This window comes from Ruoffia sp. FAM 26255 (genome assembly GCF_045528525.1).
Classification (GTDB): domain Bacteria; phylum Bacillota; class Bacilli; order Lactobacillales; family Aerococcaceae; genus Ruoffia; species Ruoffia tabacinasalis.
Genome location: NZ_JBGQQX010000007.1, coordinates 1 through 57,671, shown reverse-complemented (window position 1 = coordinate 57,671; position 57,671 = coordinate 1). Strand labels below are relative to the sequence as shown.

The following is a 57,671-nucleotide window of genomic DNA, read 5'->3' as shown; positions in this document are numbered from 1 at the left end:
ATCGCGTTAGGTAGGTAGTTATTTATACAGAAAATTATTTAATCCCGTCAAACCAACAACGTAACTGGAAGCTGGCTGAATTGGATAATTTACCTATTTCTTATAAATTATTTATCTTAGTAACTAAAATTGCAGACCACTCATTACAAGTGTTTGAGAAGCAATTTGACAGTTTTCTACGAGAATTAGCTCATCGAGTGAATATGAGTGACGCAGCCATCAGTAAGCAAATGACTAAACTAAGCGAACATGGCTTGCTAGATATATACGTGAATCCAGCGAATAACCGCCATAATCAAATTCGCTTGACCGATGGGTGCACTCGGATATTAAATGACTGCACCCAAGTTCTAGATAAATTAGTAAAAGAACATTAGGATAAAGTTGACATTGACATCACTCAATTTGAAGGACAGATAATGGATCTCATTTCAACGTTTTATGAATAATATAATGACTCAGTAATCTTGATAGTATTAACCAAGTTACCCCAAATACGATTCCGATTAATAAACCCATCAAAATTCCATTGTTCCGTCTACGGTTATTATCATTTTCTTTCATCTTAACTACTCTGGTAATTCCATATTTTCTGTTACATTAATGGGAGTTAGTAATAGTCTAATAATACTGATTATTTTACATTGGCTTTGTCAATAAAATCATTCCTTCAACAGCCGTGTTCAATAAATCAACCTGTATATTTTGCTTGAGTTCCCTTTGAAATCTGTGCATAAGCAGGAAATGTTGAGCATGTATGCATTGTAAAACTATTTTTTCTCCTTTATTTTTATACAATATCAGTTATTAACTAGTTTTAATCATATCCTACACAAGTTTTATGCTTCTGAAGACCCTGCATTAAATAATAATTTGCAAAGACTACCATTTTATTTATTGCAATTTGCTTTCCAAGCTAGTAATACATCCTACGCTTCTTGTTTATCCGTATGTTTTATGTTAAAATCTAATATACAATTTGAAATCACAACTTATCCAGAGTAAGCAGAGGGAATTGGCCCGATGAAGCTTCAGCAACCTACCATTGGCAAGGTGCTAAATCCAACTCGAAAGAGGAAGATGAGTCTAACCCAGTTATTTGGCACGACGAATCTCGTTGTGCTTTTTTAAATTGAATAAATAACTAGGAGTGGTTGTCTTGTTACCAGAAAAGAATATTAGTTTTGAGGAGTTCATGAAGGGATTGAATGAGTTACAAGTTATGCCTCAATTTAGATTTCGACGGAGCCAATCTGGGGATCTAGATGAACATGATTTGATTTTTCTAGTTTGTACGAAAGGTACAAAAAAAGGTGCACACATAGGTCGAACATGTCTTTGCTGCATCGGGTCTGCTAGTATTAATGACTATGAAAGCTTTAAAGACAGTATGAGTTCGAATGATTATGATACTCTCTTGACTCTTTTGTTTAACTTCACATATACTGACTTGAGATACAAAGCAATTAACTAGTAATTTTATAAATCACAAAATGAAGAGAGTCACAGACCATGCCTTATTTGCATAGTGTTGTGACTCTCTTTAATGTATTATTTCAGTTTTATCGCCTGTTTTTTTCAACTACACTAATATTGCTAAACAATAAATGATTCAAATAGGCTTCAAAATCCCTGTTAGCTCATCTAATGTTTTCGGTGGGTTAACCAGAATTTCACGGGCCTTATCCATATCAACTTTCACATTATATGTTAAAATTCCAGATGGTTTGCCTTTAAAAAGATAATATACAATATAACCTCCGGCAACTTCTTCAATGATCGCATCATCACGGTTTCGACTCATTTCACCGACACCTTCAATAGAAATATCTAAGACATCCGTATAAGAGAGTGGCGCACCATGATTATAAACTTCTTCAGCGCCCGTCATGTTCCGACCCGCTACTTTCCCAGAATACTCCGCTTGCTCTTCATGTTCAAAACGATTACGTCCTATGATTACATCTGGATAGTTCAACACATCTCCTGCAGCATAGATATGTTTGTTAGAGGTTTGTAAAAATTGATTAGCAATAACACCATTACCCACTTCTAAGCCAGCTGCTTCTGCTAATTCAACATTTGGATTTAATCCAATTCCTAAAACAAGAATATCCGCTTTCAATACAGCGCCATTCTCTAGTTTTAGACTTACTTGATCGTCCTCTACTTTGTAACTATCAGCATAGGCATTGTTTATCAAGGAAACACCAATATCTACAAAGCGCTGATGAAACTTTTCAGCAAGCATTCGTGGTAGTCGTTTTTCATTTAATATTTCATTAGGAAAAACAAGCGTCACATCCATATCATTCAGCTTTAGACCTGCTGCAATTTCTGCTCCAACCCAGCCTCCTCCAACGATAATGACTTTGCTCCCAGGTTTGGCTAATTGTCGGAGGTTTCGGTAATCTTCTAAGTTTCTTAAAGCTAGGACACGCTCACTCTCCAGCCCATCAATCCACTTTGGAGCACCACCCAGTGCATAAAGCAATTTTTCGTATTGATAGATTTCTCCACTCTCAATCTCAATCGTTTGTTGATCGGCATTAATTTGCTTAACAGTTGTCCCAGTTAAGAAATCAATCGATTCATCATCCGAAATGTTATAATATATCGTTTCTTTTGGATAGTCTGGCTCTGTCCAAAATTCTTTACTTAATGGAGGACGATAGTAGGGTTTGTCATTTTCTTGTGTGACTATCAATAATGTCCCTTCACGATCATTCTTACGAATTTCCATTGCGGCATTAGCACCAGCCATCCCGCCACCTAATATTATATATTTATATGAATGTTGCATAAATCATGCCTCCCTTTTTCTCTTCCTACATATACTACCAAAATTCTTCTTAAATGTTTTTGTATATGCTATATTTCATATTATCTCTCGAATTATATCTATGATTGTCTCAGTCATTCAAGTATAACCTATTAATAAAATATCAGCTTACTTATTGCCCATTTAGAGAAAAAGAAAGCTGCGATCCATAATTGTTAAAAATATACATAAAAGTGAGACACAAAACGATGCAAATGATATTGCATCGTTCTGTGCCTCTTTAATATTTCGGTTGTGTTATATGTATCTAAGTTCAACCTTAAATACTTTAATGGTATATTCTACTATCCGTGAAGCTGCTTAAAATTCTATGCAATCAGTGACCAAAGATGTTGAATCGTACCATTCTCTAACAGAATAAAAATACCCAAGCCAATGAAAACGACTGGTACGATGACTTTTTCGTAACGCTCAACTACTTCACCAATCATAGGAATCGAAGCCAGTCGTTTGGATAAATAACATAAGATAAAAATTCCAATGATAAAAACAAGGATCACAACCATGACTTCCTGGAAGGACATTCCAGTAAAGTAAGGAATATAAATTCCCAAATTATCTCCGCCAAGGGCAATGGTCAGAGCAACCACACTCGCAACTTCTGACTGTCTATGCGACATCTTTTCTTCCAAGTCCTTTTCATCTACATCTTCATCGATGAAGATAGCCCGAATCCCTAGAATCAAAGGAAGTAAACCAAGTAACCCGATCACCCAATCTTGTGGAATAAAGTTCAGGAAGTACGCTGCAATGAGACTAAAGCCAACGAGCAACCCCGTTCCAATATATTGGCCAATATAAATTGATCGTTGTTTACCAGTATTCATGGTAGAGAAAAGAATCGTTAAAACAACCAAATAATCGATGGACGTAGAGATAAAAACTAACATTGAAGATATAATTATTTCCATAAGCCTCCCCTTTCAATATGTTTATTAGAATTGGTGGTTTTCACACAAACACATCAACTTGGCCAAAGCCAAGGGGGAATGTTTAATAAATTGCTTCATATAAAACATCCAACTTTCATATTCTTTTCACATGACTCATATGCTTTCTAAACCAACGTTTATGAAGTCGCTTTGTTCCCTCATGAATTATACCATTAAACATACAATGTTTCAGCCACTCAGCTTGCTCATTATGCTTGTCTTCTTGGAAAATCCGTGCATGGGCGGAACATCTACTTCTTCTGTCGCTAACGCTCTTTCACAAGTAGTGTTACCGCTTCAACATGGGGCGAGTTGATAGAGTTGATAGAATTGATGTATTTGCGATTTTTGGTGAAATGGTCGTATGCGGTAACATGTCGACTATTTCGTACGTTCGTGGGAACAGGTCAAAAGTAAATATTATCGAATTCTAACTCTTAATTGAATAGTATTTCTTATTTTATTGTAAAGTTTTTTTTCCTCTATATGTTCAATCACCATAGACACGCAATAATCCTGAGTATAATTTAGATCATTAATCCCTTTATTTGAATAAATTATAACAAGTGTAAAGGGCGAAGTATGTATATTTTGAGGTTCTCCCTTATACTCTTTTACACCTTTTTGATAGCATCCTTTTTTACGAGTATCGATTCCCGGATTTATAACTATTTCATATTTTTTATCAATCACATTTGCAAGTTGTTCCTCATCACTTAAATCTACTTCAGCAAATTGATTTACAAGAATATCAGAGTCTAACGCATGGAATAATTTAAATTCCAATTGATTTCCTAAATAACTATCTCCGCGAGTCATTTTTATTAGTGGATTGAATGTTAGCGCCACTGGCACCCTTTTATGACCTTTGGCTTCGAAAAAAAGCTTTGGAACATCAACAGAATAGACTTGAATCTTGTTTAATCCAATTGTAGCTTCATCCAATAAAACTACTCTATTATCAAAGGACGCTATAGCATACTCATAGTTTGGTAAACCGTAACCTAATGAGTTAAAATGAAACTTCTTCTTATCGGTATTAGTCCCTTTAACATTTTTAATTTCAGGTAATCTAGTTGATTGTAACAATAGGTTTTTCAACAAATTAGCAGATCCATTTGGATATTTATTTGCAATTTTCCCAAGTATATTTGTCACCATAGGTGCTGAAAAACTAGAACCCACATAATGTGTAAATAATCTTTCCATTAGTAAGTTTGACAATAAAGATAGCTTACCACTCATAGTTTCTTTAATGTTTCCACCGCTTTCTCGTAATATCATGTTACCACCATCGTGAACATCTTCTGGTTTTAATATATTATTAATACCCGGATCAACTCGTGTAAAAGAAGATGGCTCATTTTCATCAGCTATCGGTGTCCATAATTCTTTTTTATGAAAGTCTAGTGATTGCTCCATAATATTAATTTCATGAGCTACTGAACCTACTGTAATAGAAAGAGCAGAAAGATAACGCAGAGATCGACTACTACAAACACTACAAAAAAATAAAAAATGTTGCAGTAGACATAAAGTCACTTTACCTAAAAAGGAACCGAAGTATATTAAAGAAAAAGTTGCTCAAGGATGGCCACTAGTCGTCATCAGTGGATGGGCAAGTTTTAGCTTTTACAGTGGATGGCGAAGACTCCGCTGGGCGCCCACTCTATACTCTGACCTCCGACAGTGACGTAATCAGCGACAATAACCTCAGCGTTTTAATTCGCAATGGGGCTAGTTTGATTGAGGCGCGCAACAACGCCTACTGGTCTCGCACTTGGCTAGCCATTGCTTACTTCATCGGCTTGTTTACAATCGGTGTGCTAATCCTGTTCAACCTTGACTCTCTTTCCACATGGACTGTTGGACTGTACATTAAAGGTGCCGAGCCTGGGCCAATGATTAAGATTGGCTTCGCCGTCTCAGCATTGACACTGATTATTGTTGGCTTTATGTTTATGTTTATTACCTTTACCGAAATAGGCTAGTTAGTGTGTGCTCCCCCCCAGGCCGAAGCATGTGGGGAGTTTCTTTGTATTGACCGTCACAAACTCATTGAGAGTCACTTAGCAAGTTTCCTGATTAATATTTATGAAATTAACTTTCTAACTTAGTCGACAAATTAAAAAGGAAGACCCGCGTCTCCCTTTTAAGTCATTATTTAATTTCTTGAGTTGCTGCAAGTTCTTTGTACCAATAGGCACTCTTCTTAGGATAGCGTTCTTGCGTCTCAAAATCTACGTAGAATAGTCCATAGCGTTTTTCATAGCCATTAGACCAAGAGAAGACATCCATGAGAGACCAGATGAAGTATCCTTCAACCACAGCGCCGTCTCGTATCGCATCTGAAATGGCTTCTAAATGTTGTTTCACATAGTCAATTCGTGCATCATCATAGACAGTTCCATCAACAAAATCATCCTTATAGCCTAATCCATTCTCAGTGATATAGATTTTCTTGTAATTCGGATAATCTTTTTTAACGCGCATAATCTGATCATATAAGCCCTGAGGATAAATCATCCAATCCCAATCAGTACGAGGGACATCAACATCAAATTCTCGCTGGCCGACACCTTTAATCTGATATTTAGATCCACCTTTATCTCCTTTAGAGTTGTGTGTAATCTCTGTCTCACCTTCAAAGGCTTTCATCCAATCACTCATGTAATAATTAATTCCAAGGAAGTCATTCATATCTTTGGCAGCTTTTAAAGCTTCAAAGTCTTCATCTCTTAGGTCTAACTGTCCACCGTTCACTTCAAGTATGTGATTCACACCATCCATAGTTTTCTCAGAATACTCTCCAAGATAAGTCGCATCCAGGATGAATTTATTATGGATGATATCCTCTAACTCTGCCGCACGTACATCTTCAGGGTTCTCTGGGTCTAGAGGATACTTAGTTGGCAAGGCATGCACTACACCTATCTCACCGCTATAGTCCGCTTCTTTATATAATTTGACCGCTCTTGCATGGGCAACCATCATATTATGATGTGATTGGAAGACTTTAGCTAGATCATACTTGATACCTGGCGGGAATTTACCAACCAGATATTGCCCATCCCCAATAGGTCCGATTTCATTAAAAGTAGTCCAGTACTTTACTTGAGTGAATTCTTTAAAGCAAAATTCTGCATAATCGACAAAGTGATCGATGTTTTCTCTGTTCAAAAAGTCACCTTTAGAATGAAGTGCTTCCGGTGTATCAAAGTGATGGAGTGTTACAAAAGGCTCCACATGTCGTTTATGACATTCATTGAATAGATTGTGGTAATATTCAACCCCTTTTGCATTCACTTCTCCATAACCCGTTGGAAAGATTCGTGACCAAGCAATAGAGATTCGAATACCATTCACACCAAACTCTTCCGCAAGCTGAAGATCAACGGGATACTTGTGGTAGAAATCACTTGCAGGTTCCGCAGTATACCAGTAATTATCCTCCAGATACTTATCCCAAGCAACAGGCCCTTTGCCATCCGTCTTGGTGGCTCCTTCTGCTTGATAAGCCGCAGTTGCCCCTCCGAAAATAAAGTTCTTTGGTAATGTTTTCATTAATTAGCCTCGATTCCTTATTGTAAATTCTCTTCAACAAATGCTAAAGCACCTTCACCATCACGCGTCAATGCTATATATTCCGCTCCGGCTGTCTTAGCCAGCTTGATGCCTAACTTATCCGTCTCTGCTTTCATATCCTCATAATTAGAAGCTACTTGTGGTGCTAGAATAACAAATTGATATTGAGGAAGTATCTCGCGGTGTGCTCCATAGCTTCCAGCTGTAGCCTTAATAGGTCTATCATATTCTTTGGCAGCCTTGTTCAAGGCATTGGCTAAAAGTCCACTCGTTCCACCACCTGCACATAGTACCAGTACATTAGTTGATTCTGTCGCTTTAACAGCTGTTGAAGGCTCAGCTTTCACTGTTGTAGTCTCTTCAACTTGACTCTTCTCAAGAATCGCTGTAGCTTTACGTGTATCAAAGCTCTGTTCAACTTTGGCTTTTAATTCATCAGACGATGATACTCCTGACTCTTCTTCCGCTAGAATCTGACGGTCATAGACCTTCAAGAACGGGTAGTAGATTAAGACATCCACGATGATTAAGACGGCAACCAGGACAAAGGATAAGAATTGGAAGTTCATTCCTAACAAGATACCAAGCGGTGCTGGTGTTGTCCAAGGAAGATTCGTTGTAAAGCTATTCATTCCTAAGGCATCGATAAAGAATTTAAAGATCCAAACATTGGCAATCGGTGCAAAGATAAATGGCACAAAGAATACAGGATTCAAGACGATGGGTGCCCCGAACAAGATAGGTTCATTCACCCCAAAGAATGTGGGTATAACAGACGCGCGTCCAATGGCTTTGTTACGCTTAGACTTAGTCATCCACATAAACATGAATGGAACAACAAGCGTTGCACCAGTACCCCCCAGTGTGACAATGAACATCTGAGTTCCAGATGTTAAGATTTTATCCGCATGTTCACCTGCTTGTAGTAATTGTAAGTTCACATCAATGTTGGCATAGGTAATAGCTGCAATAGCTGGCTCAACAATTGAAGGACCATGAATCCCAATGAACCAGAAGAATGCATACGCACCAAAGATAAGGGTAATCCCCAAGTAACCATCTGCTGCTTGGAATAAAGGCGCAAGTAAGGTACCAATAGATTCAGCAACATTTACGCCCAGTGTGCTTCTTACAAATAGCGAAACCGCATAAAGGATAACCACTGAGACAGTAAAAGGAATTAAGTCCTTAAACACTTGAGATATATTAGGTGGGACTTCTTCTGGCATTGGAATCGTCACATTATTCTTCACACATACTTTATAGACATTGACCGTCACGAATGCAGCGATAAAGGCTGTGATTAGCCCCTTCGTCCCCATGAATTCCGTTAAGAATCCACCTTCTTGGGCAGGATCGGCTGCCATCAATAAGAAGCCTACCATCGTTGCTAGCATAGTTGAGATATAGTTTATCTGATTAGTTGATTCCATGTCTCGATTCATAGAATCGGTCAATGACTTTGCTGTCGTCCCTGATACAAAGAAAGCTAAGATTCCCATAGAATAGTTATAAGGGACCATTAAGAAATTCTCAACTTCAGGACTCCAGTGGAATCCCCATGCGTTTGGCACATAGGCTAGTAGAATAAATATACTAGAGAATAGAATGACTGGCATACCCGCGATAAAACCATCACGGATAGCACGAATATAGATATTACGAGAAATTTTCTCGAAGAAAGGTTTGGCTTTTTCAATTTGAGCAATTAATGTATTCATAGCTTTTCCCTAGCCTTTCTTATAGAATCCAATTAAGTGATTAATTAGATCTTTAAGTAGTATGGTCGTCATCAGATGGTCTTGACCATGCATCATAATGACACTGTATTCAATCTCTTCGCCAGATGCTTCTTTAGCAAGAAGATCAGTCTGAGCATTATGTGCACCAACTATCCCTTCTTCAGCTTCTGCCACAAGTCTCTCAGCTTCGTCAAAGTCGCCATCTTTTGCTTTGTTCAAAGCATCTAATAGTTTAGATCGTGCTTCTCCTGCATAGGCAACAATTTCGAAGCCAATCATTCCCACTTCATCTTTGTTCATGTTAGTTCCTCCTTTTTCCAGAATACCTTTATTATAACCCAAAGTCGCAGGCTACTGCAGTACGATTAAGGACTTCATTCAGGTCTTCTATATTCTTTCTTCCTTCTGTCTGTAACCATTCACGAGCCGCTTCTTCCCCTTGTTCAATAAAGACTTGAACAGATCCTGCCCATGTTGCACGTCCACATAATACACCATTGAATCTCGCACCGGCTTCATAAGCGAATTCTAAAGTATCTTGGAATAATTTAGCGCTTACACCTGCACTTAGATAGATATAAGGTAGGTCTGTTGACGCATCTTGTTCTTTAAAAGCTGCTTTGGCCTCTTCTTGAGTATGTAATACTTCTCCGCTCGCAAATCCTTCTACATAATTCATATTCACTGGCACTTCCATTTTAAGCACATCAACTCCAAAGCGATCTTGAGAGAATACTTTCATCGCACCATTCACTTTATGCGCTTTCAATTTTGCGAATTCAAGACTTCCGTTATCTTCAATATTTTCATCGTATGTAAGAATTTCAAGGAAGAATGGAATATCCTCTGCCGCACATTCTGAACCAATTCTTTCCATGTAGGCTTGTTTTTGAAGATTAACAAACTCACTACCATCCACATCATAATAAAGTAGGAACTTAACAGCATCTGCACCTTGTTCTTTAATGCGTTTTACTGACCATTCTACTAAGCAATCTGGTAAACGATCGGTCGTCGTAGCGTCATATCCAGTCTTTTCATAGGCTAGTAATAATCCAGCATTATCATCACGTGCTTGCGCAGCTGGTAGACCGTATTCTGGATCAAGTAGAATTGATGACGCATACGGTGTAAGTTCTTCTGATACAATTTCTTTTAATCGTTCAATCTGTTCAACGGTTGGCTCCTCACTTTGATACTTACTAATCATTCTCTTTAGGGCACCACGTTGGTCAAAGGCTAGGGCTGAGATAACGCCCTTATCATCAGTCAATTTGTTTAGGTAATCTAGTTTAGTCATTTTTATACTCCTCTAACTTGAATTTTATTGAATAAGGCCTCATAGTGATTCAAATTAACATGGCCTGTTATTTCTTCTTGAGCATTTAACATTCCTAAGACGTTCGCATGTTTCAATAGTGCCACATCGTCATAATTACGAGTGATTCCCGATACGATTCCTGCTACAGTCGAATCACCTGATCCAACCGGATTCACGATATCAATGGTTGGAATGTCTACTTTGTAATACAAATCATTATGTTTAGCAAAAGCACCTTCAGAACCGAGTGAGACAATGACCCACTCCACACCATTGAATAAGCTGTCTTGCAGTGCTTCTTTTAATAGATTTAAATCTTTATCTAATTCTCTGCCTAGTAATTGTGATAATTCATCCACATTAGGCTTAATGACTTTTGGTTTATGTCCAGATAATAGAACTTGTCTTAAACTTTCTCCGGAGGTGTCTAATACTACTGGGACTTCCTTAGCATTAGCAATCATAATGAGTTCAGCATAGTAATCTGTTGCTAGGCCTGAAGGGGTGCTACCCGATATTGACACAACTTCAGCATCCTTAAGTAAGCTTTCAAAATGATTTTTAAAGGCTTCTCTCTCTACATCTGAGATGGTCGGACCTGATTCAAGAATCTCTGTCTGCAGTCCTTCATGCAAGATAGCAATGCAGTTTCTTGTATTTCCCTTAATCTGGTAAAAGTCATGATGAATAGCTCCTTGGTCTAATTGAGACTTAATATAATTCCCAAGGTCTCCTCCTACTAATCCAGTTGCTGTAAGATCCTCGTCTATTTCTTTTAAGACTCTGGTTACATTCAAGCCTTTACCACCTGCAGACTTATTCACATTACTCACTCGATTCACATCATCTAATTTGAATGTTGGTAATTGATAAGCGATATCCACGGATGGATTCATTGTGACAGTTAATATTGACATAAGGTCACCTCTTCATCTAATCTTTGTATTCGCCACGGTCCCATTTTTCAAGAAATTCTTTAAAGAAATCTGGGTCTGTCTGATCTACTTCTGCATGATCTAATTGGTTAATCTTGGCAATTAATTCTTTGTTTTCGTCTGTTTCTTTATATTCAGCTGCAATAAAAGCATCAATAATATCACACATGAGTAATTCACCTGTAATCTTGCCACCGAAACCAATTACATTCGCATTCAATTCTTCTTTTGCATAGATAGCTGTTGACATATCACGAACTAAAGCTGAACGGATACCTGCTACCTTATTTACGGCGTTATTAATTCCTACACCAGTACCACAGATACAAATCCCTAGGTCTGCTTGGCCACTCGCTACAGCCTCTCCCACCTTTTTCCCGTAGATAGGATAGTGTGTTCTGACATTGTCATATGTTCCAAAGTCAAGGACCTCATAGCCTTGTTTCTTCAAATAATCAACTACAGCAATCTTTTCATAGGTTACAATATGGTCGCATCCAATAGCAATTTTCATTTTTTCTCCTCCAGTTAATTTAATTAACACATCTTGTTCAACATATCTACACGCACTTGATGGCGTCCACCATCATAGTCTGCAGATAAAAATTCAGTAGCAATATTCTTTGCTAATTCAGGTCCTACAATATTGGCTCCTATGGTAATCATTCTTGAATTATTATGTTCACGCGTCATATAAGCAGATCGTTCATCAGAGACTTCAGCTGCAACCATCCCCTTAATCTTAGTCGCAACCATGAAACTCCCTGCGCCATACCCATCAATGACAATTCCTAAGCGTCCCTCTTCTTCGTTCACTTTCTTCGCAACAGCTAAAGTAGTATCTACAAAGTCAGCTGTTAATTCTTCACTGACGTCAATCACATCATAGTTCTCATCTAATAGATGGGCCTTCACAATCTCTTTTAACTGTTTACCGTCTCTATCCGCACCCAATATAACTTTCATCTTATTGCTCCTTTATGTCTGCTAATTTTGCTTTGCCTTTTTCCGTTCGATAGTAGAAACCGCTTTCTGATTTACTATACATATAATATATCACGAATGTTTAAAAAGTCAACACTTTTTAAACGTTTATTGTTTAAAAAGTGTTTATTAATTGTTTAAACGTTGATTTAATCGCTTTTATTGTCATAAAACTTTTTTATTGGTATGCAAAAAACTCCTTCTAAACTCAATTTACTTGAGTTTAGAAGGAGTTTACTTTAGTATTGTGTGTTTAGTTAAACAATTAATTCTGTGTATACTTGAATTGCTTGTTTTTTATCCTCATTAGATTCTTCCATAACTACCGCTGTTAGGTCAGATAAGTGACATAATTTAGAGAAATCCTCTTTCCCAACCTTTGACGAATCCAATAACAAATAACTCTCTACCGAGTGCTCTAATGCCATCTTTTGAGTGTAGGCTTCTGCGACAGATGACGTCATGACAATCCCGTCTTTAACACCATTACCACCAAAAAACATCTTCCCGAACCGCATATTCTCCAAAGACATATTCGTAATCTCACCTACAAACGACTGTGTGACACTTCTCATCTCACCACCGAGTAGATAGACATGGAATGTCTCGGACTTTTTCTTTAATAGAATATTAAAGATGGGAAGGCAGTTTGTTACAACCGACAGGGCTTGGTAATTAATCACCTCTGCTAACAAAGCCGTGGTCGTTCCTGGCCCAATAAAGATTACATCCCCTTCATCAATTAATTCAGAGGCTCTTTGAGCTATATATCGTTTCTGGTCCGTATTCTTATCAAATTTATCTTCATGCGCGATTTCCTTATATTGAAACGCACTATTACTACGAGCCCCACCATGGATTTTCTTTAATAGCCCCTGATCATCTAACTCTTCTAAATCTCTTCTCACTGTCATATCTGACACATTATAGCGAGACACAATCTCTGAAACCCTGACAGTTCCTTGTTCATTCACCCATCGAATGATTGCTTCATGTCTTTGATATTTATTCATACCCGTCCTCCTCGTTTATAAACTCACTATACAACATTTCTTTAGAGAACTCTACACTTAATGTTTAATTTATAAACATTCACACATTAAAGCGTTCGCTAATGTTTGAATATAATCTATACGGATGTTTCCTTATTTCAATTGAAATAAATAACTTATTAAGTCAGTGTACTATCTTTATTCAATCCGGATTTATTCACTAAAAAGTGATATCCCTGACCAACCGCATCGTTGATCATTGACCGTCACGAAATTGCTCATGATCAATTAACAGGTTTAATTTCTTCCTATTCAAACCATCAAAAGGTATTTCTTATCGTTTAGTAAAGTGCTATAAACCGCTTATTGTAGGCTTTGTTAAAAAAGTTGTGTTTTGTTCAATTTCGTTTTGGAGCTTATTATTACTTAAAACACCAAGTTTCTCGCCATATGAACACTTATAAAAATAAATGTTCTGCAAGGTTTTAGTCTCCTTACAACACATTCTGAAATGCCCTGTGTACCCGATTTTGATACATTTTTATTTTGCAGATTCTCTCTTCATCAACTTCATCTTCGTAAAGAGCTGTAGCAGCCTTCTCAATTCCTATTATTCTTTCTTCAGATACTACTTCGTCTAGTATTGCCTAGTTATCCTCATAGAAATAATTCAAAAGTATGCACATCAATATTCGGTATAAGCAATGTGTAAAGTCCTGAAAATACTAAGAAGCACTTATTAAGAATCAATAAAAGGAAATACTCAAAGCCAAAATGATGATGATTTAGAATTAGAAAATATGATTATAGATACGTTTAATTCGAATAGAAAAAGCATTGGTACAAGACGAATTAAGATTAATTTAAATGATAAGGGTTTCACTGTATCCAGACGAAAGATTGGTCGTGTCATAAAGAAATATAATCTAGTTTCTGTTTATACAAAAGATAAATATAAACATCATCCAAAAGAAACTAATGAAAAATCATTTAAATCGCACTTTTAATAGAGAACAACCAATGGAGGGCATTGGTAAATGATTTAACAAGTGTAAAAGTAGCAAATACATGGCATTACATATGTTTACTTATTGATCTCATCTATAGAGAATTCGATGGTTACAGTGCAGGTAAAAATAAGGATTCAAATTTAGTGGTGAGAGCAAATAGTAAAATTATAGGACAAAATAAAAAAAGTCAGTAGACCAAGCCCACTGACTTTTGAAGCCCTTGTTTTTAATGATTAACGGTTAGACATGATGACTTTAATTTCGTCTTCATTAATACCTACCATCGCTTCGCCTAAATCAGTTGAGATTTCGACTAATTTGGCAGCATCTTTGTCATTGGCTACTGCTTCAACTATGGCTTTGGCACGTTTTTCTGGATTACCTGATTTGAAAATACCTGAACCAACGAAAACGCCTTCAGCACCTAATTGCATCATTAAAGCCGCATCAGCAGGTGTTGCCACCCCGCCAGCCGAAAAGTTCAACACAGGTAATTTACCAGTATCATGGACTCGCTTTAATAAATCATAAGAGACGCCTAATTCCTTAGCTTGGTTAAAGAGCTCATCATCTTGTAACGAAGCCACATAGCGGATTTGTTCATGGATTTTTCTTAAGTGGGTAACCGCTTGACTGACATCCCCCGTTCCTGCTTCACCTTTAGTACGAATCATTTTAGCCCCTTCTTGAATACGGCGTAAAGCTTCACCTAAATCTCTAGCGCCACAAACGAAAGGAGTTTCAAATGGTTGTTTATCAATATGATAAACATGATCAGCTACTGATAAGACTTCTGACTCATCAATATAGTCAATTTGTAAACTTTCTAAGATTTGAGCTTCGACAAAGTGACCAATTCTTACTTTCGCCATGACTGGTATAGAAACTGCTGCTTGAATTTCTTTTATCATTTGAGGGTCACTCATCCGACTAACACCACCAGCAGCTCGAATGTCTGCAGGAACTCTTTCTAAAGCCATGATCGCTACGGCACCAGCCGCTTCAGCAATTTTAGCTTGCTCCACATTTACAACGTCCATGATTACACCACCAGCTAATTGTTTATGTACTTCTTCAATTGATCGTTTCATTTTGATTGCTCCTTTATAAATATTGTCTCCACTTTAACAGTCTTTTGGATGTTTCTTAAGATGCAAAAATGGATATTTTTATGGGTCCAAATAGTTTTTTTATTGTATAATGGATAACACGAGAGGAGGAAAAGTATGATTACGGTGAACTTTAACGAAGACCAACACCTCTACTTACAAATAGTCGATGAAGTCATCCGGCAAATTGCCCAAGGACATTTAAAAAGTGGTGACCAACTACCCTCACGGCGGGCCTTGGCAGATCATTTAAAAGTCAGCCTTAATACGGTCATTAACGCATATGACCAACTGACAGATGAAGGCTATATAGTGCCGAGGGAAAAATCTGGTTATTATGTGGATTTACTAGAAATTGATATGTTGCCCTCTGAGGAAATTGAGACAAAGTCGACAAAACATGAGCATTTTAAAATAAGTGAAGCCAGCCAATATACTTATGATTTTCACTTTGCCAACCGTGATATGTCTACTTTAAATCCCAAACAATTATTGCAGTATGCACCCGAAGCTCTAGCAAGAAGCGTGGTTAATTGTAATTTAAAAGATGACTTGGGTGCTCTCTCTTTACGCTTGGCTATTGCTAATTATTTACGTAAATACCGGGGAGTGATGACTTCAGCTGATAATATCATCATTACAGGTGGTCATACGGCTAGCTTACAGACTCTATTTGCCTTATTAGAAGATGCGATTTATGCCTTAGAAGATCCTGGCTATTATAAAAATTTAGATCTCTTTACAGACTATCAGCAAAAGACTATTCGAATTCCGATTGATAAATATGGTTTCTCAGTTAAAGATTTGGAGACTACCTCAGCTAACATCGTGATTACTACGCCCAACCATCAGTTTCCCACTGGCATTATCATGGGGATGCGTCGACGTCAGCGTTTATTAAAATGGGCCTATCAGGCAGAAAACCGTTATATTATTGAAAATGACTACTATAATGAGTTCCGCCTTAAGGGCCGTCCTGTTCCTGCTTTGACTAGTCTGGACGACCAGGAGCGAGTCATTTTATTAGGGGCCTTTCGTCAAAGTATGGGGTCAATTTTTAAGATGTCTTATTTAGTTTTACCCGATCAATTAATGAAAAAATTCCATCAAGCTAAATTAAAAACCAGTGATATTTCCAGCTTTGAGCAATATTTAATGACTGATTTTCTCAATTCTGCCCATTTTCCTAAATATATTAATAGCCTGCGGACTAATTACCGTCGTAAGGAAAAAGCGGTTCTAGCAGCGCTTAACCAAACCCAACTACCCCTAACCATTAAGGAAGCAGGGGCTGGACTTTTCTTTATTATTAACATTGAGGGTGAGATTCCACCGACTGACGTGATTCAAACTAGGCTAGCTGAAAATAAGATCCGCTTACAACCGGTCAACCACTACGCTAAATTAAAGAACCGGTTCGACAAAAGTTATATTTTAGGTTATGGTGGGCTAGGGCTTGATGAAATTGATCAAGCTATTCAAGCTTTAGTCACTATTTTTAAATAAAGTAAAAGACTCAGTAAGTCAGCGAAAAGCTTACATACTGAGTCTTTTAATTAGATTAAAAGAAATTCAACTAGAAAAACGACGATTACCGACACCATCATAACTGCTAAAGTCACACAAGGAACATAAAACAAACATACGCCTACATGTTCAAAACTATCAATGTAGGCTGTGAAATCAAGCTTATATAAAAGCTCTATAAGTAATGGCAAGTGTACCTGTACTCACGTGTTGACTACTTCCTTCATAAGTATAATAATTTTCCTATTCAACCTAACACCCTTGCACTTATTGACTAGTTCCCACGGTAATGGTTTCAACTTGACGACGATCTTGCACATCAAAGCGACTGAAATAAGCATTTAAAGACCCTTTTCGATGGTCTTCCACGACATCCACTAATTGATGAGAGAGGGCCTCGCAACAGATGAAGCTCATGGCACCTTTGGCAGAAGCGTCACTCTTAAATTCATCAAAACAGAGATTTTGAGGTAAGCCCCATCGAGGGACGCTGAGACAGGGTTAAGGCGACTTGATTGAAGACGCATCGCACGGTCTGGACGGAAACGGAAAAATCTTGGGCGATATCTTTCACACTCATTACACGGTCCGCTGGATTCATGATAAGATGTTTGACTTGATTGGCGATAAAACAATGTTTATCAATCAGTGAAGTCGCTGCTGAAAAGGTTCGTTGACAATGGCAACATAAAAACGTTATTTATTAAGGATTAAATAGGCAGTTAATCCGGATACCGGAGCTAAAGTAATCCGTGAGGAACGGGTTCCATTGATAACAATCCAATCACCCTGATTGATACATCCACAATGCTCACAAGCCTCAGGGACATGGGTTAATAAACCATGATAGAATAGGCTCTGACGACCTTTGAATTCCGTGACTTCAACAAGATTTGGATCAATATGAATACTAAGGTCTTTTATTTGCAAGGTTTTTAAGATAAAAATGATTCATGCGTAGATGCTCCTTTGTTAGGTTGTGGTGACTTTAATATAGTGAACATTTACGTTTTTGTGAATAGAAAGATGCGGTTGATGTTCGTTCATCAACCGCATTTATTATAGAGCCTATATTTTTAACTCTAACTTTGGGGGTCACATCATTTAAGGGGGTTCATTTGGTTTAATTTTTACCTGTTATCTATTAAATAAACAGGTAACAAAAACTAGCTATCTTTTTTATTTTTGTTCTCTAAATATTTACTAACGATGAAAGAAGATGATGTCATGGCTATGACAACCCACCATTTAAATTCTTTATTAGCTAGCAGTGTTAATACATACACCATCGTTAAAGTTAATAAGTTATAACCTACTAATTTTATTAAGTCTTTGCTCATTAAAAATTAATCCCTCCATTGTTAGGAACAGCATCGTTTTCGTCCCATAATTGAGCTAAATAGGTACCTGGTGATAGTAAATTCATTGCAAATTCTAATACAACATCATTCACAACCCAGCTTCCTAAATATTTTGCAATTGCTGAACGTATGGCACTTTTTGCTGCGTGTTTGCCTTTTACTTTTATTAAATTGGCTAGGGTAGCTGTACTTCCTCCTAGAGCTAATGCAATAGCAGTATCTAGGGCCGCTCCCATTTGATCTACAGTTATACCTTGCCATGATGATCTAGTTTGAGCCTGAGACGATGTATATTCTGTTTGTAACGAGTAATCACCTTGAAGTTGTTTGTATATTACTTCTATAATCCACTCTTTAGAAACACTAGGTGTAATGCTTGAATTTCATTAGCAAGGGAGTTGATTTCTACCTCTGTTAATGAAAGAGATGTAGGCTCTACAATTTCAACTTCAGTGTATTCTTGTGTTTGTTGTTCATTTTCAGTAGCGTAAACAGTTGTAATATTAGGAAATATAGAAGCACTTAGAAGCATTATAGCGAAAGATAACGAAACGATTCTAAGTTTTTGATTCATAATTTCTCCCTTTTTTTAATGTTTATTTGTTTACTGTACAATGTGTTTGAATAATATAATCGATTTAGCCCCAACTTTTCTATTTAAAAAACGTTTCCCCGCTACAATTGTATCTTAAAAGAATTTATCTTGTTGTCAAATGTCATTAAGATCGCTTTATAGTTAATAAGTTATTAGGTTGTAAACAAAGTGTGAAATTATTTTGTGTAACCCTTTTATCGAATCTACTCTACTAATATCGGTAGATATAACAGCATCATAGCAATCTATAGTTTGAAATAAAGCAGTCTTTTCATCTAAACCAATTGCCTTTGGCCCTCCCCCTCTACAAATTAAGAAAGCAATTTCTTCAAGACTGGTTTCATCAATAGCTGAAATATTTTTTCCTTCTAGTAGATCTTTAAGTGAAAATCTCTCCAGTCGAAACCTTTGACTCATATAAGCTCGTTGGTTGCATTAACAGCCTAGATATTCTTTCCGTCCCTGTGTGCATAGATTCATCAAATTCATTAGGCACCGCTGAACCTGTAAATATAAATTGATCAAATTCATCCCGATTATCCACTTCATAACGGCTTTTTTGTCATTAAATTGTATCAAGTTGCCAGTTATCATTTTTCCACCTTATCACACCAATCGACCTGTTTCCCCAGACGTACCCCTATTTTTCTCTGGAAAATCAACTTCCAGGTCAAAATGTCCACTTCCCTAGCAAAAAACGAGGCCCCTAAACATCCATCAAACATCCAGAAACCCGTCCATATACGATTTATCCTTTCATTTTTTCAATCAATACTACACACTCAACATGTGTTAAGAGGAAGTCATAGCTGTCAAAGGTCAATTTCCATTTTCCTTTTTTACTTAATTCTCTTTGAGGGAACATATCCATTGTGGACTTGCGTATGTGGGAAGATATCCAAGATCGAACCTTCTATGCAGGAACATATCCAGATAGGATTGTACTTATGAGAATAGTTTGCCAAGTAACTGAACTTAGTTTCATAGTGCTATCTTTTTCCATTTTCTTATCTTGGTTCTAAAAGTCCCAAAAGGAGCAACAGTATTAACGTGAATAAATTTATATACTTCCCATACTGCTGTTTTTGTAGCTTCATCAGCCCACTTTCTCATATGAGGTAAAAATAATTCTTCATCACTTAGTACATCAATCATTTTATTGATTGAAATAACATTTCTGTTTAGCCTATCCTTTAACTCCTCTAAGGATAAATTTGCATAGGTATCCGAAAACCACTGATATAATTCACCAAGCTGATTCCACCTAAACATATCTGATGGTGTCTTTACTGTTAAGCCATTTTTCTCATCGGCTTCCCATTGCAGGAGCAATGTTGTCCAGCCAACTTGATAAGCAAGGTTTTCAGATGGTGTTCTGTCAACTTCGTCAACGCTTTTGTCTTTCAGTGATTCTGGGATATTATTAAATTCAGAAATATACTTTTCAAAACTTTTATTTATCTCAAATTTTAGCTCTTCTTTATCTTTATATGTTCTCATAATACCTCCTGTTATTAATACAAGGTCTAATTGATAATAATCTTTCTAGAAAAATAGAATAATTACGATGGTAAACCTCTTGAACCTCTATGGCTCAAATTTGTAACATAAATGAAATCGGGGAATTAATCCACTGATGGCTTTCGTATTCAACTTAACATCCCCTTGCTCTTATTAATCTGTTTCCACAGTCAAACTCACTTTAAAATAATAAAAAGGAGTAACTTAATCTAAAAATCAAGTTTACTCCTCATAATATTAGCATACCAATTTGCTGTTTTCATTAACAACCTTATTGTATCAAACTTTTAGTCAATTGCTTTTTCAATCAATACTACACACTCCACATGAGGTGTATGCGGAAACTGGTCAATCGGTTGAACCGTCTTCAATTCATAACCAAAGTCTCTTAACCAAACTAAGTCTTCAGCTAAGCTTTTTGGATTACATGAGACATAGACAACTTTATCCGTTCCAAGTCTTCCAATGCTTCGCATCACTTTCCCGCCGGCACCACTTCTTGGTGGATCTAAGAGTAATAAGTCTGGTTGGCCCCAAATTTCTGGGAGTTCTTTCATTCCGCGTCGAGCGTCACTCGCCATGAAGAAAGTATTGTCTAAGCCATTATCTTTCGCATTACGCTTCGCTGACTCAATTGAAGTTTCAACAATTTCAATTCCAGCTAATTCTTTACTGCGTTTCGCAAATGGTAAACTGAATGTCCCTACCCCGCAGAATAAGTCTAAGACACGCATATCTTCATTCACATCAGCTAACTCAAGAGCTAACTCCACCATTTTCTCAGCTTGAACTGGGTTCGGTTGGAAGAATGTATCATGCCAGATACGGTAGCGGTAGCCACCTAATTCGTCGTAGATATAATCGCGTCCATATAAAGTAAAGGACTCTTCTGATTGAATACGCCCTGAGATATTTGTATACTCAATCCAAACTAGACTGGCTAAGCTTGGGAAAGCTTCGCTTAAGCGGTCTGTTAAGTCTTTTACAGCTTCTGGATGTGCTTCGGGTTTTTCTGTCGCATAGACAACGACCATTAATTCACCCGTTTCAAAAGAAGTTCGCATCATTAGGTTACGTAAAAGTCCTGTATGTTTATCTTTATCATAGCCTTTGAAATCATAATCTTTCTGCCATTGGCTCACAATGTGCTTTACTTCAATCATCACCTTTGGAGCAATAACTGAATCATTTAAATCAATGACTTTTCGGTAATTTCCTTGTTGGTGCATACCTAGTTCTCCGGTTTGTCCGAAAGATAATTCCATCTTATTACGGTAACGGTCTGGCTCATCCATACCAATAATTGGTTGGATTAACGCTGTATCAAAGCCAGCCTGCTCTAGAGATTCTTTGACAATATTCGCCTTAAACTCCAATTGATCAGGGTATTTCATATATTGCAGTGGCGCTGCACCTGACACATCAAAGTGAGTTGGCATATCTAAGTTACGTGTTGGACCTGGTTTCAATAACCTATCATAGGGAACAACTGCCTTGTAACGACCTTTCGCATTATCAACTGTTACTCGAACCACATCACCTGGAACCACATTCGACGTTATGATTTTTAACGTTCTACCGTTTGAGCCTCTATCTGGTGCATGGGTATAGTGAACGAATCCGCGCCCTTTTGAATCTACATAATCGATTTCTACATCCAACACTTCTGTTGGGTAATCGCCTTTTCTCATTGAATCACCTCAATATTATTATTTATACAAAAGCCTGTGCATTATTACAATATTCCCTAGTTTATCATATGTAGCCGTTGTGTCTATCTTTTAAGTAAATTTAAGTGCATATTTTTTAGTATTTTATCCATACAAAAAGCACCCTGTTAAGGATGCCACATTTAAAATTATTCACTTGGTAATTGGTTCACCAAACCATGAACTTCACTTAAAGGTTCTACAAATAGAATTCCGTTACCTTCTTTGTCTAAGTCCATATTTTGGAAAATAATTTGACTCACTTCTTTATATTTATCTTTCTCAACAATAAACCAAATGACTTCTCCAGCATCCCCACTTGGAACGACTGCATAGATTAAATACCACATATGAACCCCTCCTAAAAACGATACAGATAGACGATGTCACGGGTGAAAGTGATTTTATTAAATTCAGGCGTTTAGAATAAGCAAAAGATATCTATAAATGCTTAGATAGTGGCAAAGTTATATCGTAAATTAAAGTCTTTAATAATTCAGTATACCCCGAAAGTCAACATAGCTCCTACTCCTAGGGACAGTACCATAACAAAGTTTTGTTCAGCTATAATTGAAATGAATCCTAAACCAAATATACCAATCATCGCAATCACTTTTTTCGGATGTTCAATTACGTAGTGACTGAATAAATCACCCATCTTCTCAACAATCATATCCACACCGACTAAGAACAGCGGTAAACCAATCAGTAAAAAGCGACACCAATGACAAATCATAGTATCGTTAACCAGGCTACCGGTTGCAATTTAAGCTGAATTAACATTACGACACCAACCATTGGTAGTAAGGAAGTTAACGTTTCTTTAAAGTTATCTATTAATCGACCCAGTATAAACTCTTTCTTTTTAAATGATGGCATATAAAAAAGAAGCCTGTTCACACAGACTTCTTTCAAATATAAATTATGCTTTTGTAAATAAGGCAACGGCTTCAACATGAGTCGTTTGTCCAAATAAATCAACCGGTTGGACAAATTGTAAGTCATAACCAGCATCTGCAAATAATCGTGCATCTCTCGCTTGAGTTGCTGGATTACAGCTAACATAAACAATCTTTTCAGGTTGTTGTTCAATCACTGCATCCACAAAGACTTGATCTAAACCTTTACGTGGTGGGTCCACAACGATAACATCAAAATTAATGCCTGCTTCGTTCCATTTTGGTAACCATTCTTCCGCACTTCCGACTTCGAAGGCTGCATTTTTAATGCCGTTTAACTTCGCATTTTGCTTAGCCATTTCAACGGCTTCATCCACAATATCCATCCCATACACTTGTTTCGCATGTTGAGCGAGTGATAAACCGATTGTTCCGATTCCAGAATACGCATCCAGAACAGTCTCATTCCCTTGTAAGTCCGCTGCATCAATCGCAGTTTTGTATAGAACTTCTGCTTGGGGTGTATTCACTTGGTAGAAAGATTTAGATGAGATTCTAAAAGTTAAACCTAACATCGAATCTTCAATATAAGGTTGGCCCCATAATACTAAACTTTGACGACCTAGAATGACATTCGTACGTTTCGTTTGCACGTTTTGTACAATACTTGCGATATTTGGTACTTCTTCCGCAATCGCATCGACGATGATTTCTTCGTTAGGCATCTTACGTTTATTCGTTACAAGTGTCACCATCACTTGACCGCTATAATGTCCACGTCTTACAACTACATGACGGATAATTCCTGTATGATTCTTTTCATTATAAGCAGGCACATGGAATCGTCTTAAGATATCTCTCACAATTAAGATGGCTTCATCAATTTCTTTATGTTGAATAAAGAAGTTTTCAACTGGCACTAAATCATGTGAGTTTCTTCTAAAGAAGCCTGTTTCTAGTTGGCCATTGATTTCTCTTACTGGAATTTGTGCTTTGTTACGGTATTCCCATGGATTTTCCATACCTAGTACGGGACGGATCTCTGCATCTTCAAAGTGGCCAATACGTTCGTAAGCTGATTTAACTTGTTGTTCTTTGTATGCTAATTGAGCGTCGTAGCTCATATGTTGCAGTGTCATTGTCCCGATTTGACGTCCGATAGCATCAGTCATCTCCACGCGCTCTGGACTCTCTTCAATAATTTCAAGTAAGCGTCCAAACCCGTAAGTCTTACCGACTTTCATCGCTTTGAATTTAACAACTTCGCCTGTAATCGCCCCTTCGATAAAGAATGGATAATGATCAAGTTTTACAACGCCTTGCCCTTGTGATGTTATGTCTTCGACCGTTCCGGTGAACGTGTCATTTTTCTTAAATGGTACTTTGTTTGCCATTTTTTATTTCCTCCAATTTCAATGTCTTACCCATTTTATCAAAACCTAGCCATTATTCCTAATTAGTATTAAATGAGGAAGAATTCAAGTCATTAAATTATTTTATTCGTAATGTTAAAAAATACGTGCATGTAATCACAAGACGTGCTACTATATACTCAAAGAAACAAGGGGGATTTAAAATGAAAAAGAAATCATTACTACCATTAGTGTTATTAACAGCAAGTTCGCTTGCATTAGCTATTAGTTCACCGGTGAACAATGCAACACCTTTTGCTGAGATAGTTGCCGTTCAAGCTCAAGAAACAACAACTTTAAAAGTGGCTTACTTAGCTCCTCACGGTGACAAATCATTTGCTTCTGTTGTTGTGGCAATGCAAGGTGATGTCGTTGTTGACGCACAAATCGATGAATTCCAATTTGTTGAAGGTGATCAATGGACTGGTGTTCCAAACGCAGATGCTACATTTGGTGAAGGTTTCGCTGACGGTGTAACTTTAATCAGTAAACGTGCGGACAGTGAAGGCTACTCTGCTATGATGGCTGATAAGGCTGATTCAACTGTTACTTATGAAGATAACTTAAACGCTATCGAAGACTTTGCTAAAGGCAAAACTGTTGCTGAAATCGAAGAAGGCATTACTGCTTTAAATGATTTAGGTGAAGATGGAAATGTTTCTGACGTAGTATCAGGTGCAACTTTAGCTGACTCAGCTGGTTACTTACAGGCCATTATTGACGCTGCTAACGAAGGTACTGAATTCACTGGTTCTGAAGCAGATGCTGCTAATTTAGAATTAAAACAAGCCGTAGCTGCACCGCATGGTGACCAATCATTCGCAATCGTTACTACAGCGGTTGATGGTGATACAGTTGTTGCTGCTACTTTAGACGAGTTCCAATTTGTTGAAGGTGATCAATGGTCAGGTGTTCCAAACGCGGACGCTGCATTTGGTGAAGGTATCGCTGAAGGAGTGACTTTAGTTTCTAAATTAGAAAACTCTGAAGCATACTCTCAATTAATGACAGACCATGCTGGATCAACTGTTCCATACGCAGAAAACTTACAAGCAATTACTCAATTCGCTGCTGGTAAAACTGCGGCTGAATTAGAAGAAGCGGTTGCTGAATTACAAGACTTAGGTGAAGAAGGAAATGTTGCTGATGTTGTGTCAGGTTCAACATTAGCTGACACTTCAGGTTACTTACAAGCAATTGTAGACGTAGCTAACCAATAATTATTAGCCATAAAATTAACTTCCTAATTAGACAAGCTCAGGTGAGCTTGTCTTTTTTGTTGAGAATTGTGATTTTTTGGAGGAATTATGTAGAAAGCGATACTCTGGATTCTCATAGTGTCGATTTGGTGGAATAGCGATACTTTGAGTTCCCATAGTGTCGCTTTAAACGGTAAAGTGTCGAAATTATCATTTTATAAGTCTTATAAGCATTTTTTGATCATTTTTTACTAACAACTTGACACTTCTCTTGATATACGACACACTGAAGAAAACTAAATATTATGAGGTAGTAATATGAATACTCTTAAACGTTTTGCATTAAAATTATTATCATCGCCAACGATTAATATGCATGAATCATACAAATTCGTACGGCAATTACAAAAGGTTTTTGTCACCCCTTCTAAATCCCGCTTTCAGTATTTGGATCAGAAGATTTATTCTGCAGATCAAAGTCACGAAATTCCGATTCGCATTTTTCGTCCAAAAAAATTGATGAGTAGTGACATTATATTATTCTTTCATGGTGGGGGCTGGGTTTTAGGAAATATAGATACCTATACAAAAGATTGTCGTCGTTTGGCTGATCAAATGGGGCGGATTGTCTTAGCGGTTGATTATTTAAAAGCACCTGAGAATCCTTACCCTGCTGGTTTCGAAGACTGTTATCACGTCGCTCAACTACTTTTATCACGTCCGGATTTAACGGGAATTAAAGGCGCGCGTAATATTATTATTGTTGGAAACTCAGCTGGAGGAAATTTAGCTGCTGTCGTTTCTTTACGCTTACGTAATGAAGGAAAACCTTTACCAAGTAAACAAATTTTAATTAATCCTGTGACGTATTGGCGCCACGATGAAGCGTCTCCTTTTAAAAGTGTTGAGGAGAATGGCTATGACTATGGACTCACAGCAAAGAAAATGCAGGAATATATGGAAATGTATGAACCGGACGAGGTCAAAAGACAGAATCCGTACATCGCACCGTTAATGACTGAGGATTTTAGTAATCAACCGGACACTTTAGTTATCTCATCTGAATTTGACCCTTTACGTGATGAAGGTGAAGTTTATGGCTTCATGTTGTTAGAAGCTGGGAACCAAGTGGAAATTATGCGTGCAAAAGATACTGTTCATAATTTTCTTTTTGCCCCATTAAATGAAGGTATTATTGATACAACTTATTTGTTAATCAAAGATTATTTAGAGAATCACTTGAGAAGGAGTGACATACGTGGAGAATCAGAAAGTTAATGAGCGTAAAAATTGGGTTCGCCTAGATAACGCATCAAATATCTTCTTAGCAGCGATGTCTAACCGTGATAGTAAAGTGTTTCGAATTAGTGCTGAAGTCACTGATACAGTGGACCCTGACTTGCTACAACAAGCTTTGAATAAAGTCTTTGAGCAAAATTTACTTTATCACAGTGTTTTGCGGCGCGGTTTCTTTTGGTATTACTTGGAAGAAAGTGATTTGAAGCCCAAAGTAGAGCCAGATACGAACACACCCTGTCGTCCTTTGTATTTTTTCGATCGGCGTAATTTATTATTTCGTGTCATGTACTGGAAGAAGCGCGTGAGTCTTGAGGTCTTTCACGTCTTATCTGACGGAACGGGAGCGATGTGGTTCTTTCAAGATTTAATTACCGAGTACTTGAGTTTAAAACATCCTGATTTAAAAGATGAAGACGTTGAAGTTTCGACTTATATTCATGACCAATCGAGTGAAGACAGTTTCGAGCGCCATTTTAGACGAAAGGATCAATTGAACTTTTCGAAAGCTGCCCAATCAGCTTTACGGGGAGTTACAACGGTCGGTGCTAAGGCAAAAAACTTCTTATTCCCTGCGGTTGAAAAGGAACCCAAACCGAGTCGAAAAGTCTATCACTACAAAGGAACTTACACGTCAGATTACCGTCCGCGCGTCGTTGAATTGGAAATGCCAGTCAAAGATATTTTGAAAAAAGCGAAAGCGATGAATGTTTCTTTAACAGTTTATCTGACTGCAGTTTTTATGGAATCGATTCGTAAAGCCGAACCGAATTTCCAAGGGGATGAGACGATGGCCGTTTCTGTGCCAGTGAATTTGCGTCAGTTCTTCCCTTCTGATTCCGCGCGAAATTTCTTTGCGGTGACACGGTTGGAATATAAATATAAGAAGAATGGTGACAATTCTTTAAAAGCAATTTCTCAGGAATTAAAAAATCAGCTAGATCCGCAACTAGAGAAAGATTCTTTAGAAAGTTGGCTTAGTCAGCTAATTCAATATGAGTACCATCCTTTAAGTCGGATTATTTTACGACCGATTAAAGATTTGGCTTTAAAATTTGCTAATTACATGAATAATCGTAAGCTCACTTTTGCGATTTCCAATCTTGGTCTAGTTAGTTTCCCTTATTTAGTTGATCAAATGATTCATCAAGTTTATTTCCATACGATTGCGGTTCGTCCGCAGTTTTGCGCAATTAGCCATAATGATGTATTGACGATAACTTTTACGTCCCCATTTATTGAAACGGATATTTACCGTCATTATGTTAGGTTCTTAAGTGACGAGAATATTCCGGTGACGATGACGGTAAACAAAGTGACTGAGGAAGAGTTGGGAGGTCGTTATGATGCGTAAGTGTCCAGAATGCCACGTGAGCGTGAAAGGTGATTGGGATAAATGCCCTCTTTGTGAGGCGCCTCTTGATAGTAATATTCCAGTCACATCCAGTTCAATGCCAGATGTGCCCTTGCAATTTAATCGCCGTTTCATTACTCAATTTTTGATGGCTTTCTCTTTAATTGTTGTGGCAGTTATTCTTGGGATTGGCTTACTCTATCACGGTCGCATCCAATTATTTCAAGGGGCAGCCTTTGGAATAATTACAATGTGGTTGGCAGTGCTGACCTTGATTCGCAAGCGTCGTAACATTGCCAAAAGCTTACTTTATTTATTAATCATCTTGTCCCTCATGTGCGTTTACTTAGATTACACTATTGGTTGGTCAGCTTGGTCGCTAACTTATGCAGTTCCTATCATATGTAGCTCGACTTTAATTAGTATGATCATCACCGCAATAATGACCCGCATGAAACCAGGTGATTATGTTCTATACTGGGCTGCCGTAGCTATCTTAAGTTTAGTGCCAATGATATTCCTTTTAATCGGTTGGATTCAATTTCAAACCCCTTCCTTGATTTCCTTTGGCTTTGGTTTAATTGTGTTGATTTATATGCTAGTGACAAAAGGCCAAGTGATTTGGGGAGAGATCAAGAAACGAACATTTATATAAAATGCGATTGGCATCGACTTCGGTCGGTGCTATTTGTTTGGATTGGAGTTGAAAGTTTAACTGGACTTGTCATTGATGTCAGGGGAAATTGGACGACTAACGGGACTTGTCACTATATGACAAGGGAAATTAAACGGCTAACGGGACGGGTCACATAATGACAGGGGAAATTAAACGACTAACGGGACGGGTCACATAATGACACGAGATATTGAACGCCTAACTGGACAGGTCACACAATGACAAGGGATATTGAACGCCTAACTGGACAGGTCACACAATGACAAGGGAAATTGGACAGCTAACTGGACACGTCATCACATGACAAGGGAAATTAAACGACTAACGGGACGGGTCACATAATGACACGGGATATTGGACGGCTAACGGGACAGGTCACATAATGACACGGGATATTGGACGGCTAACGGGACAGGTCACCGAATGACAGGAGAAATTAAATCCCCGCACCCCACTTCCAGCACAAAAAAAACGCCAATCACCGAAGTGGTTGGCGCTGTTCAATCTATATTATGGTTGTGACACTCTTAAGTAAGTGCCGATATAGATTAAGTCTGATGTTAAGTTATTCCATGCTTTTAATTGATTGACTGAAGTTCCGTAGCGGTAAGCTAAGTTAAATAATGTGTCGCCGGGCTGTACTCGGTGAACGGTTCCTTGTGATGGCGGTTGATTATCGCCACCTCTAATATTTAAGCGCATGCCGATGGCTAAGAAATCAGATGACAGATTGTTCCATGACTTCAATTGGTTAACCGTTACGCCGTAACGATTCGCAATGCTCCATAATGTATCTCCTGATCTGACTGTATAAGTTAATCCTTCAGATGGAGGTGGTGTTGTACCTTGATCAGCTACAACCAGTCGCATGCCAATGTATAAGAAATCAGATGACAGATTGTTCCATGATTTTATCTGATTGACTGTTACACCATAAGTGTTAGCGATACGCCATAAAGTATCTCCAGCTCTTACTGTATAAACTGAGCCTGTTGGCGGTGGTGTTTCAGCGTCTGTGACGATTTTCAATTGTTGACCAATTTGTAATAAGTCAGTTGTTAAATGGTTCCATAATCTTAATTCGTTAGCTGTTACGCCGTAGTCGTTTGCGATTTTGTTGAGGTATTCACCTGGTCTAACCGTATGAGTAATCACTGTGCTTGTACTGTAGTCTGCGTCTGCTTGGGCCAAGACGGTTCCAACGCTTGTGTTCATTGCGCCAGCAAGTGTCAATATTGCTAATGGAACCATTAATAATTTTACCTTTCTCATCGTTCCCACCTCTTTCAATATCAAACTTAAATTCTCTCTTCCTTTAATTTAACTTTACCACTAAAGCGCTTACATTACAATCTCATAGCCTTTTTTACACAGTTTTATAACACAAAATTCACACATTAGAAAAAGCACCCTAAACTAATAGGATGCTTCGTTTAAAATTCATTTAATATTTTCCCAGCGTTCTTTTAATTTATAAGCGACGCGTTTTGGTTGGCGTTGACGTGTGAATACACCTTTTTTATTTCCGTTCACTCGCATAAGGCCTTCAACAGTTTGGAAATCAGCAAAGACGCGGTGATACATATCTAAGTATTCATCCTCGTATTGCTGTGCCCACATCACTGATGGAAGTTTTGATTCACCGATGTAATTATCTGTACCGTATTCAGTAAAGATCATTGGTTTATTTAAATCGAGTTCTACCCAAGCATCCATCTCATCACGGAATAGGCGTTCAGCATCTTCAAAGTCTGACCCACCTTTAACATACCAACCGTAGTAACGGTTCAGGCTTAGGAAATCAGCGTGGTGATAACATTTACATGCATCTGGAGTTGAGTACATAACTAAAGCAAATGTACGTGGACGTTGTTGCGGATCATATTTGTGAGCTGCTTCAAATAATGGCCCGAAATATTCATTCGCTGCTTCTGTTGTTGTACTTGGCTCATTCAGTAAGCTCCATGCAAAGACACTTGGGTGATTTTTATCACGTAAAATCAAGTCATGAATATCTTCAATATGGTTCTTTTGCAATTCATCTAGATTTGGATGAGCTTCAAAGAAGTCAATATCTGTACCTTGAGAAGCTGCTAAGAAGTTTACGATACTTTCTAAGAAACCAACAGCTGCTACTTCGTCAATAATCAAGAAACCTTCACGGTCAGCCATTTGATAAACTTCTTCAGCATAAGGATAGTGTGAAGTTCTGAATGAATTCGCTCCAGACCATTTCATTAATTCGAAATCGCGCTTATTCATTGGGTAGCTAAAGCCACGTCCGATAATGTCTGCATCTTCGTGCTTACCATAACCTTTTAGATACGTTTCTTCTCCATTAATTAATATCTTCTCGCCTTGAATTTCAACAGTTCTAATTCCAATAGCTTGTTCATACTCGTCAATGATTGCATCGCTGTCTTGAACTTTAATGACAAAACGATATAAGTAGCTGTCTAAAACTTTCCACAATGTAGGATCGTTGACAGTTAATTTTCCTTCACTGCCACTCGCTTCAGTCACTAATTGGTCATCTTAATCATAAAGTTCAACACTGATTTGACCTGCTGCATTATCTGAAGTCGTTATTTTATAGTCGATAAATGCTTGATTGTCAGCCAATTCATACGTCAGGTCAAAGTCTAAGATGCGCGTCTTAGGAACAGTAACTAAATGAACACTTCTTTGAAGTCCCGCATAGTTAAAAAAATCAAAGAATGGTTTCGTAATGCGGCGTCCACTAACAAGTGTTTCAGTGACCCCTGCTGGAAGCGTCGTTCTTGAAAGAATGTTATTCATCTTAACGACTACTATATTTTTCGCATTGAACTTCACTGCTTTGGAAACATTGAGTTCAAATGGTAAGAAACCGCCTCGGTGTTCCCCAACACTCACTCCATTAACAAAGACTTCTGCATGATGCGTGGCGCTCCCAAAGCGCAATAGGATATCTGAATCTGCCTCTTCTTTGGCATAAAATTCTGTTTGATACCAGAAAGTCCCTGTGTAGTCGCGTGATTCTTTGTCTGTAAAAAAATCATTGAAACTTGCTGGAACAGGCATATCAATCGTTTCTGATTAACCGTCCTTCCATCCTTGTTGGTCCCCTTCATCTTGCGGGTCAAATTTGAATTGCCATAAACCGTCTAAACTTTCTCTATGGCGCTTAATGTTATTAATTGGATATAATAGTGATTTTTGCATCATATACTTCCTTTCTAAATTTAATAACTTACACTATGATTATATCAAAACCATGACTTTACTCAATTATAAAAACTCTTTAACAGATTTATATACTCTATTCTCTTCACTATGAAATATTGAATCTAAACCACGTTTGTGCTATTATAAATCTTGTACTTTAATTTAAGGAAAACACGCGATCGTGGCGGAATGGCAGACGCGCTAGCTTGAGGGGCTAGTGTCCTTAAGGATGTGTGGGTTCAAATCCCATCGATCGCATCATAAACTCAGTATATAAAAGAAACACGGTGACTTCGTTAGAAGCAACCGTGTTTTTTTGTCTTTACTCTTTATTAAAAATTCTCTTTAACCCAATGCGGCCTTTTTGACGGTCTAAAGAAATCACTTCAACTTCAATAATATCTCCGACAGAAACGGCATCAGACGGATGTTTGATGAATTTTTTAGAGAGTTTGGAGATGTGTACTAAACCATCTTGTTTTACTCCAATATCAACGAAAGCACCAAAGTCGACCACGTTACGCACGACTCCTTGCAGTTGCATCCCCTCATCCAAATCTTCCATTGATAAGACGTCCGCACGAAGGACTGGCGCATCTTGCCCGTCACGTACATCTGCTGTTGGATGCATTAACCCATCTAAAATATCTGAGATAGATTCTTCACCTAAGTCGTATTGGGTTGCTAAGTCACTGGCTTTGAGTGATTTTAGTGTTTCAATCGCCTCTTCAGAACCAATATCATTTACGTTAACATTTGCCTGATTTAAAATATCTAAAGCCACTTTATAACTCTCCGGGTGAATACTCGTTTGGTCTAATGGATTTTCCCCGCCTAAGATACGCATGAAACCTACGGCTTGTTCATAAGTTTTAGGACCTAAACGTTTGACATCTTTAATTTGTTCACGACTTGAGAAGTGACCTATTTCGTCACGAAGTGCAATCACATTCTTAGCTGTGGCTGCAGTCAAGCCTGAAACGTGCTCCAATAATTGGATACTAGCAGTATTCAAATCGACTCCAACCTGGTTAACGGTAATGTTGACCACAAAGTCTAATTGTTGCGTTAAATCTTTTTGACTCACATCATGTTGGTATTGACCTACCCCCATAGATTTAGGATCAATTTTAATTAATTCAGCAATCGGATCTTGTAAACGACGAGCAATTGAAACCGCACTACGTTCTTCAACTTGGAAGTCTGGGAACTCTTTACGGGCAATGGCACTCGCACTGTATACCGAAGCACCCGCTTCATTAATCACGATAAATTGTGTGTCCAAGTTATGTTCTTTAATTAGATTTGAAACAAATTGTTCAGACTCACGACTAGCTGTCCCATTACCGATCGCAATGATATCCACATCGTGTTTACGGATAAATTCTAATAACTCGCCTTTAGCTGCTTGACGTTTAGGGCCTGCTGCAGGTTTATGTGGATAAATAACACCTTTATCCAATACTCGACCTGTTTCATTGATGATAGCTAATTTACACCCCGTACGGTATGCGGGGTCAAAGCCCATGACAACACGTCCTTTTAAAGGTGGTTGTAGTAAGAGGTTACGTAAGTTCTCACCGAAGACTTTAATCGCTTGTTGACTGGCCTCTTCCGTTGCTTCACTCCGCATCTCACGTTCAATGGCTGGTCCAATGAAGCGTTTATAAGCGTCTTCAACAGCCAATTGAACTAACTCTTTCTTGTCTTCATTTAACTCTTTAGGAATGAATCGATTCGACATATATTTAATAACTGGTTCAGTATCAACTTGAATTTTCACTGTGATGACGCCTTCTTTTTCTGCACGATTAATTGCAAGCGTACGGTGAGACATCAATGCCGTTAACGATTCGCTAAATTCATAATATTGTTGATACACTTTATTCTCATCTTTGTCTTCATCTTTAAGTGTAGTTGCGATTTTAGCATTATAGCGCGTGTATTTACGAATAAATTCACGGAACTGTGCGTTATCAGACACTTCTTGAGCTAAGATTTCATGTGCACCTGCTAACGCATCTTGTGCGGTTGGCACTTCATCGTTGATATATTTTTCTGCTTCTGCTTCTGGAATTGCATCCGTTGCTTCAACTGATAATAACCACTCGGCTAATGGTTCTAGGCCATTTTCCTTCGCTGTCATCGCTTTTGTACGGCGACTTTGTTTGAACGGACGGTAAATGTCTTCGACTTGTTGTAAGGTTGAAGATTTCATAACATTTCGTTCAATCTCATCGGTTAATTTTTCTTGTTCAGCAATTAAGCGAACGACTTCTTCTTTTCGCTCGCCCAATTGTTTCGCATAAGTATATTTTTGTTCGATATCGTGAATTTGAACTTCATCCAGTGATCCAGTTACTTCTTTACGGTAACGCGCAATAAATGGAATCGTATTCCCTTCACTTAATAAATTCAGTACCGCTTGGATTTGCTTGGAACTAATTTTTGTTTCTTGATTAATTTGTTTAATTAAATCTGCTGTATCAATAACTGTTGCCATTAAAAATCTCCTATCTTAATACTACGACATCCTTCACTTCTTCTCGATCAATGCGTAAAGCAATTAAGCTTCCGCCATAAACATTCCCACCATCGATACCCCATTTGCCATCACGTTGCCAAGGTTCGACGGATTCATGCAATGTTTGAACAGGTGTATGGCCGAAGATGATGTTGCGACCGGTCGTATTTTTTTCATAATGAAACCCTTCTCGAATCCATAAGAAATCATGCAAAGAAGTGTAACGCCAATCTGATTTAGTAAAGTCTACTCCTGCATGGACAATAATATGATTACCAAAAGTTGTGTAATAAACTAAACTTTCCAGCCATTCTATCAACCACGGTTCTTTCTCAAGGAGCTTCTCCACTACTTCCTCCGGTGCTTGTGCTTCAACGTCTTCGATTTGGATTTGTAGTAATTGGGAAATTGTTGTTGCACCACCATTTTTCTTATAAAGTTTCCATTCTTTTCGTGGTTCAAGTAAGTAATTCAAGAAAAGTTGTTCATGATTGCCTCGTAAAAGGATTGCATTATGCTCTTTTTGTAAAATTCTTACGATCTTTAACACAGAGTCCGAATTGGGTCCGCGATCAATATAATCGCCGACTAATATTAGTTGCTCTTCATCCCGGCGCCAATGAGATAACATGACCTCTAACGAATGATACATGCCATGGATATCGCCGATTACAAAAGCTTTTTCTTTTGTCATACTAAGTCACCTTCTTCCTACATATAATAGATTATATCATAATTGCCAACGAGTATATAATGAGCTACATATGTTGTGAATATTATTTTAGATGGGTTTTTATCAAAAACACGAACGTTCATCTCTGAATATATACGAATCGTTTGTTTCGGTCTAGGCATTTCAGAAGTCCGTTGTTATACTTACTAGCGTAATAAACATCTTTTAGGAGGAAGAAAATGAACGCTTTAAATCGTTTTTTTAAGTTGGAAGAACACAACACAACCGTTTCTACAGAAATTGTTGCGGGAATTACAACTTTCTTAGCAATGTCTTACATTATATTTGTAAACCCTAGTATCTTAGCATTATCTGGCATGCCTTCTCAGGCAGTGTTTCTAGCGACATTATTTGCATCAGCTATCTCGACATTATTTATTGGATTATTTGCAAATGTCCCTTATGCACTTGCACCGGGTATGGGTCTGAATGCATTCTTTACATATACAGTTGTCTTTGCTTTAGGCTTTACTTGGCAAGAAGCTTTATCCATGGTATTCATCTGTGGGATAATTAACGTATTAATCACAGTAACTAAAGTTCGTAAGATGTTAATCCTTGCGATCCCAGAATTTTTACAACATGCAATCTCAGCCGGTATCGGAGTATTTATTGGTTACCTTGGTATTAAAAATGCTGGTTTGTTACAGTTCACTTCAGATGCATCAAATATCGTCTCTGTGAATGGTCAAGCGGGCGGGACTGAAATTAACGGTGTCGTTGAATCAGTTGTCACAAGTGGTGGAATTTTACCTGAGTTAGTTGACTTAACTCAACCAACGGTTCTTGTTGTTATTATTGGATTATTCATTACAATTGCTTTAATGATTTTAAATGTTCAAGGTGCAATTTTAATTGGTATTATTGCGACAACTTTATTAGCGATGGTATTTGGCTTAGTTGATCTATCAACGATTGATTTCTCTGAAAATACTTTAGCGGATGCTTTTGTTGAATTGAAAGATACTTTCTTAGTCATCTTTTCATCAGCCGGCTTACCTTCCCTATTCTCTAATCTGTCAAAACTACCAGTCGTTATTATGACAATCTTTGCATTCAGTTTGGCGGATGTCTTCGATACAATTGGTACATTCATTGGAACAGGTCGTCGTACAGGAATCTTTACAGATAAAGATATTCAAGAATTAGAAGATTCAACAGGAATTACTTCAAAAATGGACCGCGCATTATTCGCCGATTCAATTGGTACTGTCTTTGGTGCGATGTTTGGTACTTCTAATACAACGACTTTCGTTGAGTCAGCTGCAGGTATCGGAGCTGGAGGTCGTACAGGATTAACTTCAGTTTCAACCGCTATATGCTTTATCTTAGCAGCATTTTTAGCACCAGTTATAAGTATTGTTCCGACAGCAGCAACGGCACCAGCTTTAATTATTGTTGGTATCTTAATGGTTTCAAGTTTTGCTGATATTGAATGGTCTGATTTCTCAGTCGCTGTTCCAGCCTTCTTCACTTCTGTCTTCATGGGACTGGCATATTCAATTTCTAATGGGATTGCAGCAGGTTTCATTACATATGGACTTGTAAAGATTGTTAAAGGCGAAGCGAAAGAGGTTCACCCTATCTTATGGATTTCAATGGGTCTATTCATCCTAAACTTTATCGTTATGGCGTCATTCTAATTGAATTACCCTTCTATATACTTTACCTCTGTAGAGCATTTAACCGTGCTTTACAGGGGTATTTTAGTTTTAAAAAATAATCTTGACACACAAAAAACTCCGGACACAGACTTTCTCTGTTCCGGAGTTTAATATTATTACTTCACGTAGTTTTAGAGTTTGTAATTGCGACTAACCATGACGCACCGCCAACAACTCCTAAGATTGTCATTACGATCCTAGCCGTATTGCAACCACCACTTACATCCACAATCCCTGCAACCGCTAATGAACCAATCGCCATACCTAATTTTTGAGCTGATTGACCATAACCATAGGCATTAGAATACTCTTTTGCTGGAAAGAGTGAATCTGTTAGTAATGGCTTTACTTTAGCCAATAAATAATGAAAAGATTTAGACATATAAATATTTTGAGAAACATTGTAACTTACAAGTCCGATAATAGACGATATAATACCCATTAAATAAGTCTTATTAAAATGTGAACCTGATAAATTTTTTGAAACGATAGATGAAACAAAAATCCCAATTCCTAGAACAACCACATTATTAATTGCTAAGGCACTGTTACTGATTCCCAATTCTGTTGCAACCGATGTTTGGAATATATTGGCTAGAGCGACTGCTGAAAGACCTAGTAACGAAATATTGGTTAAAATCGCAATGACGATCCACCAACCGTAGAACATTTTCTCGTTTTTTAATTCATCATACGATTTTTTTACAATCATAGCAGAAAACCCCTAATTCAGAACACTTTTTTCACATTTTTTATAAAAAAGCCATCATTATGGCTTTTATGTAATTTATTTGCTATCAAGTTACATCAGTGTTTATTTATAAATTGGTGATATAAGTCTGATATCTATCGGCGCATGATAGATAAAGGTAGCTGTCTGGGACACCTATAATATGCTTAATTTGAAGAATACCGTTAATTTAAATTAGCTGTAACTAATAAGGATTCCTTTTGTAACTTAAGACAAATGTGAGTGCCGTTTGGCTTGAGCTAGGTCAACTAAAGACAAATGGCGTTACTGTTTGGCTTGAGTTAGGTCAACTAAAGACAAATGGACTTGCCGTTTGGCTTGAGCTAGGTCAACTAAAGACAAATGGCGTTACCGTTTGGCTTGAGTTACCTCAACTAAAGACGAATGGACTTACCGTTTGGCTTGAGTTAGCCCATCTAAAGACGAATGGCGTTACCGTTTGGCTTGAGTTAGGTCAACTAAAGACAAATGGACTTGCCGTTTGGCTTGAGCTAGGTCAACTAAAGACAAATGGCGTTACCGTTTGGCTTGAGTTACCTCAACTAAAGACGAATGGACTTATCGTTTGGCTTGAGTTAGCCCATCTAAAGACGAATGGAGTTATCATTTGTCGCTAGTTTAATCTGAATCGCACAAATATTTAAGATTCACAATCCTAAAAGCAAAAAACACCCACTAAAATTTCAGTGAGTGTATTTGTTATCTATTCTATTGTTGCGGATAGTAGATTACTCTACTCCAAGATGTCCTTTAACTAAGTCTTCGATTCCTTGCATTTCAGCTTGAACGTCAGCGTCGTTAATCATAATATTTTCTAAAGCTAATTCGATTTCACTGAATACTTCTGAAGATCCTACATAAGGAACTTGTGATTGACCGTAGTCTAACTCTGCTGATGCTGCTTCTACAAGTGGGTTTTCAGCTAAGTAGTCTTGCCATAAGTCAGAATCTAATCCTGCTTGAGTGATTGGTAAGTAACCAGTTCCAATTGCCCATTTAGCTGTATTTTCACCTTCTAATAAGTAAGCTAAGAATGCAGCTGCACCAGCGCGTTCTTCTTCTGAAGCTGATTCAAATAAGCCTAAATCATTACCAGCGAATAAAGTTAAGTTTTCACCATCGTTGAATACTGGAATTTCAGCTGTAGTCATGTTAATTCCATTTTCTTCAATTCCTGGTAATACGTGTGCTAAACCAGCTGAAGATCCGATGTATAATGCACTTGCACCTTGTGAGAATGGACCTGACATGAATCCGTCTTCTCCAGCTTGACGTGCATGTCCATTAGTAATTAAATCTTTAATGAATTGTACAGGTTCAGTGGCAGTTTCTGAAGCAATTTCAACTTCTGTTAAATCATCAGAAATCCAAGTTGCACCATTTTGACGAGCCATTGTTTCAACTTCCATTGAGATAGAGTTTTCTAATCCCATTGCTTCTTCTTCTAAACCAGCTTCGTCAAGAGCTTCACCTAAAGCTTGAACTTCAGCCCAAGTTGTTGGAATTTCAGCTTCAACTTCGTCTAATAAATCTTGGTTAACAAACATTAAACGAACTGATTTTGAGAATGGCATTGCATAGATTCCATCATCATAAGTAACACCAGTCATGAACCCTTCAAAGATTCCGTCTTTTAACTCGTCCGTCCAACCATTTTCTTCTGTTAAGTAAGCGTCTAATGGCGTTAATAAACCTTGATCACGGTAATCAGGTGTATTTGAGTTTGTTAATTGAGACATTGTTGGTAAGTCACCAGACACACCAGATGCCATAATACTTTGTTGTAAAGTACTGTAGTCACCTTGGTTTTGTTCAACAACAACATATTGGTCTTGTGAACCGTTGAATCCTTCAACTAATTCAGTGATCATGTCTTGGTGAGGACCGTTCATTGCGTGCCAGAAAGTAATTTCTACTGGCTCTTCTTGTGCTTGGGCAGTGAATGGTGCAAATGCACTTACTGATACTGATGCCGCTAAAGCAGCAACTGATAATTTAAATTTCTTCATTAAATAATTCCCTCCTGAGGATATATTGACTAACCTTTTAGTCCAGAGTTTGAGATACCTTGAATAATGTAACGTTGCAACAATAGATAGATGATAACCATAGGAACAATAACAATCGTTGAGGCAGCCATTAATAACTCAAATTTCGTACCCGCTTCTGTTGTAAATGCTTGAAGTCCGACAGGTAATGTACGTAGACTAGTATCATTTGTAACAATCAGTGGCCACATGAATGAGTTCCAGCTTCCGATAACCTTCAATATCATCACCGCGACAATCGATGATTGAGATAGTGGTACCATCATTTCCCAAAGGAAACGCCAGTCACTACTTCCATCCACTTTAGCAGAATAATATAAAGCATCTGGGATCGATTCAAACGACTGCTTTAGAGTAAAGATCGAGAATACACTCGCTAACCATGGAATGATTAATGCCCAATAAGTATTAATTAAATCCCAATTTGCTAAAGTAACAAAGTTCGGGATGGTCATCAATTCACCTGGGACCATCATCGTAGCTAACAATATTATAAATATTAAATCTTTACCCCAAAATTTAAGTTTAGCAAAGGCAAAAGCTGCCAATATGCTAGTAAATAATTCACCCGCAGTGGAAGCCACCGTGACAATCACACTGTTTACGAAATAACGAGCGAACGGCGCTGCTTCGAGCGCTTCTTCATAGTTTGAAAACAACCAATTGCTTGGTAAAAGAGTCGGTGGAATCGCAATCGCTTCTCCAGCTGACTTCAAACTGGTTGACACCATCCAGAAGAATGGTAACACCATCAAGATACCACCTAGAAAAAGTACTAAATAAATTGAAAATAATTGTAAGAATTTTTTCATGCTTGCCCACCTCGCTTCTCAAAATACCGATTACCAAGGTATTGAATGATTGTTATCACAAGTACAATTAAGAATAAGACAATTCCAGATGCCGCAGCGACACCATAGTCGAATTGTTCGTAGAATTTTCTAAATAGATAGTAAACAACGGTCGTTGCTGAGCCTGCCGGTCCAGGTCGTCCATTGAATAAAGCAAAGACTTCATCAAACACTTTAAATGAATTAATCGTTCCAACGACTGACAATAAGAACAATGTCGGTCTTAAGAGTGGAATAGTAATGTTTGTAAATCTTGCCCAAACTCCTGCCCCATCAACTTTAGCGGCGCGATAATAATTATCACTAATATTATTTAATCCAACTAATAGAAGCAGGATGTTAAAACCTAACCCCTTCCAAATCGCCATGATAATGACGGCTATCATCGCGTTATCAGGATCTCCTAGCCAGTTGATGGCATCAACACCAAAGAGTCCTAAGATATAGTTAATTAAGCCATATCTAGAGTGGTAAAGCCAACTCCAAACTACTGAAATCGCAACCGTACTCGTTACAAAAGGTAAGAAGTAAACAGAACGGAAGAAGCCTTGGAATTTAGGAATTGAATTCAGTAATACAGCTACAAACAAAGATATAGTAATCGATGCAGGTACTACACCAATAACATAAATTGCTGTGTTCTTTAAAGCTTTGAAGAACTCAGGGTCAGTGAGTAACTCTTGATAATTATCCATCCCACGAGCATTAATCTCACCCGAAAAGATATTAAAGTCTGTATAAAAACTCATATCAATCGATTTAAAGATTGGATAAATCGTAAAAATACCAATAAAAATAATGGCTGGTGCTAAATAAAGTAAAGAGACTAAAGTACTTTTTACTGTTGCCTTCTTATTCATCTTTATCCCTGCTTTCCAGGCGATTCCCTTCTATGTCGAAGTATAAAGTGTTTGCTTCATCGGCATTAAAGTAAATTGTATCGCCAACATTTAAGCCTTCAGTATCGACATCAGAAACAATGAATTTCTCACTGTCATTATTTAAATGAACTGTGATGTCTTTACCTACACGTTCGATACGTTCAACTGTTGCACTTAATAAGTGTGATTCCTCATTAGCTACAACTAGATGTTCTGGACGAACTCCAAAGTGGAACCAGTCTTTATTATAGAATGAGTGTTTTTTATTGATAGAACGCGATTCTTTTGTAAAAATATTAATAATTGGCGACCCAATAAATTTCGCAATAAATAAGTTTTTAGGGTCTTCATATAAAGTAACAGGATCTGTCATTTGTTGAATTTCCCCATCGTCTAGGACCATAACGTGGTCTGCGATACTTAAAGCTTCTTCTTGGTCATGGGTTACAAACACGGTTGTAACACCCGTTTCTTTTTGAATACGTCGAATTTCTTCACGCATTTCAATACGCAAACGCGCATCCAAGTTACTTAATGGCTCATCCATTAATAGAATTGACGGTGATTTCGCTAAGGCACGACTAATCGCTACCCTTTGTTGTTGACCACCGGATAATTGACGTGGGTATTTATCTAGTTGATCGCCGATCTTAGTTAACTCCGCCATTTCAGTGGCGATGCGACGGCGTTCCTTTTTACTCACTTTAGCCATTTTTAAAGGGAACATAATATTCTCTAAGACGGTTAAATGTGGATAAAGCGCATAGTTTTGGAATACTAAACCCACACCCCGTTTAACTGGGTCTAAATTCGTTACTTCTTTATCATCAAAGAAGATTTTTCCTTCCGTTGCATCTAACAAACCAGATATGAGATACAATGTTGTTGATTTCCCACTACCACTTGGGCCTAAAAATGAAATTAATTCGCTACTAGGTAGAGTGAAATTAATACGGTCTAATACTGTCTTATCTCCAAATTTCAGTGTCACGTCTTCAAATCTTACTTGCATACTTACACCTCATCCTTCTCAAGTTATTTCAGTATACCAAGCTACTGTTAATTTTTTGTAAATTCTATGTAAAATAATCGTATCCTAATAATTCTCATGGGTTATTCATATCAGCGACATTTAATTTTGGTTCCCATTTAAGGTGCTGATAATTCGAATTAATATAGTCCCATTTTTCTTGAGAATATGTGCTTAGCGCATCTTTCATTAAAGTCGCGATATCAATATTTGAGATTGATTCAATTTTTTCTTTACCATACCACTTAAAGTCTCCCCCGCCGACGGCACGGTATTGAGATAAGGCCACACTGTAAGTAGCATTTTTATCCAGCATTTTTCCAGTTCGATCATCAACAATACTTGTCACTCGCTGACCAACAGGTTGTGTCATATCAACGGTTGTAGTCATTCCACTATAGACGTCAAAGTTATAATGTCTTGGTTTAGGTTCAACATATTCTGGATTCACCTGGATATTACCTTGAGCGTTTACTTCTAGGTATTGTAAGTTGAATTCCATGACTTCATATAGGTCATTACCCGTGACATTCACTTTAGCGATTAGATTATAGAAAGGATAGCTCTTTAATAAAATTTCATTCGTAATTTCACCGTGGAAATTTACAAAAGCGTCATTAACTAAAGCCACAGAACTAAAATCAGCCCCTGTTTCATCGAATTGAATTTGATTTAATAATTCAATAAATGGATGGCCATTCAGACGCGCATCAATCGGACTTGTAGTCACTTGTTCTAAAGGTGCGACACCTAATACGGTATTCAACCAATTATTTCCATCAGTAATTTCAGGTTCCATGACAGCTTTAACTGCTTGGTTAACCTCACATTGAGACGTATTATGAAGTGTACCGTTTATTCCTGAAACCTCTTGATTATCCGTTAATTCAATTTCGACTTCGGCTACAATTTCACCGGCATAGCCAGGTTGAATGACGTAAGTTTGGCCCACTTGTTGATTCAACTCGCGGTGTTGATGACCTGTTAATAAGACGTCAACCCCTTCAATACCCGCCAACATTTCAGACCCTTGGTTTTCTTTCGTTAATTCTTCTAAAGGTTCCTTAGTGACTAAATCTCGTTCGAAACCACCATGATACGCTAATATGACAACATCCACTTGGTCACGCACTATTTCAACGTAATACTTAGCGGATTCAAAGGCATCCTCAAATCGTAACCCCTCATAATGGGCGGGCAATTCCCAGTTTGGAATATAAGAAGTTGTTACTCCTACAATACCAATCTTAATGCCTTCTCGCTCAATGATATCGTAGGGTTTACCTAAAAATGGTTTGCCCGTCGCATCATCAATAATATTGCTGACAAGTAAATCCGCATTCAAATCTTCAATTATCTGGTCGCGGTAATCTTGCCCAAAGTTAAATTCATGATTCCCAATCAATTGATAGTCATAACCAATCACATTCATTGCTCGAGCAATAACTCTTCCGTCTTGACGTTCTTGACTCAAGTAGGTTGCAAAAGATGACCCTTGGATAAAATCACCTAGGTCTATCGTTAAAGTCACAGCAGCATCTTTGGCTTTTAAATTTTCAATACAAGTTGCGGTATTGAATAAAGATGCCTTAGGATTATCTGGTTGATTTAACCAATGTCCATGGGTATCGCTTGTTACAATTAATCTAATAACTTGTTGACTCACTTTATCTCTCCTCTACTTACTCAGTTCCTTCATTGAATCGATAGAATATTGCTTGTTATATTCAGGTAACCAAGTTGTAACTCCATACGTTTCAAGGGCTTCACTGTATAGTTCTGGCAATTTTGTGTGCCAAGGAACGGTGACTTTTGCGTTAATTGTGTAGGCAACCGCTAATAAATCTTCTTTAGAAGCATGTCCTGACACACCCGCATCAACCACTCGCCAACCGTTATCGTGTAAGCCACGAATATAAGTTTCATAACCTTCCATGAATGATCCTAAAGGAACACCATTTGAATGAAGTAAGATTCCTTTTGGTAGAACATATAGCTGCTCGTAAGTGAATTCATCCACTTGAAGTGCAAATTGTTCAGGGTTTTCCTGAATTTGTTGAATACTCACACCAAAGCTCGCATCTTCCGTTGCTAAAGGAGCGACATAATCTAAGTCTTTGACATATTCGAATGCTAGATTATATAGACTCGCTTGCAGTACAAATGTGCGTTTATACTCATTGAATAAATGCGCTAATTCAACCACGCGATCCACATTTTGTGGATAACCATTAAATGCTACTAATTTATCTGAGTCTTTAATTAAAGCACGTACGTCTCGCATTAAGCCAAATTCTGTGTGACTGCCTAAGCGTTCAATCAGTGGTTCTAATGCCTTATCAAGTGCAGATGGTTCAATCGTTTCGCTGAAACTATAACTTGTTCCCTCAAGTAATAAGATATCTGGTTGGAAAGCTTTTGCTTTAATCGTTGTCTCCATCACTCTTTCCGGATGGAAACCACTTAATCTCAAGTCTCCTGAGTAAATCACTTTAACATCAGGAGCTTTAATAAAGATACTTGCCGCCCCTTCCGTATCATGATCACTTAGATGAAAAGTAATTGAAAACTCACCATGTTCAATCGTCTCACCGGGTTTTACTGGTGTCCAATTTACTGGATAGTCCGGTAGAAATTCGTGCTTGTTCAACGAATGATATAAAGCAACCGCTGTCTCGGTTGCATAGACAGGAATTTCCGGATGTAAATGAGCCAAGCTCCCCACATGGTCCAAATGTAGATGTGAAATTAATACAATCGTTTTTAAGTCTGAAGCTTCATAACTTAATGTTGAATTACCTTCTAAAGCTTCTTGTCTAAATAGACCATCAATTTTAGGCAATTTGTTGTCATCATATAATGCTTGCGTATTTCTCTGATATGCTAATTCATTAATATCAACACCTACAACTGCCCCAAAATCTGTAATAATACGATAGCCATTGTACACTAGCGAGATTATATTACCGCCGATCGTATCTAAGCCCCCATGAAACTCCATAATTGTTTTGTGATTCATTCAAAATAACTCCTTTGTCTTAGCTCTAAAAATATTCTAACACTATCTCAAGTGAAAAGACAAATATAAATTTTATATATGAGAAGACGATAATTTAATGCCTATTAGTATTAATCAAGCCAACAAAAGTCTAAGAAAAAAAGCCGAAGCAACTATTTCTAGTTGTTTCGACTTTTTTTAAATATAGTTAAATTTTAGTACCAGTTATTCGCGTTGTGGTGAGCTAAAGCCGCTTGCCAGCTTCCGTAACGTGATGCAACATATCCGTTAGCTGCTGCTTCTTGACTGGCTGGTGATCTATCACCATATCCATATGTCGTGAAGTATGAATCTAACATTTGGTAAGCTCCGTAGTGGTTTCCAGATACACTATAAATATCATAGTTATGTGTACTTTCACGACGGCGGATTTCTAATTTAGCTGCTAATTCAGATTCTGATAGACCAGCATTTTCTGGCATTGAACCAAGACTTGCTGAGTAGTAGTCAATTGAACCAGAAGCTGGCTCTTCAACAACAGGTTCCTCTACCACTGGCTCTTCTTCTTCGACTACTTCCCATGGTTGAGTTTCTTCAAAAACATTTAAATCAGTTTCGTAAGTTGGTTCTTCCACTTCTTCTACGATTTCTTCTTCAACGATTTCTTCAACGACAGGAGTTTCTTCCACAACTTCAGTGGTTTCTTCTTCTAGTACAGGCTCTTCTACCACTGATTCTTCAATAATTTCTTCTTCGACTACAGGTGTTTCTTCAGCAACAACTTCTTCTGTTACTTCTTCTTCCCAAGTGACTAAGTTTTCTGGGTAAGAAACCTCTGCTGTTTCATAAGTGAATTCTGATACTTCTTCAGCTGCTTCAACTTCTTGCGTTTCAGGCGCAATCCATTCTTCAACTGTGTTTAATACTAGTCCATCTTCAGTCATTGGTTCAGTTACTTCTGGTTCTACGACTTCTTCGATAACCTCTTCTGTTTCAACTGGTTCTACTTCTTCACCAGTTTCAGTTGAGTAAGTCACTTCTTCACCTAAATCTTCATTAGCGAAAGTCACTTGATGGTGCTCTTCGTTAAAAGCTAATGTTGAACCTGCAATAATTAAGTCAGGATTTTCAAGTTGGTTTAATACTGTTACTTCTTCAACAGATAGCCCTAACGCTTCTGCGATAACTGATAAAGTATCTCCCCATTGAATTGTATATTTGCCTGTTTCAGCAATTTCTTTATTTATTGAATCGGCAACATCTACGATTGAACGCTCGGTCCAAGTCCCTGATGCTTCGTTATCACCGATGACTTGTGCTTCAGCACTATTGATCGCCATTGATGAAGCAGAAACTGCAATTGTAGCTGCCACAAGTTTTAGTGATTTTCTCATTTATGTAATACCCCTTTATATTTAAAATAATTAAATATCATTTTTGATGACTTATGATATATTAACTCAAGTTCAAATATAAAGAAAGAGCTAAAAGCCATCTGTTAATGACCCTTAACTCTTTTGTTGCATAACTCCATTTTTGTAACACAACTGTAACTTAAGCAAGCTCTTCGATTTGATCGATTAAGCCGTCAACGAATTGAATTGCTTGACGAATCGCGTCCGCATTGGTCATATCTACATCCACATTGGCTGCTAATTCAAGCGCATCTTTCGTTCCGCCTGCTGCTAAATTGTCTAACCAAGCTGACACAGCTTCTTGATCATTATCAGCAATCATCTGACCCACTTGAGTTCCAATCGTTAAACCAGCTGAATAAGTATATGAGTATAAGCCCATATAGTAATGTGGTTGGCGCATCCAAGTTAATTCAGCACCATCATTGATTTCTACAGCATCTGCCCAGAAGTTTTCTAACGTTTCTTTAAAGAACCCATTTAGACGGTTAGCATTTAATACTTCATCATTATCTACTGCTTCGTAAACTTTGCGTTGGAAATCCGCTTCTAATAAATGTGTCACCATATTATGGAAGTAAGTTCTTGTAATAAATTCCGCAATTAATGAGCGTTTCGCATCATTTTCAATCGGTTGATTTAATAAATATTGGCACATAATGACTTCGTTTGCTGTTGAAGGTGCTTCAACAAAATACAAGCTTGCTTCCGGTGTAATACTTAATTGGTTTTGATAAGTTAATTGGAAATGCCCTGCATGGCCTAACTCATGGGCTAGCACAAGCACTTCACTTAATAAACCAGTCCAGTTAAGCAGAATATAAGACGGTCCATCAGCAATCGTTGAACAGAAACCACCTGTTGATTTTGATTGGTTCATCGGGTAATCAATCCAGCGTTCTTCAAAGGCTTGCTTCACATAACTTAAATACTCATCCCCAAAGACAGATAAAGCTGACTCAATCATCTCACGACTCTCATCAATACTAATCGACATCGGTTCATCTTTAGAGAATGGCATCTTAATGTCAGCTAAAGTAACTTTATCCAACCCTTGTTCTTCTTTTAATAACTTCGCGTAACGTCTAAATACTGGCGCTAACTCCGTAGTTAAGGTATCGATAATTAAATTATAACTATCACGTGAAATTTGTTGATCGTGTAGTAAATAATCAAACACAGAATCAAAGCCACGTAAAGTTGCCATTTTCTTCTCAGTTTGAACATGGTTAATATAATTGGCAGCAACCGTATGTTGATGGTTGCTTAAGCCTTGGTGGAATGATTTCCAAGCAGCATGGCGAATTTCTTTATTCATATGCCCTTCAAAATCTTGCTCAAAACCAGCAAAGGAATTGCTGTAAGTTTCAGAACCCACTACAAAGTCTGGAAAGACCATGTCTTGGAATTTAACTGTATTATACATATCACTATGATTCATTAGTGATCCCGATAAGCTACTTAGAGTTTCCTCAATCATAGGATCTAGCATCATTGGTTTATTATATTTGATTCGATCGATAAAAGCTTTAAATCTTTGCCCTTCCTCAGTCACTAATAATTCATTTAACATCTCTTCAGATAAGTTCGCTAATTCCGATTCAAAAAATGATAAACGAACGCCAAGCCACTCACTTAATTGGCCTAATTTTAACGCATTTGCTTCATTCGTATCATCTAATTTATCTACTTCATAGGCTAAAGAACCGTATTGAAATACTTTCCCCATCCTAACATTGATATCATCAAAATCATTTAAAGCACTTAAAATCGTTCCAACATTTGTTAAGTTCCCTTTATAATCTGTATTAAAAGTTGCTACTTTTTCTTTTAAGGCTTCTATTGCTTTTTCGTACTCTGCTTGGGTTGCAAATAGTAATGATAAGTCCCAAGTCTCTTCTTTATTTAATAAATCACGTGTTGGTAGTGGTCCATTTTGTTTAGTCATAATATCCTCCATCATGTTATTAATGTGCTACTTCGCCGTACAATGCTTTCTCTCTTAATCTGTGAACGAATTGCTCTAAGCGATTAATTGCGACTTTCAGTTCTTTAATCGAATATGCATAGGAGATTCGGATGTACCCTTCTCCACTGTCCCCAAAGGCAGACCCTGGAATGACAGCCAAATGCTCTTCTAACAGTAATTGTGTCGCAAAATCTTCTGAAGACATCTGGAATTCTTGGATATTTGGGAAGATGTAAAATGCTCCTAAAGGTTCAAAGCAAGTTAAGCCAATTCGATCTAACTCTTTTAAAAGATAGCGTCGACGTTGATTGTAACTTTGGCGCATCTCTTCAACCGATGCATCCCCATTTTTCAAAGCTTCTATACCAGCGTATTGACTCAGTGTCGGTGCAGCCATAATTGTAAACTGATGAATCTTAATCATCTGTTCCATAATTGCTTTCGGCCCACAACAATAGCCTAAACGCCAACCGGTCATCGCGTAGGTTTTAGAAAAACCATTAATATAAACTGTGCGCTCTTTCATTCCTGGTACTGAAACCAATGTTACATGCGCACTTTCAGTATAGGTCAAATCATCATAAATTTCATCTGTCACTAAAAGCAAGTCATGCTGCATAATAACGCGAGCTAACGCATCAATGTCACTTTGCTCTAATATTGCACCAGTTGGATTGTTTGGAAAATTCATAATAACAATCTTCGTCTTCGGTGTAATCGCTGCTTCTAGTTCTTCCGCCGTTAAACGGAATTGATTTGCTTCTTGTAAAGCAATCGGAACGGGAACCCCGCCAGACAACTCAATACAAGGCAAGTAAGAAACATAGCCCGGTTCTAAATAAATAACTTCGTCCCCGGGACAAACCGTTGCCCGTAAAGCAATATCAATCGCTTCACTCCCACCAATCGTCACTAAAATCTCTTCTTTAGGATTATAATCTAATTGATGCTTACGACTTAGTCGCCCAGCTATTTCTTCTCGTAACTCCATCAAACCAGCATTAGCTGTATAGAATGTCCGTCCACGACTCATTGCGTCGCGCGCTTCATCACGAATATGCCACGGTGTATCGAAATCAGGTTCCCCCACTCCTAATGAAATAACATTATCCATCTCATTAGCAATATCAAAAAAGCGGCGAATTCCTGAAGGTTTTATTTTTTTGACGTGTTCATTCACGAAATCTCTCATAAAGAAACCGCCATCCTACGATCTTCATCATCATTATCAAATAATGTTCCATGATCTTTATATTTTTTCAAAATAACGTGCGTTGCTGTCGATTGAACTTCATCAATCACAGATAATTTACTTGTCACAAAACGGGCAATTTCTCGCATGGGGGCTTTCTTCAATTCAATTGAAAAATCATACCCACCTGACATTAAATACATTGCTTCAACTTCGGGAAAATTGTAAATCAAACTCGCAATCCGATCAAAGCCTTGACCGCGTTGTGGATTCACTTTCACTTCAATCATCGCTGAAACATATTCATCTTCAGTCTTATCCCAATTAATCAAAGTATGGTAGCCGATAATGACTTTTTCTTCTTCTAACTCAGTAATAATTTGTTCAACAACACTCTCTTCTATATCAAGCATTGTCGCGATTTCACTCGCCTTTAAGCGACTATTTTGTTCGATGAGTTTTAAAATATTCTCACGTTGATTCACAATATCACTCCCTTATTTTAGATGTCATCTATTATAGCAAAACGCTTTCTTAAATACGATAAAAATTATAACAAAAAAGCAAGCACCGAAACGGCACTTGCTAAAAGTGTGATTACTCCACAGTTATCCACAACTGTGATCTTAATTCATTAAAGACATTATGAACACGTAGAGATAAATTCCCTACCTGGTCTGAAATGCTGTCATAATCTCCTGGATAAGACGTGTAAACAGCTAATGAATACGCCCCATAGGGTGTGATAAATGTGGCGATATCATTTTGCTCAGTCTCTCCTAAACCAGACTTATTCCAAGACGTGGTTGAAGACGGAATATATTGGCGTAAGAAGTTATGTGTATTCATAGTCAACTTATTAATTAACATCGCATCCCATGGTTCACCATTGACTTGGTTGTTATCTAATAAGGCGAAGTAGCGCGCCGCATCATGAGGCGTAGTTGTAAAGTAAGTATCTTCACTATAATACTTCCCATTCACATACGTCTCATAAAGACCTAATTGATGGATATGCGGGTTGATAATGTATCCACCACCTACAACATCAATTAATAAGTTCGCGGCTGTATTATCACTATAAACCGTGACTAAGTTAACCAATTCATCAACCGTATACATACTTCCACTTGGCTGACCTTGAATAATCCCCGCTCCAGGCACTTTATCCCAATCCGTCATCGTCACATAAGTATCTGGTGATAATTCACCCGTCTTGTATTGATGGTAGACTTCACCAAGAACATAGATTTTCTGCGTACTTGCAGGCCAGAATTGTTGGTTATTAATATCAACTTGAGCCATCGTTTCATTATTAATAAAAGATGCCCCAACGTTAGCGTTGATCATTCCAATTTCTTCCCAGATGACTGCTTCCATCGTATCTAACAACTCACGTTCACTGTAGTAAGTTTCCACGTAATCTGTACCTGTCTCATCTTTTCGAACCCAACCTAATTCCTCATAACCAATGTAAACATGTAACCATTCTTCATCGAAAGAAGTGTACTCAGCAACAACTTCCATCGGCATATCATAGAAACCTTCTGTCGTCGTTCTCATCGTTGAGTTTTGTGTCTTAGGTGGTGCACTAAGAATCAATGAATCTGTTGCTTTATAAAGAATACTGTAATCAACAGGTTTGACCTCACTCATCTTTGTATATTCATAAGGTCTTTCAATAAAGAAGAAATCAGGTGCATCCGTAGGTACTAAATTTAATAACATATTACGGTGTTGACTTAACTCTTCAGCTTCTTCCAAACTAAAGCCAATATCTTGTTGCTTACCTTTTAGAAAGTAAAACCAACCTTCCTCAGGTATGTTATGCCACCCCGTGTATGGAGTATCATTACGATATAATAATTCTTCCCCTTCAACTGCGTACCAAGCAAAGCCGTTTAAACTCTCTTCAGACAATAAACGTTCTTGATTCACATAAGAAGTGGGTGAGACAATTGCTACATTCGGACTAAAGTAAAACCATGGAACAATCTCAGGTAACTCTTCTTCTGGAGTTAATTCCTCATCATTTTCAGCAACTTCCGTTAGAAGTGGCGTCTCAGTTCGGTTCGCTACCCCCACATTGACAACGGATGATCTTAAATCTTCAATTAATACACTGGCTTTCGGTTGAAGATGCAAAGTGTCATAGCGATGCTGTTCCACAAGTTCAGCTGGCGTAATTTCTTCAGCTTGATTGAATTCTTCACCGAGTGAATTTGCGGATTTATTTGTAAAGGGTTGCCCAATAGAGAAAAAGATGACAGCCAATACAATGACAATACCACCGGCAATGCCTCCAATTATTCCGTAACGCTTCATTTTATCTTTCTCCAATACAACCCTCCTTTCTTGTTTGCTTTAATTTTAGACATAACATTATTATATCCATTTTAATGATAAGTTCAATATTATTTTACACACGAAGTTTTGCATCAGGGTTGATTTTAAAGGTAATACGTTTACTGAAGTACTCGTAAATATCTTGTGATAGAGACATTTCTGGCATCATTTCTTTAAATGCATTATAGGAGAATCGTTCTCTTAACTCGATTTCGTCTGCCCCTTGTTGGACAACATTACGGTGAATAAATTGCTCGTAAGCTTCTTCATCTAAACGTCCACCTTGATTCTCAAAGACACGATGTGCAATCACTTTAAAGATAAAGTCTTCTTCCGCACGTTTCTCAAGTTGTTCATTAATATTTCCTTCAAGTTTTAATTGTTCACGCCCATATTGCTCTAATGGCATGTTATATTGATCGGCGTAAGCTTTCACTTGTCTTAAATAATCCGTAACATAACTGTCGCGTTCTTCACTATTTAAGATGACGTTTGAATTGTCTGCATAATATTTTAAGATGAATGGTAAAACTTCATTATAGAATTGTAACTGTGTTTGGTTACGTTGGTATACTTCCATCCCCGATTGTTTAAGTTGTTGAATTGTTTTAACCCCTGGTAAAGCTAGAGCGTCTACCATTTCGTTCGTTAATTCGTCAACCGGTTCATTGATCATCTCTTCATATTGTCTGCGCGCATGGTCAACTAATGGTTGTGCCACGGCATCCCATGAAGGTATTTCAATTGTTAATTTTTCCTCAGGAACATTTATATCTTTATAACTCATTACATTTTCAACACTGCTTTTCATATTTAATCGCTCCTTTATATCTTGATATATTGTAGTCGAGAATCGCTGAAACAACAAGCCTATTTGGATAATTCCAAGACATTTTTAAATATTTTAAGAAAATAAAAAAGGTAGCCCGAAAGCTACCTCGTTCAAATACTAATTAAACTAATACTTTGTCTAAGAATGATTTCGTACGTTCTTCTTTAGGATTACTGAATAGTACTGAAGGAAGATCTTCTTCCACTACATAGCCACCATCCATGAAGATGACACGGTCTCCAACTTCACGAGCGAATCCCATTTCGTGAGTTACAACAACCATTGTCATTCCTTGTGCCGCTAAATCTTTCATAACGTTAAGAACATCTCCAACCATCTCAGGGTCAAGTGCTGACGTTGGTTCGTCAAACAACATAATATCTGGATCCATGGCTAATGCACGCGCAATTGCCACACGTTGTTTTTGTCCACCTGATAATGAGTTTGGATATGCATCAGCTTTATCATCAAGTCCAACTTGATTTAATAAATCTAATGCTTTTTTATCTGCTTCATCTTTTGATAACACATCAAGTTCAACCGGTGCTAAAGTGATGTTTTCTTTAACACTTAAATGGGGGAATAAGTTAAAGTGTTGGAATACCATTCCGATATTTTTACGAACAGAGTTAATATCTGTATCTTTTGCACTGATATTCACACCATTAACATTCACTTCACCGCCGTTGATTTCTTCTAAGCGGTTTAGGCAACGAAGTAATGTTGATTTACCTGAACCCGAAGGGCCGATAATACAAACAACTTCTCCTGAGTTTACATGCAAATCAATGCCTTTTAAAACTTCATTACTACCAAAGCTTTTCTTTAATCCTTTTACTTTTACCTCTGCCATTGGTTACACATCCTTTTCTAGTCTATTAGAAATCTTAGTTAAGATTGTAATCAAGATAATGTACATTAATCCAACGATTAACCACATTGCTCCTGATTGATAAGTACGAGCAATAATAATTCGACCTGTTTGAGTTAATTCTACTAAACCAATTACTGATAGAATTGATGTATCTTTCAGTGTAATAACAAACTGGTTAATGAATGAAGGGATCATAATTCTGAACGCTTGCGGTAAGATAATTCGTCTCATTGTCTTACCTTTGTTCAACCCTAAACTTCGTGCCGCTTCATCTTGTCCGACATCAACCGCATTAATACCACCACGTACAATTTCAGCAATATAAGCCGCTGCGTTTATACTTAAGGTAGTAATCCCGGCTGCTACCGCTCCGAATGTCCAACCTGTTAATTGTGGAATACCGAAGTATACGAAGAATGATAATACGATCATCGGCGTACCACGCATCAAGTCAATATACACTTGAGCAATGAATGATAAGATAATATTACCAGACGTGCGCATTAAACCAATGATAATACCAATAACGGCTGCAATTGCAAATGACACTAATGTAATCCATAAAGTTGTCCATAATCCGTTAAGTAAAGCACGACCATTTTGTTCGATTAAACCGAAGAAACCACTTGAAGAAGATTCTTCTTCTAATTCTTCCTCACCTAAGTAGTTCGATATTATTGTATCATACTCACCAGAGGCTTGAATATTACTTAGTCCTTGATTGAATAAAGCAACTAATTCTGGGTTCTGACCTTCAGAAACTGCGAATCCATAATCAGTTACTTCCATTTGTTCACCAATAAAGCGTAATGGAATACCCCCTGTTTGAGCCGCATAAGCCATTACTGGGTAGTCTTCAATAACTGCAACAGAGTTTCCTGCTTGTAAATCTTCATACATATTGACTGAATCTTCAAATGTTGAAATCGTAAAGCCGTATTCGTCAGCCACTGACTCAGCTGCTGCCATTCCTGTTGTACCAGTCTTAACAGCAACGTTTTGACCTTCTAAATCTTCTAATGACTCAACGTCACTATCTTCTAAGACTGCGAATTGAACTCCCGCTTCATAATATGGGTTTGAGAAATCAAACGACTCTTCACGTTCTTCCGTGATCCCCATACCAGCAATCATTCCATCAATTTGACCCGCCTCAACAGCTTGTAAAGCCGCGTTAAATCCTAATGGACGAATCTCATAATTAAAGCCTTGATCTGCAGCGATGGCTGCAAGTAAATCCATATCAATACCAACGTATTCGCCGTCATCTCCAACGAACTCGAATGGTGCAAATGTTGTATCTGTACCAATCACATAAGTACGATCCGGATCAGCCACAACTTCTTCAGCTTCTTCTGAACCCTCTTCCCCTTCGGAACTTGGGTCTGCATTCGCCATGTCTGTATCGCCTAAATGCGTATTAACAATTTCATCAAATTCACCTGACTCACGAACATTTGAGAGTCCCGCATTAAACATTTCAATTAATTCTGGATTCTCACCTGTCTGAACAGCGAATCCATAATCTGTTACTTCCATTTGTTCGCTGATAAAGCGTAATGGAATACCCCCTGTTTGAGCTGCATAAGCCATCACTGGGTAATCTTCAATCACTGCGTCAGAATTTCCTGCTTGTAAGTCTTCATACATATTGACTGAATCTTCAAATGTTGAGATTGTGAAGCCGTATTCGTCAGCCACTGACTCAGCTGCTGCCATACCCGTTGTACCGGTCTTAACTGCAACATTTTGACCTTCTAAGTCTTCTAATGATTCAATATCGCTGTCTTCTAAAACCGCAAATTGAACTCCCGCTTCAAAGTATGGTTCTGAGAAGTCAAAAGATTCTTGTCGCTCTTCAGTAATCCCCATACCAGCAATCATACCATCAATTTGACCCGCCTCAACAGCTTGTAAAGCCGCATTGAAACCAAGTGGTCTGATCTCATATTCAAAACCTTGATCTGCAGCGATTGCTTCTAATAAGTCCATATCGATACCAACGAAATCACCATTCTCATCTTGGTATTCAAATGGTGCGAACGTAGTATCTGTACCAATTATATAAGTTCGATCTGGATCAGCGACAACTGCTGCTTCTGATTCTTGTGAACTTTCCTCTTCTTCAGAATCTGATTCTGATTCAGCTAAATCAATCTCACCTAAATGTGTATCAATAATTTCATCAAACTCACCAGATTCACGGACACTTTCTAACCCCGCATTGAACATTTCAATTAATTCTGGATTCTCACCTGTTTGAACAGCGAAGCCATAATCGGTTATTTCCATTTGTTCGCCGATAAAGCGTAATGGAATACCACCTGTTTGTGCTGCATAAGCCATCACTGGGTAATCCTCAATGACTGCGACAGAATTTCCTGCCTGTAAGTCTTCATACATGTTAACTGAATCTTCAAAGGTTGAAATCGTAAAGCCGTATTCATCAGCCACTGATTCAGCTGCTGCCATACCGGTTGTACCGGTCTTAACGGCAACATTTTCTCCTTCTAAATCTTCTAACGATTCAATATCGCTATCTTCTAAAACAGCGAATTGCACTCCTGCTTCATAGTACGGATCTGAGAAGTCAAAAGATTCTTGTCGCTCTTCTGTAATTCCCATACCTGCAATCATACCATCAACTTGTCCACTCTCTACAGCCTGTAAAGCTGCATTGAATCCTAGTGGTCTTATCTCATATTCAAAACCTTGATCTTCAGCGATTGCTTCCAATAGGTCCATATCAATCCCAACAAAGTCACCATTCTCATCTTGATACTCAAATGGGGCAAATGTTGTATCTGTAGCAATAATGTAAGGCTCATTATCCTCTTGTGCCTGCACAACCGTATTCATTACCGGTGCACCGACAAGTACGGTTAACATTACAACTAAACTCATAGATAACCATCTAAAAAACTTCATGTTTCACTCCAACTTTCCTTGAATTTTAATAATTGTAGAAACTTTTCTCATATTATTCTAACAATACTTATTATACGCGAAAACACCCCTCTTTCGCAACTTACATATATCATTATATGTGAATAAATCTAACATAAATCGATAGAATAACACTATAATCCGAGAGTGTAAAATATCTTGTGTAAATAGAAAAAAGGAAGCCCCTTCTGTAGAATAGAGTTACCACACTACATTCACAGAAAAGAGGACTTCCCTATGAACAATCTTACTACAGATATCTTACAGACTCTAGCCACAAAAGGTGATTTAAACGAATGTTTTCGTTCTCATCTAGAATTGGCCGTAAATACACTCTTAAGAACGGAATTGACCGTCTTTTTAGATTATGAGAAGTATGAGCGGATTGGTTTCCATTCAGGTAACTCTC

At 37.7% G+C, this 57,671-nt stretch carries 52 protein-coding genes, 1 tRNA gene, 2 pseudogenes and 1 riboswitch; of the genes and pseudogenes, 12 read left to right on the top strand and 43 right to left on the bottom strand.

Going from position 1 to position 57,671, the window contains the following annotated elements; genetic code table 11:
- The first annotated feature begins 80 nt into the window (after window positions 1-80).
- Entirely contained in the window at window positions 81-377 is a 297-nt protein-coding gene (locus ACEN31_RS02620) for a MarR family winged helix-turn-helix transcriptional regulator (protein WP_218930235.1), read from the top strand.
- Between the two features lie 612 nt (window positions 378-989).
- Window positions 990-1,087: riboswitch (SAM riboswitch) on the top strand.
- A 525-nt stretch (window positions 1,088-1,612) separates the two neighbouring features.
- On the opposite strand, the gene ACEN31_RS02615 is transcribed toward ACEN31_RS02620, so the two are convergent.
- The 3 genes from ACEN31_RS02615 to ACEN31_RS02605 form a co-directional block, all read right to left on the bottom strand.
- Window positions 1,613-2,803, bottom strand: coding sequence for an NAD(P)/FAD-dependent oxidoreductase (locus ACEN31_RS02615; protein ID WP_407108550.1), 1,191 nt, complete (start codon window positions 2,801-2,803; stop codon window positions 1,613-1,615).
- A gap of 347 nt (window positions 2,804-3,150) precedes the next feature.
- The gene (locus ACEN31_RS02610; protein ID WP_407108548.1) at window positions 3,151-3,753 is read right to left on the bottom strand and encodes a CadD family cadmium resistance transporter; all 603 of its coding nucleotides are present in this window, start codon (window positions 3,751-3,753) and stop codon (window positions 3,151-3,153) included.
- A gap of 441 nt (window positions 3,754-4,194) precedes the next feature.
- Window positions 4,195-5,316, bottom strand: a complete 1,122-nt coding sequence (locus tag ACEN31_RS02605; RefSeq protein WP_407108546.1) for a S8 family serine peptidase — start codon at window positions 5,314-5,316, stop codon at window positions 4,195-4,197.
- A gap of 68 nt (window positions 5,317-5,384) precedes the next feature.
- Here ACEN31_RS02605 and ACEN31_RS02600 point away from each other — a divergent pair, with 68 nt between their 5' ends.
- Complete coding sequence (locus tag ACEN31_RS02600; protein WP_407094883.1) at window positions 5,385-5,765, top strand: hypothetical protein; 381 nt, start codon at window positions 5,385-5,387, stop codon at window positions 5,763-5,765.
- Between the two features lie 169 nt (window positions 5,766-5,934).
- Here the strand turns inward: ACEN31_RS02600 and lacG are convergent, their stop codons facing one another.
- The 8 genes from lacG to ACEN31_RS02560 form a co-directional block, all read right to left on the bottom strand.
- Complete coding sequence (gene lacG, locus ACEN31_RS02595; protein ID WP_407108544.1) at window positions 5,935-7,338, bottom strand: 6-phospho-beta-galactosidase; 1,404 nt, start codon at window positions 7,336-7,338, stop codon at window positions 5,935-5,937.
- A gap of 17 nt (window positions 7,339-7,355) precedes the next feature.
- Entirely contained in the window at window positions 7,356-9,080 is a 1,725-nt protein-coding gene (locus tag ACEN31_RS02590; protein WP_407108542.1) for a lactose-specific PTS transporter subunit EIIC, read from the bottom strand.
- Between the two features lie 9 nt (window positions 9,081-9,089).
- On the bottom strand, window positions 9,090-9,401 hold the full coding sequence (locus ACEN31_RS02585) for a PTS lactose/cellobiose transporter subunit IIA (RefSeq protein WP_407093843.1): 312 nt from the start codon (window positions 9,399-9,401) through the stop codon (window positions 9,090-9,092).
- Between the two features lie 31 nt (window positions 9,402-9,432).
- Window positions 9,433-10,401: a tagatose-bisphosphate aldolase gene (lacD, locus tag ACEN31_RS02580; RefSeq protein ID WP_407108541.1), complete on the bottom strand. Its 969-nt coding sequence runs from the start codon at window positions 10,399-10,401 to the stop codon at window positions 9,433-9,435.
- Between the two features lie 2 nt (window positions 10,402-10,403).
- Window positions 10,404-11,339, bottom strand: a complete 936-nt coding sequence (locus ACEN31_RS02575) for a tagatose-6-phosphate kinase (protein ID WP_407108540.1) — start codon at window positions 11,337-11,339, stop codon at window positions 10,404-10,406.
- A 16-nt stretch (window positions 11,340-11,355) separates the two neighbouring features.
- Window positions 11,356-11,871, bottom strand: coding sequence for a galactose-6-phosphate isomerase subunit LacB (lacB, locus tag ACEN31_RS02570; protein ID WP_407108539.1), 516 nt, complete (start codon window positions 11,869-11,871; stop codon window positions 11,356-11,358).
- A 23-nt stretch (window positions 11,872-11,894) separates the two neighbouring features.
- Window positions 11,895-12,323 carry a galactose-6-phosphate isomerase subunit LacA gene (lacA, locus tag ACEN31_RS02565; RefSeq protein ID WP_407108538.1) on the bottom strand — a complete coding sequence of 143 codons (429 nt, stop codon included), beginning with the start codon at window positions 12,321-12,323 and terminating at the stop codon, window positions 11,895-11,897.
- A gap of 275 nt (window positions 12,324-12,598) precedes the next feature.
- Window positions 12,599-13,354 carry a DeoR/GlpR family DNA-binding transcription regulator gene (locus ACEN31_RS02560; RefSeq protein ID WP_153863268.1) on the bottom strand — a complete coding sequence of 252 codons (756 nt, stop codon included), beginning with the start codon at window positions 13,352-13,354 and terminating at the stop codon, window positions 12,599-12,601.
- A gap of 728 nt (window positions 13,355-14,082) precedes the next feature.
- Between ACEN31_RS02560 and ACEN31_RS02555 the strand changes: the two genes are divergently transcribed.
- On the top strand, window positions 14,083-14,340 hold the full coding sequence (locus ACEN31_RS02555; RefSeq protein ID WP_407108554.1) for an IS3 family transposase: 258 nt from the start codon (window positions 14,083-14,085) through the stop codon (window positions 14,338-14,340).
- 236 nt (window positions 14,341-14,576) lie between these two features.
- On the opposite strand, the gene pdxS is transcribed toward ACEN31_RS02555, so the two are convergent.
- On the bottom strand, window positions 14,577-15,434 hold the full coding sequence (pdxS, locus tag ACEN31_RS02550) for a pyridoxal 5'-phosphate synthase lyase subunit PdxS (RefSeq protein ID WP_407108537.1): 858 nt from the start codon (window positions 15,432-15,434) through the stop codon (window positions 14,577-14,579).
- Between the two features lie 135 nt (window positions 15,435-15,569).
- On the opposite strand from pdxS, the gene ACEN31_RS02545 reads away from it, so the two are divergent.
- Complete coding sequence (locus tag ACEN31_RS02545) at window positions 15,570-16,958, top strand: PLP-dependent aminotransferase family protein (protein ID WP_407108536.1); 1,389 nt, start codon at window positions 15,570-15,572, stop codon at window positions 16,956-16,958.
- 288 nt (window positions 16,959-17,246) lie between these two features.
- On the opposite strand, the gene ACEN31_RS02540 is transcribed toward ACEN31_RS02545, so the two are convergent.
- The 10 genes and pseudogenes from ACEN31_RS02540 to rlmD (ACEN31_RS02495) form a co-directional block, all read right to left on the bottom strand.
- Complete coding sequence (locus tag ACEN31_RS02540) at window positions 17,247-17,396, bottom strand: hypothetical protein (RefSeq protein WP_407108534.1); 150 nt, start codon at window positions 17,394-17,396, stop codon at window positions 17,247-17,249.
- 749 nt (window positions 17,397-18,145) lie between these two features.
- Entirely contained in the window at window positions 18,146-18,319 is a 174-nt protein-coding gene (locus tag ACEN31_RS02535; protein ID WP_171031307.1) for a hypothetical protein, read from the bottom strand.
- Window positions 18,319-18,914 (bottom strand): annotated as a pseudogene (locus ACEN31_RS02530) (hypothetical protein). The gene ACEN31_RS02535 and the pseudogene ACEN31_RS02530 overlap by 1 nt, the downstream one beginning before the upstream one ends.
- Window positions 18,915-19,076: 162 nt before the next feature.
- Window positions 19,077-19,352 carry a hypothetical protein gene (locus tag ACEN31_RS02525; protein ID WP_407090866.1) on the bottom strand — a complete coding sequence of 92 codons (276 nt, stop codon included), beginning with the start codon at window positions 19,350-19,352 and terminating at the stop codon, window positions 19,077-19,079.
- Window positions 19,353-19,916: 564 nt separating this feature from the next.
- Window positions 19,917-20,435, bottom strand: coding sequence for a ClbS/DfsB family four-helix bundle protein (locus ACEN31_RS02520; RefSeq protein ID WP_071131225.1), 519 nt, complete (start codon window positions 20,433-20,435; stop codon window positions 19,917-19,919).
- Window positions 20,436-20,743: 308 nt separating this feature from the next.
- Window positions 20,744-22,147, bottom strand: a complete 1,404-nt coding sequence (gene rlmD / locus ACEN31_RS02515; RefSeq protein ID WP_407108533.1) for a 23S rRNA (uracil(1939)-C(5))-methyltransferase RlmD — start codon at window positions 22,145-22,147, stop codon at window positions 20,744-20,746.
- Between the two features lie 167 nt (window positions 22,148-22,314).
- Entirely contained in the window at window positions 22,315-22,515 is a 201-nt protein-coding gene (locus ACEN31_RS02510; protein ID WP_138404551.1) for a hypothetical protein, read from the bottom strand.
- A 146-nt stretch (window positions 22,516-22,661) separates the two neighbouring features.
- Complete coding sequence (locus tag ACEN31_RS02505) at window positions 22,662-22,901, bottom strand: DUF1538 family protein (RefSeq protein ID WP_218930277.1); 240 nt, start codon at window positions 22,899-22,901, stop codon at window positions 22,662-22,664.
- Window positions 22,898-23,044, bottom strand: a complete 147-nt coding sequence (locus ACEN31_RS02500; protein WP_407090862.1) for a hypothetical protein — start codon at window positions 23,042-23,044, stop codon at window positions 22,898-22,900. The genes ACEN31_RS02505 and ACEN31_RS02500 overlap by 4 nt, the downstream gene beginning before the upstream one ends.
- A gap of 43 nt (window positions 23,045-23,087) precedes the next feature.
- Entirely contained in the window at window positions 23,088-24,458 is a 1,371-nt protein-coding gene (gene rlmD, locus ACEN31_RS02495) for a 23S rRNA (uracil(1939)-C(5))-methyltransferase RlmD (RefSeq protein ID WP_218930278.1), read from the bottom strand.
- Between the two features lie 182 nt (window positions 24,459-24,640).
- Between rlmD (ACEN31_RS02495) and ACEN31_RS02490 the strand changes: the two genes are divergently transcribed.
- The 4 genes from ACEN31_RS02490 (at window position 24,641) to ACEN31_RS02475 (ending at window position 28,980) form a co-directional block, all read left to right on the top strand.
- The gene (locus tag ACEN31_RS02490; RefSeq protein WP_407108531.1) at window positions 24,641-25,696 is read left to right on the top strand and encodes a peptidoglycan-binding protein; all 1,056 of its coding nucleotides are present in this window, start codon (window positions 24,641-24,643) and stop codon (window positions 25,694-25,696) included.
- A gap of 297 nt (window positions 25,697-25,993) precedes the next feature.
- Complete coding sequence (locus ACEN31_RS02485) at window positions 25,994-26,953, top strand: alpha/beta hydrolase (protein WP_407094247.1); 960 nt, start codon at window positions 25,994-25,996, stop codon at window positions 26,951-26,953.
- A complete protein-coding gene (locus ACEN31_RS02480) occupies window positions 26,934-28,325 on the top strand; it encodes an alcohol acetyltransferase (RefSeq protein ID WP_407090311.1) in 1,392 nt (463 codons plus the stop codon). Before ACEN31_RS02485 ends, ACEN31_RS02480 begins: the two co-directional genes overlap by 20 nt.
- On the top strand, window positions 28,315-28,980 hold the full coding sequence (locus tag ACEN31_RS02475; RefSeq protein WP_407094721.1) for a DUF6320 domain-containing protein: 666 nt from the start codon (window positions 28,315-28,317) through the stop codon (window positions 28,978-28,980). The genes ACEN31_RS02480 and ACEN31_RS02475 overlap by 11 nt, the downstream gene beginning before the upstream one ends.
- 531 nt (window positions 28,981-29,511) lie before the next feature.
- Here ACEN31_RS02475 and ACEN31_RS02470 read toward each other — a convergent pair.
- The 4 genes from ACEN31_RS02470 to ACEN31_RS02455 form a co-directional block, all read right to left on the bottom strand.
- Window positions 29,512-30,273 carry a LysM peptidoglycan-binding domain-containing protein gene (locus ACEN31_RS02470; protein ID WP_407108530.1) on the bottom strand — a complete coding sequence of 254 codons (762 nt, stop codon included), beginning with the start codon at window positions 30,271-30,273 and terminating at the stop codon, window positions 29,512-29,514.
- A gap of 168 nt (window positions 30,274-30,441) precedes the next feature.
- On the bottom strand, window positions 30,442-31,524 hold the full coding sequence (locus ACEN31_RS02465; protein WP_407108528.1) for a glycoside hydrolase family 2 TIM barrel-domain containing protein: 1,083 nt from the start codon (window positions 31,522-31,524) through the stop codon (window positions 30,442-30,444).
- A gap of 12 nt (window positions 31,525-31,536) precedes the next feature.
- On the bottom strand, window positions 31,537-32,064 hold the full coding sequence (locus ACEN31_RS02460) for a sugar-binding domain-containing protein (RefSeq protein ID WP_407094718.1): 528 nt from the start codon (window positions 32,062-32,064) through the stop codon (window positions 31,537-31,539).
- Window positions 32,065-32,079: 15 nt separating this feature from the next.
- Entirely contained in the window at window positions 32,080-32,205 is a 126-nt protein-coding gene (locus ACEN31_RS02455) for a hypothetical protein (RefSeq protein ID WP_407094717.1), read from the bottom strand.
- A gap of 178 nt (window positions 32,206-32,383) precedes the next feature.
- On the opposite strand from ACEN31_RS02455, the gene ACEN31_RS02450 reads away from it, so the two are divergent.
- Window positions 32,384-32,466 (top strand) — tRNA-Leu (locus ACEN31_RS02450).
- A gap of 64 nt (window positions 32,467-32,530) precedes the next feature.
- Here the strand turns inward: ACEN31_RS02450 and ACEN31_RS02445 are convergent.
- The gene (locus ACEN31_RS02445) at window positions 32,531-34,711 is read right to left on the bottom strand and encodes a Tex family protein (protein WP_407094716.1); all 2,181 of its coding nucleotides are present in this window, start codon (window positions 34,709-34,711) and stop codon (window positions 32,531-32,533) included.
- A gap of 10 nt (window positions 34,712-34,721) precedes the next feature.
- Complete coding sequence (locus ACEN31_RS02440) at window positions 34,722-35,426, bottom strand: metallophosphoesterase family protein (protein WP_407094715.1); 705 nt, start codon at window positions 35,424-35,426, stop codon at window positions 34,722-34,724.
- 218 nt (window positions 35,427-35,644) lie between these two features.
- Here ACEN31_RS02440 and ACEN31_RS02435 point away from each other — a divergent pair, with 218 nt between their 5' ends.
- Window positions 35,645-37,108, top strand: a complete 1,464-nt coding sequence (locus ACEN31_RS02435) for an NCS2 family permease (RefSeq protein WP_407094714.1) — start codon at window positions 35,645-35,647, stop codon at window positions 37,106-37,108.
- Between the two features lie 142 nt (window positions 37,109-37,250).
- Here the strand turns inward: ACEN31_RS02435 and ACEN31_RS02430 are convergent, their stop codons facing one another.
- Complete coding sequence (locus ACEN31_RS02430; RefSeq protein ID WP_407108527.1) at window positions 37,251-37,841, bottom strand: hypothetical protein; 591 nt, start codon at window positions 37,839-37,841, stop codon at window positions 37,251-37,253.
- Window positions 37,842-38,098: 257 nt separating this feature from the next.
- On the opposite strand from ACEN31_RS02430, the gene ACEN31_RS02425 reads away from it, so the two are divergent.
- The gene (locus ACEN31_RS02425; protein ID WP_407090305.1) at window positions 38,099-38,497 is read left to right on the top strand and encodes a hypothetical protein; all 399 of its coding nucleotides are present in this window, start codon (window positions 38,099-38,101) and stop codon (window positions 38,495-38,497) included.
- A gap of 111 nt (window positions 38,498-38,608) precedes the next feature.
- On the opposite strand, the gene ACEN31_RS02420 is transcribed toward ACEN31_RS02425, so the two are convergent.
- From ACEN31_RS02420 to ACEN31_RS02355, 14 genes are all read right to left on the bottom strand, one after another.
- The gene (locus ACEN31_RS02420) at window positions 38,609-39,889 is read right to left on the bottom strand and encodes an ABC transporter substrate-binding protein (protein WP_138404567.1); all 1,281 of its coding nucleotides are present in this window, start codon (window positions 39,887-39,889) and stop codon (window positions 38,609-38,611) included.
- Between the two features lie 29 nt (window positions 39,890-39,918).
- Window positions 39,919-40,740: a carbohydrate ABC transporter permease gene (locus ACEN31_RS02415; RefSeq protein ID WP_138404568.1), complete on the bottom strand. Its 822-nt coding sequence runs from the start codon at window positions 40,738-40,740 to the stop codon at window positions 39,919-39,921.
- Window positions 40,737-41,639, bottom strand: a complete 903-nt coding sequence (locus ACEN31_RS02410) for a carbohydrate ABC transporter permease (RefSeq protein WP_138404569.1) — start codon at window positions 41,637-41,639, stop codon at window positions 40,737-40,739. The genes ACEN31_RS02415 and ACEN31_RS02410 overlap by 4 nt, the downstream gene beginning before the upstream one ends.
- The gene (locus ACEN31_RS02405) at window positions 41,632-42,672 is read right to left on the bottom strand and encodes an ABC transporter ATP-binding protein (RefSeq protein WP_407090303.1); all 1,041 of its coding nucleotides are present in this window, start codon (window positions 42,670-42,672) and stop codon (window positions 41,632-41,634) included. Before ACEN31_RS02405 ends, ACEN31_RS02410 begins: the two co-directional genes overlap by 8 nt.
- Window positions 42,673-42,766: 94 nt before the next feature.
- On the bottom strand, window positions 42,767-44,356 hold the full coding sequence (locus tag ACEN31_RS02400) for a bifunctional metallophosphatase/5'-nucleotidase (protein WP_407093974.1): 1,590 nt from the start codon (window positions 44,354-44,356) through the stop codon (window positions 42,767-42,769).
- A 12-nt stretch (window positions 44,357-44,368) separates the two neighbouring features.
- Window positions 44,369-45,709, bottom strand: a complete 1,341-nt coding sequence (locus tag ACEN31_RS02395) for an MBL fold metallo-hydrolase (protein ID WP_407093973.1) — start codon at window positions 45,707-45,709, stop codon at window positions 44,369-44,371.
- 194 nt (window positions 45,710-45,903) lie between these two features.
- Window positions 45,904-47,082, bottom strand: a complete 1,179-nt coding sequence (locus tag ACEN31_RS02390) for a LysM peptidoglycan-binding domain-containing protein (RefSeq protein ID WP_407093972.1) — start codon at window positions 47,080-47,082, stop codon at window positions 45,904-45,906.
- Between the two features lie 160 nt (window positions 47,083-47,242).
- Window positions 47,243-49,051 carry an oligoendopeptidase F gene (gene pepF, locus ACEN31_RS02385; protein WP_407090299.1) on the bottom strand — a complete coding sequence of 603 codons (1,809 nt, stop codon included), beginning with the start codon at window positions 49,049-49,051 and terminating at the stop codon, window positions 47,243-47,245.
- A gap of 19 nt (window positions 49,052-49,070) precedes the next feature.
- Window positions 49,071-50,264 (bottom strand): pyridoxal phosphate-dependent aminotransferase, encoded by a 1,194-nt coding sequence (locus tag ACEN31_RS02380; protein ID WP_407108525.1) that lies wholly within the window; start codon window positions 50,262-50,264, stop codon window positions 49,071-49,073.
- Complete coding sequence (locus ACEN31_RS02375) at window positions 50,261-50,749, bottom strand: Lrp/AsnC family transcriptional regulator (protein ID WP_407108524.1); 489 nt, start codon at window positions 50,747-50,749, stop codon at window positions 50,261-50,263. The genes ACEN31_RS02380 and ACEN31_RS02375 overlap by 4 nt, the downstream gene beginning before the upstream one ends.
- A 112-nt stretch (window positions 50,750-50,861) precedes the next feature.
- Complete coding sequence (locus ACEN31_RS02370) at window positions 50,862-52,604, bottom strand: serine hydrolase (protein WP_197105140.1); 1,743 nt, start codon at window positions 52,602-52,604, stop codon at window positions 50,862-50,864.
- A 79-nt stretch (window positions 52,605-52,683) separates the two neighbouring features.
- Window positions 52,684-53,421, bottom strand: coding sequence for a hypothetical protein (locus ACEN31_RS02365; protein ID WP_138404577.1), 738 nt, complete (start codon window positions 53,419-53,421; stop codon window positions 52,684-52,686).
- 142 nt (window positions 53,422-53,563) lie between these two features.
- Window positions 53,564-54,295: an amino acid ABC transporter ATP-binding protein gene (locus ACEN31_RS02360; protein ID WP_407090295.1), complete on the bottom strand. Its 732-nt coding sequence runs from the start codon at window positions 54,293-54,295 to the stop codon at window positions 53,564-53,566.
- Window positions 54,296-54,298: 3 nt separating this feature from the next.
- Complete coding sequence (locus ACEN31_RS02355) at window positions 54,299-57,244, bottom strand: ABC transporter substrate-binding protein/permease (protein WP_407108522.1); 2,946 nt, start codon at window positions 57,242-57,244, stop codon at window positions 54,299-54,301.
- Window positions 57,245-57,499: 255 nt separating this feature from the next.
- Between ACEN31_RS02355 and ACEN31_RS02350 the strand changes: the two are divergent.
- Window positions 57,500-57,671 (top strand): annotated as a pseudogene (locus tag ACEN31_RS02350) (IS256 family transposase); the annotation flags it as partial.

Excerpts from the sequence above, each read along its gene's own strand:
- ACEN31_RS02615 (WP_407108550.1), bottom strand. The coding sequence starts at position 2,803 with ATGCAACATTCATATAAATATATAATATTAGGTGGCGGGATGGCTGGT.
- ACEN31_RS02610 (WP_407108548.1), bottom strand. The coding sequence starts at position 3,753 with ATGGAAATAATTATATCTTCAATGTTAGTTTTTATCTCTACGTCCATC.
- lacG (WP_407108544.1), bottom strand. The coding sequence starts at position 7,338 with ATGAAAACATTACCAAAGAACTTTATTTTCGGAGGGGCAACTGCGGCT.
- ACEN31_RS02590 (WP_407108542.1), bottom strand. The coding sequence starts at position 9,080 with ATGAATACATTAATTGCTCAAATTGAAAAAGCCAAACCTTTCTTCGAG.
- ACEN31_RS02585 (WP_407093843.1), bottom strand. The coding sequence starts at position 9,401 with ATGAACAAAGATGAAGTGGGAATGATTGGCTTCGAAATTGTTGCCTAT.
- lacD (WP_407108541.1), bottom strand. The coding sequence starts at position 10,401 with ATGACTAAACTAGATTACCTAAACAAATTGACTGATGATAAGGGCGTT.
- ACEN31_RS02575 (WP_407108540.1), bottom strand. The coding sequence starts at position 11,339 with ATGTCAATATTAACTGTCACAATGAATCCATCCGTGGATATCGCTTAT.
- lacB (WP_407108539.1), bottom strand. The coding sequence starts at position 11,871 with ATGAAAATTGCTATTGGATGCGACCATATTGTAACCTATGAAAAGATT.
- lacA (WP_407108538.1), bottom strand. The coding sequence starts at position 12,323 with ATGAAAGTTATATTGGGTGCGGATAGAGACGGTAAACAGTTAAAAGAG.
- ACEN31_RS02560 (WP_153863268.1), bottom strand. The coding sequence starts at position 13,354 with ATGAATAAATATCAAAGACATGAAGCAATCATTCGATGGGTGAATGAA.
- pdxS (WP_407108537.1), bottom strand. The coding sequence starts at position 15,434 with ATGAAACGATCAATTGAAGAAGTACATAAACAATTAGCTGGTGGTGTA.
- ACEN31_RS02545 (WP_407108536.1), top strand. The coding sequence starts at position 15,570 with ATGATTACGGTGAACTTTAACGAAGACCAACACCTCTACTTACAAATA.
- ACEN31_RS02540 (WP_407108534.1), bottom strand. The coding sequence starts at position 17,396 with ATGAGCTTCATCTGTTGCGAGGCCCTCTCTCATCAATTAGTGGATGTC.
- ACEN31_RS02535 (WP_171031307.1), bottom strand. The coding sequence starts at position 18,319 with ATGAGCAAAGACTTAATAAAATTAGTAGGTTATAACTTATTAACTTTA.
- ACEN31_RS02525 (WP_407090866.1), bottom strand. The coding sequence starts at position 19,352 with ATGAGTCAAAGGTTTCGACTGGAGAGATTTTCACTTAAAGATCTACTA.
- ACEN31_RS02520 (WP_071131225.1), bottom strand. The coding sequence starts at position 20,435 with ATGAGAACATATAAAGATAAAGAAGAGCTAAAATTTGAGATAAATAAA.
- rlmD (WP_407108533.1), bottom strand. The coding sequence starts at position 22,147 with ATGAGAAAAGGCGATTACCCAACAGAAGTGTTGGATGTAGAAATCGAT.
- ACEN31_RS02510 (WP_138404551.1), bottom strand. The coding sequence starts at position 22,515 with ATGTGGTATTTAATCTATGCAGTCGTTCCAAGTGGGGATGCTGGAGAA.
- ACEN31_RS02505 (WP_218930277.1), bottom strand. The coding sequence starts at position 22,901 with ATGATTTGTCATTGGTGTCGCTTTTTACTGATTGGTTTACCGCTGTTC.
- ACEN31_RS02500 (WP_407090862.1), bottom strand. The coding sequence starts at position 23,044 with ATGCCATCATTTAAAAAGAAAGAGTTTATACTGGGTCGATTAATAGAT.
- rlmD (WP_218930278.1), bottom strand. The coding sequence starts at position 24,458 with ATGGCAAACAAAGTACCATTTAAGAAAAATGACACGTTCACCGGAACG.
- ACEN31_RS02490 (WP_407108531.1), top strand. The coding sequence starts at position 24,641 with ATGAAAAAGAAATCATTACTACCATTAGTGTTATTAACAGCAAGTTCG.
- ACEN31_RS02485 (WP_407094247.1), top strand. The coding sequence starts at position 25,994 with ATGAATACTCTTAAACGTTTTGCATTAAAATTATTATCATCGCCAACG.
- ACEN31_RS02475 (WP_407094721.1), top strand. The coding sequence starts at position 28,315 with ATGATGCGTAAGTGTCCAGAATGCCACGTGAGCGTGAAAGGTGATTGG.
- ACEN31_RS02470 (WP_407108530.1), bottom strand. The coding sequence starts at position 30,273 with ATGAGAAAGGTAAAATTATTAATGGTTCCATTAGCAATATTGACACTT.
- ACEN31_RS02460 (WP_407094718.1), bottom strand. The coding sequence starts at position 32,064 with ATGCCTGTTCCAGCAAGTTTCAATGATTTTTTTACAGACAAAGAATCA.
- ACEN31_RS02455 (WP_407094717.1), bottom strand. The coding sequence starts at position 32,205 with ATGCAAAAATCACTATTATATCCAATTAATAACATTAAGCGCCATAGA.
- ACEN31_RS02445 (WP_407094716.1), bottom strand. The coding sequence starts at position 34,711 with ATGGCAACAGTTATTGATACAGCAGATTTAATTAAACAAATTAATCAA.
- ACEN31_RS02440 (WP_407094715.1), bottom strand. The coding sequence starts at position 35,426 with ATGACAAAAGAAAAAGCTTTTGTAATCGGCGATATCCATGGCATGTAT.
- ACEN31_RS02435 (WP_407094714.1), top strand. The coding sequence starts at position 35,645 with ATGAACGCTTTAAATCGTTTTTTTAAGTTGGAAGAACACAACACAACC.
- ACEN31_RS02430 (WP_407108527.1), bottom strand. The coding sequence starts at position 37,841 with ATGATTGTAAAAAAATCGTATGATGAATTAAAAAACGAGAAAATGTTC.
- ACEN31_RS02420 (WP_138404567.1), bottom strand. The coding sequence starts at position 39,889 with ATGAAGAAATTTAAATTATCAGTTGCTGCTTTAGCGGCATCAGTATCA.
- ACEN31_RS02415 (WP_138404568.1), bottom strand. The coding sequence starts at position 40,740 with ATGAAAAAATTCTTACAATTATTTTCAATTTATTTAGTACTTTTTCTA.
- ACEN31_RS02410 (WP_138404569.1), bottom strand. The coding sequence starts at position 41,639 with ATGAATAAGAAGGCAACAGTAAAAAGTACTTTAGTCTCTTTACTTTAT.
- ACEN31_RS02405 (WP_407090303.1), bottom strand. The coding sequence starts at position 42,672 with ATGCAAGTAAGATTTGAAGACGTGACACTGAAATTTGGAGATAAGACA.
- ACEN31_RS02395 (WP_407093973.1), bottom strand. The coding sequence starts at position 45,709 with ATGAATCACAAAACAATTATGGAGTTTCATGGGGGCTTAGATACGATC.
- ACEN31_RS02390 (WP_407093972.1), bottom strand. The coding sequence starts at position 47,082 with ATGAGAAAATCACTAAAACTTGTGGCAGCTACAATTGCAGTTTCTGCT.
- pepF (WP_407090299.1), bottom strand. The coding sequence starts at position 49,051 with ATGACTAAACAAAATGGACCACTACCAACACGTGATTTATTAAATAAA.
- ACEN31_RS02380 (WP_407108525.1), bottom strand. The coding sequence starts at position 50,264 with ATGAGAGATTTCGTGAATGAACACGTCAAAAAAATAAAACCTTCAGGA.
- ACEN31_RS02365 (WP_138404577.1), bottom strand. The coding sequence starts at position 53,421 with ATGAAAAGCAGTGTTGAAAATGTAATGAGTTATAAAGATATAAATGTT.
- ACEN31_RS02360 (WP_407090295.1), bottom strand. The coding sequence starts at position 54,295 with ATGGCAGAGGTAAAAGTAAAAGGATTAAAGAAAAGCTTTGGTAGTAAT.
- ACEN31_RS02355 (WP_407108522.1), bottom strand. The coding sequence starts at position 57,244 with ATGAAGTTTTTTAGATGGTTATCTATGAGTTTAGTTGTAATGTTAACC.